At 68.4% G+C, this 42,067-nt stretch carries 45 protein-coding genes and 1 tRNA gene; 21 read left to right on the forward strand and 25 right to left on the reverse strand.

Annotated features, from left to right (window positions below; translation table 11 throughout):
• The first annotated feature begins 166 nt into the window (after positions 1–166).
• The gene (locus ACOJTB_RS01680; protein ID WP_420100780.1) at positions 167–469 is read left to right on the forward strand and encodes a type II toxin-antitoxin system VapC family toxin; all 303 of its coding nucleotides are present in this window, start codon (positions 167–169) and stop codon (positions 467–469) included.
• 13 nt (positions 470–482) lie between these two features.
• Here the strand turns inward: ACOJTB_RS01680 and gor are convergent, their stop codons facing one another.
• Positions 483–1,850 carry a glutathione-disulfide reductase gene (gene gor / locus ACOJTB_RS01685; protein ID WP_420100781.1) on the reverse strand — a complete coding sequence of 456 codons (1,368 nt, stop codon included), beginning with the start codon at positions 1,848–1,850 and terminating at the stop codon, positions 483–485.
• On the reverse strand, positions 1,843–3,108 hold the full coding sequence (locus ACOJTB_RS01690; protein ID WP_420100782.1) for an O-antigen ligase family protein: 1,266 nt from the start codon (positions 3,106–3,108) through the stop codon (positions 1,843–1,845). The genes gor and ACOJTB_RS01690 overlap by 8 nt, the downstream gene beginning before the upstream one ends.
• A 245-nt stretch (positions 3,109–3,353) precedes the next feature.
• On the opposite strand from ACOJTB_RS01690, the gene ACOJTB_RS01695 reads away from it, so the two are divergent.
• From ACOJTB_RS01695 to ACOJTB_RS01705, 3 genes are all read left to right on the forward strand, one after another.
• Entirely contained in the window at positions 3,354–4,319 is a 966-nt protein-coding gene (locus ACOJTB_RS01695; protein ID WP_420100783.1) for a Bug family tripartite tricarboxylate transporter substrate binding protein, read from the forward strand.
• Between the two features lie 102 nt (positions 4,320–4,421).
• Positions 4,422–4,901, forward strand: a complete 480-nt coding sequence (locus ACOJTB_RS01700; protein WP_420100784.1) for a tripartite tricarboxylate transporter TctB family protein — start codon at positions 4,422–4,424, stop codon at positions 4,899–4,901.
• A gap of 16 nt (positions 4,902–4,917) precedes the next feature.
• A complete protein-coding gene (locus tag ACOJTB_RS01705) occupies positions 4,918–6,417 on the forward strand; it encodes a tripartite tricarboxylate transporter permease (protein ID WP_420100785.1) in 1,500 nt (499 codons plus the stop codon).
• Here the strand turns inward: ACOJTB_RS01705 and ACOJTB_RS01710 are convergent.
• From ACOJTB_RS01710 to ACOJTB_RS01725, 4 genes are all read right to left on the reverse strand, one after another.
• A complete protein-coding gene (locus ACOJTB_RS01710) occupies positions 6,398–7,441 on the reverse strand; it encodes an SDR family oxidoreductase (protein ID WP_420100786.1) in 1,044 nt (347 codons plus the stop codon). The two genes, ACOJTB_RS01705 and ACOJTB_RS01710, sit on opposite strands and share 20 nt — an antisense overlap.
• Before the next feature lie 102 nt (positions 7,442–7,543).
• Positions 7,544–8,041, reverse strand: a complete 498-nt coding sequence (locus ACOJTB_RS01715) for a DUF2059 domain-containing protein (protein WP_420100787.1) — start codon at positions 8,039–8,041, stop codon at positions 7,544–7,546.
• 110 nt (positions 8,042–8,151) lie between these two features.
• A complete protein-coding gene (rpiA, locus tag ACOJTB_RS01720; RefSeq protein WP_420100788.1) occupies positions 8,152–8,853 on the reverse strand; it encodes a ribose-5-phosphate isomerase RpiA in 702 nt (233 codons plus the stop codon).
• Between the two features lie 107 nt (positions 8,854–8,960).
• Complete coding sequence (locus ACOJTB_RS01725) at positions 8,961–9,347, reverse strand: hypothetical protein (protein ID WP_420100789.1); 387 nt, start codon at positions 9,345–9,347, stop codon at positions 8,961–8,963.
• Between the two features lie 156 nt (positions 9,348–9,503).
• Between ACOJTB_RS01725 and ACOJTB_RS01730 the strand changes: the two genes are divergently transcribed.
• Positions 9,504–10,193, forward strand: a complete 690-nt coding sequence (locus ACOJTB_RS01730) for an HAD family hydrolase (protein WP_420100790.1) — start codon at positions 9,504–9,506, stop codon at positions 10,191–10,193.
• A 55-nt stretch (positions 10,194–10,248) separates the two neighbouring features.
• Positions 10,249–10,323, forward strand: a tRNA-Val gene (locus ACOJTB_RS01735).
• 102 nt (positions 10,324–10,425) lie between these two features.
• Here ACOJTB_RS01735 and ACOJTB_RS01740 read toward each other — a convergent pair.
• Both ACOJTB_RS01740 and ACOJTB_RS01745 read right to left on the reverse strand, forming a co-directional pair.
• Positions 10,426–10,743: a hypothetical protein gene (locus ACOJTB_RS01740; RefSeq protein ID WP_420100791.1), complete on the reverse strand. Its 318-nt coding sequence runs from the start codon at positions 10,741–10,743 to the stop codon at positions 10,426–10,428.
• Positions 10,744–11,074: 331 nt separating this feature from the next.
• Positions 11,075–12,133, reverse strand: a complete 1,059-nt coding sequence (locus ACOJTB_RS01745) for a hypothetical protein (RefSeq protein WP_420100792.1) — start codon at positions 12,131–12,133, stop codon at positions 11,075–11,077.
• A gap of 153 nt (positions 12,134–12,286) precedes the next feature.
• Between ACOJTB_RS01745 and ACOJTB_RS01750 the strand changes: the two genes are divergently transcribed.
• Complete coding sequence (locus ACOJTB_RS01750; RefSeq protein ID WP_420100793.1) at positions 12,287–13,258, forward strand: lytic transglycosylase domain-containing protein; 972 nt, start codon at positions 12,287–12,289, stop codon at positions 13,256–13,258.
• Between the two features lie 172 nt (positions 13,259–13,430).
• Entirely contained in the window at positions 13,431–14,009 is a 579-nt protein-coding gene (locus ACOJTB_RS01755) for a L,D-transpeptidase (protein ID WP_420100794.1), read from the forward strand.
• A gap of 585 nt (positions 14,010–14,594) precedes the next feature.
• Here the strand turns inward: ACOJTB_RS01755 and ACOJTB_RS01760 are convergent.
• Positions 14,595–15,458 (reverse strand): hypothetical protein, encoded by an 864-nt coding sequence (locus ACOJTB_RS01760; protein ID WP_420100795.1) that lies wholly within the window; start codon positions 15,456–15,458, stop codon positions 14,595–14,597.
• Positions 15,459–15,654: 196 nt separating this feature from the next.
• Positions 15,655–16,014, reverse strand: a complete 360-nt coding sequence (locus tag ACOJTB_RS01765; RefSeq protein ID WP_420100796.1) for a gamma-butyrobetaine hydroxylase family protein — start codon at positions 16,012–16,014, stop codon at positions 15,655–15,657.
• A gap of 139 nt (positions 16,015–16,153) precedes the next feature.
• On the opposite strand from ACOJTB_RS01765, the gene moaA reads away from it, so the two are divergent.
• The 4 genes from moaA to ACOJTB_RS01785 all read left to right on the forward strand — a co-directional run bounded on the left by moaA (position 16,154) and on the right by ACOJTB_RS01785 (position 20,212).
• Positions 16,154–17,182 (forward strand): GTP 3',8-cyclase MoaA, encoded by a 1,029-nt coding sequence (gene moaA / locus ACOJTB_RS01770; RefSeq protein WP_420100797.1) that lies wholly within the window; start codon positions 16,154–16,156, stop codon positions 17,180–17,182.
• A gap of 234 nt (positions 17,183–17,416) precedes the next feature.
• Positions 17,417–17,986 carry a hypothetical protein gene (locus ACOJTB_RS01775; RefSeq protein ID WP_420100798.1) on the forward strand — a complete coding sequence of 190 codons (570 nt, stop codon included), beginning with the start codon at positions 17,417–17,419 and terminating at the stop codon, positions 17,984–17,986.
• Positions 17,976–19,436 (forward strand): hypothetical protein, encoded by a 1,461-nt coding sequence (locus ACOJTB_RS01780; protein ID WP_420100799.1) that lies wholly within the window; start codon positions 17,976–17,978, stop codon positions 19,434–19,436. The genes ACOJTB_RS01775 and ACOJTB_RS01780 overlap by 11 nt, the downstream gene beginning before the upstream one ends.
• Before the next feature lie 11 nt (positions 19,437–19,447).
• Entirely contained in the window at positions 19,448–20,212 is a 765-nt protein-coding gene (locus ACOJTB_RS01785) for a hypothetical protein (RefSeq protein WP_420100800.1), read from the forward strand.
• 15 nt (positions 20,213–20,227) lie between these two features.
• On the opposite strand, the gene ACOJTB_RS01790 is transcribed toward ACOJTB_RS01785, so the two are convergent.
• A complete protein-coding gene (locus ACOJTB_RS01790) occupies positions 20,228–22,003 on the reverse strand; it encodes a methyl-accepting chemotaxis protein (RefSeq protein WP_420100801.1) in 1,776 nt (591 codons plus the stop codon).
• A 159-nt stretch (positions 22,004–22,162) separates the two neighbouring features.
• On the opposite strand from ACOJTB_RS01790, the gene solA reads away from it, so the two are divergent.
• Both solA and ACOJTB_RS01800 read left to right on the forward strand, forming a co-directional pair.
• Positions 22,163–23,311, forward strand: coding sequence for an N-methyl-L-tryptophan oxidase (gene solA, locus ACOJTB_RS01795; protein ID WP_420100802.1), 1,149 nt, complete (start codon positions 22,163–22,165; stop codon positions 23,309–23,311).
• Positions 23,312–23,322: 11 nt separating this feature from the next.
• A complete protein-coding gene (locus tag ACOJTB_RS01800; RefSeq protein ID WP_420100803.1) occupies positions 23,323–24,216 on the forward strand; it encodes a DMT family transporter in 894 nt (297 codons plus the stop codon).
• A gap of 5 nt (positions 24,217–24,221) precedes the next feature.
• Here the strand turns inward: ACOJTB_RS01800 and ACOJTB_RS01805 are convergent, their stop codons facing one another.
• From ACOJTB_RS01805 to ACOJTB_RS01825, 5 genes are all read right to left on the reverse strand, one after another.
• On the reverse strand, positions 24,222–25,091 hold the full coding sequence (locus ACOJTB_RS01805; protein WP_420100804.1) for an NAD(P)-dependent oxidoreductase: 870 nt from the start codon (positions 25,089–25,091) through the stop codon (positions 24,222–24,224).
• 107 nt (positions 25,092–25,198) lie between these two features.
• The gene (locus ACOJTB_RS01810; RefSeq protein ID WP_420100805.1) at positions 25,199–25,915 is read right to left on the reverse strand and encodes an ABC transporter permease; all 717 of its coding nucleotides are present in this window, start codon (positions 25,913–25,915) and stop codon (positions 25,199–25,201) included.
• Positions 25,912–26,640, reverse strand: a complete 729-nt coding sequence (locus ACOJTB_RS01815) for an ABC transporter permease (protein ID WP_420100806.1) — start codon at positions 26,638–26,640, stop codon at positions 25,912–25,914. The genes ACOJTB_RS01810 and ACOJTB_RS01815 overlap by 4 nt, the downstream gene beginning before the upstream one ends.
• A gap of 73 nt (positions 26,641–26,713) precedes the next feature.
• On the reverse strand, positions 26,714–27,490 hold the full coding sequence (locus tag ACOJTB_RS01820) for a transporter substrate-binding domain-containing protein (RefSeq protein ID WP_420100807.1): 777 nt from the start codon (positions 27,488–27,490) through the stop codon (positions 26,714–26,716).
• A 160-nt stretch (positions 27,491–27,650) separates the two neighbouring features.
• On the reverse strand, positions 27,651–28,865 hold the full coding sequence (locus ACOJTB_RS01825; RefSeq protein ID WP_420100808.1) for an MFS transporter: 1,215 nt from the start codon (positions 28,863–28,865) through the stop codon (positions 27,651–27,653).
• A gap of 180 nt (positions 28,866–29,045) precedes the next feature.
• On the opposite strand from ACOJTB_RS01825, the gene ACOJTB_RS01830 reads away from it, so the two are divergent.
• Positions 29,046–29,720, forward strand: a complete 675-nt coding sequence (locus tag ACOJTB_RS01830; RefSeq protein ID WP_420100809.1) for a polyamine aminopropyltransferase — start codon at positions 29,046–29,048, stop codon at positions 29,718–29,720.
• A gap of 6 nt (positions 29,721–29,726) precedes the next feature.
• Here the strand turns inward: ACOJTB_RS01830 and ACOJTB_RS01835 are convergent, their stop codons facing one another.
• From ACOJTB_RS01835 to ACOJTB_RS01845, 3 genes are read right to left on the reverse strand one after another with little or no spacing between them, the layout of a single operon-like run.
• Positions 29,727–30,524 carry a hypothetical protein gene (locus ACOJTB_RS01835; protein WP_420100810.1) on the reverse strand — a complete coding sequence of 266 codons (798 nt, stop codon included), beginning with the start codon at positions 30,522–30,524 and terminating at the stop codon, positions 29,727–29,729.
• Entirely contained in the window at positions 30,521–31,573 is a 1,053-nt protein-coding gene (speB, locus tag ACOJTB_RS01840; protein WP_420100811.1) for an agmatinase, read from the reverse strand. Before speB ends, ACOJTB_RS01835 begins: the two co-directional genes overlap by 4 nt.
• Before the next feature lie 19 nt (positions 31,574–31,592).
• Entirely contained in the window at positions 31,593–32,105 is a 513-nt protein-coding gene (locus ACOJTB_RS01845; RefSeq protein WP_420100812.1) for a GNAT family N-acetyltransferase, read from the reverse strand.
• 224 nt (positions 32,106–32,329) lie between these two features.
• On the opposite strand from ACOJTB_RS01845, the gene ACOJTB_RS01850 reads away from it, so the two are divergent.
• Together ACOJTB_RS01850 and ACOJTB_RS01855 are read left to right on the forward strand one after the other, a co-directional pair.
• On the forward strand, positions 32,330–33,418 hold the full coding sequence (locus tag ACOJTB_RS01850; RefSeq protein WP_420100813.1) for a TRAP transporter substrate-binding protein: 1,089 nt from the start codon (positions 32,330–32,332) through the stop codon (positions 33,416–33,418).
• 173 nt (positions 33,419–33,591) lie between these two features.
• Positions 33,592–33,978 (forward strand): porin, encoded by a 387-nt coding sequence (locus tag ACOJTB_RS01855; protein ID WP_420100814.1) that lies wholly within the window; start codon positions 33,592–33,594, stop codon positions 33,976–33,978.
• 3 nt (positions 33,979–33,981) lie between these two features.
• On the opposite strand, the gene ACOJTB_RS01860 is transcribed toward ACOJTB_RS01855, so the two are convergent.
• The 5 genes from ACOJTB_RS01860 to ACOJTB_RS01880 all read right to left on the reverse strand — a co-directional run bounded on the left by ACOJTB_RS01860 (position 33,982) and on the right by ACOJTB_RS01880 (position 36,858).
• Entirely contained in the window at positions 33,982–34,608 is a 627-nt protein-coding gene (locus ACOJTB_RS01860; RefSeq protein ID WP_420100815.1) for a uracil-DNA glycosylase family protein, read from the reverse strand.
• Positions 34,605–35,060 (reverse strand): hypothetical protein, encoded by a 456-nt coding sequence (locus ACOJTB_RS01865; RefSeq protein WP_420100816.1) that lies wholly within the window; start codon positions 35,058–35,060, stop codon positions 34,605–34,607. The genes ACOJTB_RS01860 and ACOJTB_RS01865 overlap by 4 nt, the downstream gene beginning before the upstream one ends.
• A gap of 5 nt (positions 35,061–35,065) precedes the next feature.
• Positions 35,066–35,554, reverse strand: a complete 489-nt coding sequence (locus ACOJTB_RS01870; protein ID WP_420100817.1) for a hypothetical protein — start codon at positions 35,552–35,554, stop codon at positions 35,066–35,068.
• The gene (locus ACOJTB_RS01875) at positions 35,554–36,165 is read right to left on the reverse strand and encodes a glutathione S-transferase family protein (RefSeq protein WP_420100818.1); all 612 of its coding nucleotides are present in this window, start codon (positions 36,163–36,165) and stop codon (positions 35,554–35,556) included. Before ACOJTB_RS01875 ends, ACOJTB_RS01870 begins: the two co-directional genes overlap by 1 nt.
• Positions 36,166–36,291: 126 nt before the next feature.
• On the reverse strand, positions 36,292–36,858 hold the full coding sequence (locus ACOJTB_RS01880; protein WP_420100819.1) for a thermonuclease family protein: 567 nt from the start codon (positions 36,856–36,858) through the stop codon (positions 36,292–36,294).
• Between the two features lie 85 nt (positions 36,859–36,943).
• On the opposite strand from ACOJTB_RS01880, the gene ACOJTB_RS01885 reads away from it, so the two are divergent.
• A complete protein-coding gene (locus ACOJTB_RS01885) occupies positions 36,944–38,464 on the forward strand; it encodes an ATP-binding protein (protein WP_420100820.1) in 1,521 nt (506 codons plus the stop codon).
• Positions 38,465–38,499: 35 nt separating this feature from the next.
• Positions 38,500–39,618, forward strand: coding sequence for a D-alanine--D-alanine ligase family protein (locus tag ACOJTB_RS01890; protein ID WP_420100821.1), 1,119 nt, complete (start codon positions 38,500–38,502; stop codon positions 39,616–39,618).
• 105 nt (positions 39,619–39,723) lie between these two features.
• On the opposite strand, the gene cobT is transcribed toward ACOJTB_RS01890, so the two are convergent.
• The gene (gene cobT, locus ACOJTB_RS01895; RefSeq protein ID WP_420100822.1) at positions 39,724–40,743 is read right to left on the reverse strand and encodes a nicotinate-nucleotide--dimethylbenzimidazole phosphoribosyltransferase; all 1,020 of its coding nucleotides are present in this window, start codon (positions 40,741–40,743) and stop codon (positions 39,724–39,726) included.
• 109 nt (positions 40,744–40,852) lie between these two features.
• On the opposite strand from cobT, the gene ACOJTB_RS01900 reads away from it, so the two are divergent.
• Both ACOJTB_RS01900 and ACOJTB_RS01905 read left to right on the forward strand, forming a co-directional pair.
• The gene (locus ACOJTB_RS01900) at positions 40,853–41,701 is read left to right on the forward strand and encodes an adenosylcobinamide-GDP ribazoletransferase (RefSeq protein WP_420100823.1); all 849 of its coding nucleotides are present in this window, start codon (positions 40,853–40,855) and stop codon (positions 41,699–41,701) included.
• On the forward strand, positions 41,698–41,898 hold the full coding sequence (locus tag ACOJTB_RS01905; protein ID WP_420100824.1) for a DUF1289 domain-containing protein: 201 nt from the start codon (positions 41,698–41,700) through the stop codon (positions 41,896–41,898). Before ACOJTB_RS01900 ends, ACOJTB_RS01905 begins: the two co-directional genes overlap by 4 nt.
• Positions 41,899–42,067 lie beyond the last annotated feature (169 nt).

The following is a 42,067-nucleotide window of genomic DNA, read 5'->3' on the forward strand; positions in this document are numbered from 1 at the left end:
CGCCGGGGCTCGACGCTGGGCGGTTTGTCCTGGCAGGCCTTGCGCGACGAGGGGCGGCGGTGACGCTCGTCATCGATGCCTCGATCGCGCTGGCATGGTGCTTCGAGGACGAGGCTCCCCAGCAACAGACGCCATCGCAGATGAGGTTCGGACCAGCGGGGCACTGGTGCCCAGCCTGTTTCATCTCGAGGCAGGCAATATCCTGCTGCAAGCCGAGCAGCGAAATCGCCTGACCCCGGCCGGGGTGGCAGCCCGCTTGCACCTGCTGGGGCAGCTCTTCATCATCACCGATCCAGAAACCTCCCACCGAGCCTGGTGTGACATCCTGACACTGGCGCGCGCGCATCGGCTCACCAACTACGATGCCGCCTATCTCGAATTGGCTCTGCGCACGGGCAGCGGCCTCGCCACGCGCGACGCCGAACTCGCCCGAGCGGCCAAAACGCTCGGCATCGCTGTTCAGCCTTAGAAGCGGTCCCGCCTCAGCCCCGCGGCGTGCGCATCGTCACCAGTTCCTCGGCCGCGCTGGGATGCAGCGCGACGGTGCGGTCGAAATCGGCCTTGGTCGCGCCCATCGTCACGGCGATGGCGACGGCCTGGATGATCTCCCCGGCGTCATGGCCGAGGATGTGGACGCCCAGCACCTTGTCGGTCGCCGCATCGACGATCAGCTTCATGTAAATGCGCTCCTGCCGGCCGGAGATCGTCGCCTTCATGGGGCGGAAAGCGGATTCGAACACCCGCAGCTCATGACCCGCAGCCAACGCCTGCGCCTCGCTGAGCCCGACCGAGCCGATCTCCGGCGTCGTGAACACGGCCGAAGCGACCAGATCGTGACGGACCGTCCAGGGCCTCCCACCGAAGACGCTGTCGGCGAAGGCCTGCCCCTCGCGGATCGCGACGGGCGTCAGGTTCACGCGGTTGGTGACGTCGCCGACCGCATGGATCGACGGCACCGAACTGGCGGAGGCCTCATCGACGATGATCTCGCCGACCGGGCCCAGCTTCACGCCGGCCGCCTCCAGGCCCAGCCCCCGGGTATGGGGGCGCCGGCCCGTCGCGACGAGCACCACCTCGGCCTCGATCGGGTCGCCATGGGCACAATGGGCGCGGCGCGCGCCGCCCGGCAGCTCCTCGATGCGCTCGACGGTGCAGCCGAGGCGAAGGGTGATGCCGGCTTCCGTCAGCGCGTCGCGCAGGCGGGTGCGCACATCCTCGTCGAAGCCGCGCAGGACGTTGTCGCCGCGATGCAGCAGCGTCACCGCCACGCCGAGCCTCGCGAAGAGGCTGGCGAATTCCAGCGCGATATAGCCGCCGCCCACGACCAGCATGCGCCGGGGCAGCTCAGGCAGATGGAAGACGTCGTTGGAGGAGATGCCGAGCTCGCCGCCGGGGATCGGCGGATCGAAGGTCGGCCAGCCGCCGGTGGCGACGAGAATGTGCCGGGCGCGGACGAGTTCCCCGCTCGTCTGAAGTCGCATCTCGTGCGGGCCCTCGACGACCGCCCTCTCCTCGCGGATCTGGACCTTGGCGCCTTCGAGTCCCTTCCGGTAAAGGCCGGACAGGCGCGTCACCTCGTTGGCCACGGCATCGCGCAAGGTCGGCCAGTCGAAGCGCGGCTCCCCAGGCAGGGTCCAGCCGAAGCCGGCCGCATCCTCGAAATCCTCGGCGAAGCGGCTGGCATAGACGAACAGCTTCTTGGGCACGCAGCCGCGGATCACGCAGGTGCCGCCGATGCGGTCCTCCTCGGCGATCATCACCCGGGCACCGTGGCCGGAGGCGATCCGCGCCGCGCGCGTGCCGCCGGAGCCGGCGCCGATGACGAAAAGGTCGACGTCGAAATCAGCCATGTCGATCTCCTTGCCGCTCCTGCCGAGCGGAAAACCAGAGCGCCGCGCCGCCGAGCACGGCGAGCCACCAGCCCTGCCAGGCGCCATGACCCACAACGGAAATGGCGAAGGCGGCTGCGAAGAGGGCCAGGCGCGGCGCCGCCTCGCGCGGCGGAAGACGGCCGAGGCGCGCCAGCAGCAGCAGGCCGGCGATGCCGATCAGGAGCGCGCCGACCGCGCCGGTCTCGACCCAGGTCTGAAGCGGCATGTCGTGCGGATGGCCGACCGCCAGCAGGGCGCGCCGCTCGGGCGACACCAACGCCGCGACGGGATTCTGGTCCAGCGTCGGCGAGGTCCCGAAGCCGGCGCCGATAAGCGGCCTGGCCCGCGCGGCCTCGCCGAAGCTCTGCCAGATGTCGATGCGCGCCTGCCCGGTCATTGGCGGCAGGCGCTTGAGGAGCGTCGCGGGCATGTAGTCCTGCGCGAGCATGCCGAGAATCGGCGCGAGCGTGAGCGTCGCGACGAAGCCGATGCCGACAACCCAGCGCGCAACCCGCGGCCAGAACGACGCGGCGAGCCAGCACGAAGCGCCCACCGCCAGCCCCAGCCGCGCCGAGGCACTCTCCGAACGCAGAGCCAGCGCGATCACAGCCAGGACGACCATAACGGCCAGCACCCGGTCGGAAGCGCGGCGCCCGGCGGCGTTCCACAGGCCATGCACCAGCGGAATCGCGAGGACCAGCGCGGTGATCGCCGGCCTGTTGAAGACGAAGGCCATGAGTTTGCCGAGGCCGAGCGCGGCGCGCTGCGACAGGCCGGATGCCAGTTCGATGACGCAGAGCAGGCAGGCGAGGATCGTCGCAATGGCGAGGGCCCTGAGCCAGGGCAAGGGCGGGTGGAAGCGCCCGCTCGCGGCGATGGCGGCCGCGCAGGCGATCGGGAGGCTAAATTCGCCGAGGTCCCGCAGAGAGGCGACTGGCCGGTGGCTCCAGACGACGGAGATCAGGGACCATAAAAGGAAGGCGCCGATGGCGATGCCGATCGGCGTCGCCATCATGCGGCGCAGCCGGCCGGACAGCTCGGCGGGCCGACCATCGATCAAGGCGGCTGCGACGAAGCAGCCGGCGGCGAGGGCCAGGAGCAGCGGAGCAGAGCGGTTTGCGAGCCACGTCGCCAGCGGCGTTGCAGCCAGAAGCCCGTAGCCGAGGGCGATCCAGGGCGCGGAACGCGGTTGCGCGGAGGGGGCCGGCGTCCCGACCGATGACGAAGATGCGTCCATGGGGCTGCGATTACGCGATCGCACGGCGCTTCGCCAGTGGAGCGGCGCGCATCGCGAGCCCGCCCGTTCGAAAGCGCGCGCAATTCGACCAAAGGCTTACGACCTGTGTCGCGGCAGCGAAGGTGCGCGATTAGTGCTTCAGTTTATGTAATCTCATGCAATTGACGCCCGCTTCGACGTGGTGCCTCTGACGCGATAAGAACGTTTTAAAGTGGCGGCACAGCCGTCCAATCCGGGAGGATCGCATGCTGACATCCATGTTGAAGCGCGGTGCCATGGCAGCCGTGGCGCTGGCGGCTCTGTCCACCGCCGCTTTTGCGCAGGTCAACGAACTCAAGATCATGGCGCCTGCAGCGCCCGGCGGCGGCTGGGACGGCACGGCCCGCTCCATGCAGCAGGCCCTGACCTCAGCCGGAATCGTGAAGAGCGTCCAGGTCAACAACGTGACCGGCGCGGGCGGCACCATCGGCCTCGCGCAGCTGATCGGCGCCAAGGGCCAGGCCGACCAGCTGATGGTCAACGGGTTCGTCATGGTCGGCGCGATCCTGCTCAACAAATCTCCGGTCAACCTCACCCAGGTGACGCCGATCGCCCGCCTCACCGCCGAGGCCGAGGTGATCGTGGTGCCGACCGAGTCGCCGCTGAAGACCGCCAAGGATCTCGCCGACCGGCTGAAGGCTGACCCGGCCAAGGTGACCTGGGCCGGCGGCTCGGCCGGCGGCACCGACCACATCCTGGCCGCGCTGTTCGCGCAGACGGTCGGCGCCGATCCCAAGAAGATCAACTACATCCCGTTCTCGGGCGGCGGCGAGGCCCTCGCGGCGATGCTCGGCGGGCGTGTCACGGTCGGCGTTTCGGGCTATGGCGAGTTCGAAGGCCAGATCAAGGCCGGCAAGCTGCGCGTGCTCGCGGTGACCTCGCCCAAGCGCCTCGAGAACGCGCCCGACGCGCCGACGCTCAAGGAGCAGGGCATCGATCTGGAGCTGCTGAACTGGCGTTCGGTCGTCGCCCCTCCGGGCCTGAGCCCCGAGCAGACCAAGGCGCTGATCGACACCGTCGAGAAGATGGCCAAGTCCAAGGAATGGCAGGAAATCCTGAAGGCCCGCGGCTGGGACGATTCGCTGCTGACCGGCGCCGCCTTCGACACCTTCCTCAAGGGTGAGATCGAGCGCGTCTCCAAGGTGATGACCGAAGTCGGGCTGGTGAAGTAAGCCAGCCCAAACCGACAGGACGGGGCCGGGCGACCGGCCCCTTTCGCATCTGCAGGCCCCGTCGCGCGTCACGCCGACAGGGCCCCTCTCCCGAGGAACGCCATGCCGAACCCATCCCCCGCGCGAGGCGCCGACAAGCCGGCCCTGATCGTCGGCCTGCTGCTGCTGGTGGTCGCCTTCCTGGTCGGTTACGACGCCTCGCAGCAGACCATCGTTTCGACCTACGGCATCGGCCCCACCGCCATGCCTTATGTGGTCGCGACGGGGCTGGTGATCCTCGGCCTCGCCCATTTCGTCACGGCCTTCCGTGGCGGGCTGCCGGCGCCGGAAGCGGCCGATAGCGGCGCGCTGCTCTGGATCGCCGGCGGCCTGGTGTTCCTGATCGCCTGCATCGGGCTGGGCGGTGGGTTCATCCTCGCCATCGCCATGCTGTTTGCCTGCACGGCGCGCGGCATGGGCCGGCGCGCCTTCGCGGTCGATTTTGGCATCGGCTTCGTGATGGGCCTCGTCATCTTCCTCGTCTTCGCCAAGCTCCTGACGCTGATCCTGCCCGCGGGTCCGCTCGAGCGCCTGTTCCTCTGAGAGGCGGGGCCGCATCATGGATACGCTTCTTTCCCTTCTTCACGGCTTCAACGTCGCGCTCGAGCCCTCGAAGCTGCTGTTCTGCCTGATCGGCGTGTTCCTCGGCACGGCTGTCGGCGTTCTGCCCGGAATCGGCCCGGCGCTGACCGTGGCGCTGCTCCTGCCGGTGACCTTCAAGCTCGATCCGGGCGGCTCGCTGATCATGTTCGCGGGCATCTATTACGGCGGCATGTATGGCGGCTCGACCACCGCGATCCTGCTCAATGCCCCGGGCGAGAGCGCATCGCTCGCGACCGCGCTCGAGGGCTCGAAGATGGCCAAGGCCGGGCGCGGCGGGCCGGCACTGGCCACCGCCGCCATCGGCTCGTTCTTCGCCGGCCTCATCGCCACGATCGGCCTCGCCTTCCTCGCGCCATGGCTCGTCGAAATCGCGGTGAAGTTCGGCCCGTGGGATTATTTCGCGCTGATGATCGTCGCCTTCGTGACGGTCTCCGCCACCTTCGGCGACTCGCCGCTGCGGGGCCTGACGAGCCTGTTCCTGGGCATCGCGCTCGGCCTCATCGGAATCGACAAGCTGACCGGGCAGGCGCGGCTTACTTTCGGCGTGCCGGAACTGCTAAACGGCGTGGAGGTGACGACGCTCGCGGTCGGCCTGTTCGCGGTGGGCGAAGCGTTTTACGTCGCGTCGAAGCGCTTCCGCGATCCGGAGGAGATCATTCCGATCAAGGGCTCGCTTTGGATGACGAAGGAGGACTGGAAGCGCTCCTGGGCGCCCTGGCTGCGGGGCACCGCCTTCGGTTTCCCGATCGGCGCGCTGCCGGCCGGCGGCGCCGAGGTGCCGACCTTCCTCAGCTATTCGACCGAAAAGAAGCTCTGCAAATATCCTGACGAGTTCGGCAAGGGCGCGATCGAGGGGGTGGCCGGCCCGGAGGCCGCGAACAACGCCTCGGCCGCCGGCACGCTGGTGCCGCTGCTGACGCTCGGCCTGCCGACCTCGGCGACGGCCGCGATCATGCTCGCCGGCTTCCAGCAATACGGGCTGAACCCTGGCCCGCTGCTCTTCGCCGAGAAGCCGGATCTGGTCTGGGGCCTCATCGCCTCGCTGTTCATCGCCAACGTCATGCTGGTGATCCTCAACCTGCCGCTGGTCGGGCTGTGGGTGCGGCTGCTCGCGATTCCGCAGCCCTGGCTCTATGCCGGCATCCTCGTCTTCGCGACGATGGGCACGCTCGCGGTCAACGGCTCGCCGGTCGAGCTCACCATGCTCTTCGCCTTCGGCTTCATCGGCTATCTGATGCGGCGTTACGACTACCCCGTCGCGCCGATGGTGGTGGGGCTGATCCTGGGGCCGATGGCGGAGGCGCAGCTCAGGCGGGCCCTGCAGATCAGCTTGGGCGACCCGATGATCCTGCTCGAGAACCCGATCTCGGCCACGCTGCTCGGCATCGCCTTCATCGCGCTGGTCGCGCCCTTCGCGATGAAGGGGCTGAACCGCTTCAAGGCCTCGGAGGACTGACGAGACCGAGCCGGAACAGGCTCTCGCCCGTCGCCACCAGCGCTTCCGCGGCCGGGCGCGGCTGCCACCCCAGCATGGCAAGCGCCTTGGCGCTGGTCGCCGTCTTGCGGCGGCCGAGCTCAGGCGTCGCGGCCTGACGGGCGGCCGCGCTGAAGCGGCCTGCGAGGCGGATGAACCAGTCCGGCAGGACCCGCGTCGAAACCCGCTCCGCGCGCTCGCCGAGCCCGTCCTTCAGCGCCTGCGCGATCTGCTGCATCGTCAGGAAGTCTCCCGCCGTTGCGAGGAAGCGCTCGCCCTCGGCAGCCGGGTCGGTCATGGCGCGCAGATGCAGGTCGGCGACGTCCCGCACATCGACCACGCCGAACATCAGCCGCGGCAGCGCCTTCAGCTTGCCGTTCAGCATCGCCTGCACCAGCAGGATCGAGGCGGAGAGATCCGGCCCCAGCAGCGGGCCGAAGATGCCTACCGGGTTGACGACGGCGAGTTCCAACCCTTGCCCCTCGCCATCGACGAAATCCCAGGCCGCGCGTTCGGCCAGCGTCTTGGATTTCGGATAGGCGGCGAGGCCCGATGCTGCGGTGTCGGTCCAGTCGCGCTCGTCATAGGGCCGCGCGACCGCCCGCCCGTAACCGATGGCGGCGAAGGAGGAGGTGAGGACGACGCGCCGGACGCCCGAGCGATGCGCCGCCCTCAGCACGCGCAAGGCGCCTTCGCGGGCGGGCCTGATCAGCCGGTCCTCGTCCTTCGGCGCTGCGGCCGGCAGGGGCGAAGCGACGTGCAGGACATGCGTGCAGCCGGCAGCGGCGGCGTCCCAGCCCGCATCGTCCATCAGATCGCAGATCGCGATCTCCAGCCGGTCCCCGGCGTCGATGCCGGCTCCCGCCAGCGCCTGACGCAGCGCGGCTTCTCCCGCGGGCTTCCGCAATGTCGTGCGAACGCGGTAGCCGGCCTGCAACAGCGACAGGATGCAGTGCCCTGCGAGAAAGCCCGAGCCGCCCGTCACCAGCACCCTGTCTTGCGCCATCGCATCCTCCGCCATCCATTGGCGCGACGCCACACGCCTGCGCCGCAACGAAAAAGGCCGGCGATCGCTCGCCGGCCGGTCAGATCCGTGTGTTCGCCCCCGTCAGAGCTGGTGGCCGCGCTTGCGCATTTCCTGCGAGAAGCGGTCGAACAGATAGTTGCTGGTCTGCACGCTCCAGGGCTGCATCAGGTCGAAGACCTCGTTCATCGCGTCCGAGCGCAGCTTGAGATAGCGCTGGCCGACCGGAGACTTGAAGAAGGTTGCGGCCTCCTTGAGGTCCGCCTCGGTCAGCTTCTTGGCGAAGATCTCAGCCGCGTTGCGGATCATCTCGTCGGAGCGCTTCTGCGCCTCGGGACGCAGTTCCTCGATCACCGCCTTGGCGTCCTTGGCCGCCTCGGGACGCGTGGTCAGCAGCTGCTGGGTGTTCTCCTCGAACTGCCGGTAAATTCCCTCGATGCTGGAGGTGACGCCGGTGATGTCCATGATCTCGCGGGCGGCCTGCAGATGGGTCGGCGCGATGGCCGGCGCCTGCGCGAAGGCCGGAGCGGCGCAGAGCAGCGACAGGCCGAGGACGGCGCTGGCGAGGGAGCGGCGGATCATGCGTCAGACATCCTTACATCGATCACGGAACGGGCGGCCGGCATAACAGGCCCAGGCAGGGCCGCCGCTTGGTCGGCGCGTTCCTTAGCCCGGATCGCGCCGGAAGGGAATCATTCGATCGCGCCGAGAAGCTTGAGCCCGCCCGGCCCGGCGAGGATGGCGCCGCTCGCAAGGCCGATGAACAGGCCGTGCTCGACGACCCCCGGCACCGCATTCAGCGCCTGCGCCAGCAATTCGGGCCGCGCGATCGCGCCCAGATGGGCATCGAGCAGGAGATGGCCGCCGTCGGTGACGACCGGGGCTCCAGCGGCATCGCGCCTCAGGATCAGTTCACCGGCCGCGCCGGCGGCGCCGACCGCCTCGGCCACGGCGCGGCGCGTCGCCTCGAGCCCGAAGGGCACGACCTCGATCGGCAAGGGAAAGCGCCCGAGCCGCTCGACCAGCTTGCCGTCATCGGCGATCACGATCATGCGGGCGGAGGCGGCGGCCACGATCTTCTCGCGCAGCAGCGCGGCTCCGCCGCCCTTGATCAGGCGCAGCTGCGGGTCGGTCTCGTCCGCGCCGTCGATGGTGAGGTCGAGCTCCGGCGTGTCGTCCAGCGTCGACATCGGGATGTTCAGCGAGAGCGCCTGCGCCTGCGTCGCCTCGGAGGTCGCGACGCAGATCACGTCGAGCCCGGCGACGACGCGGGCGCCCAGCAGATCCACGAAGTGCTTGGCCGTCGAGCCCGTGCCGAGGCCGAGTTTCATTCCGGGTCGCACCAGTTCTAGCGCGCGCGCGGCGGCCTGCTTCTTCAACTCGTCTGCGGTCATGGCTCGCCCCGCGCTGTTGGCCTGGGCCGGCAGGCCCCAGGCTCGATCGGCCCGCGCTCTCCTGCCGTGCCCGCCCGCGCGAGTCCAGCCCAGCCTTCCCGCTGCGGCTACTTGGCCTGCGGGGTACACACCGTCTTGTCGTCGAAGACGTAGCAGATGCTCATCTCACCGGTGCGCAGATTGACGCGGAAAATCCCGCCCTCGCGCTCATGGCGCGACGGCATCAGCGAATATTCCCCGGCCGGCTGCGGGCCTGCGCCCTCCCCCGAGGGGAAGCAGATGGTGACGCCGACACCGCCTTCCTTGAGCTGGAACTGACAGGCACCGACCTCGCCGGATGCGCGATCGATGCGGTAGACACGGTTGAGATCGGTCTGCGGCGCGGGCGCGAAATCGAAAGCGCCGGCCACGGCAGGGCCGGCAACCGCGAGGGTGAACCAGGCCCCTGCGATCCAGCCGGGGCTGCGAAGCGACGAAAAGGACGGATGCGGCATCGTTCTGGTTCCCGGTCGCGCGGCGACGAATCGAGGCAAGGATAGCATCATCGGCGGCAAGGGAGGCGCGCGCCGCGTACGGCGCTTGCCAAGGCGCCCGCCCGCCCTTCACAGTCGCGCGACCAGCGCGAATCACGCGCGAAGGAGCCCGCGCGCATGAGCCTGCCCCCGATCGTCGTCTTCGATCTCGACGGCACGCTGGCGGAAACCGCTCCCGACATCATGCGCGTGCTGAACGTCATTCTCGCCCGCGAAAATCTTTCCGCGCTGCCGCTGGAGCGGGCGCGCGAACTGGTCGGCGCCGGGGCGCGGGCCCTGATCGAGCGCGGCTTCAAGGTTTCGGGCCGGGCGCTGGATACCGCGACGCTCGACCGGCTCTTCGAGGATTTCCTGGACATCTATGCTGAGGATGCCGCCTCGGGCAGCTATCTGTTCGACGGCGTTCTCTCGGCCATGGACCGCCTCGCGCAGGAAGGGCACATCTTCGCCGTCTGCACGAACAAGCCGATCCGTCACACCCGCCTGATCCTGGAGTATTTCGGGATCACCGGCCGTTTCGCGGCCGTGGCGGGAAGGGACAGCTTCCCGGTGTTCAAGCCCGACCCGCGCCATCTGACGCTGACGATCGAGCAGGCCAAGGGCGATCCGCGCCGGGCGGTGATGATCGGCGATTCGAAAACCGATATCCTGACCGCGCGCGCAGCCGGCATTCCCTCGATCTGCGTGCCCTTCGGCTATACCGACGTGCCGATCGAAAGCCTGCAGCCCGATTGCGTCATCCAGCATTTCGACGAGCTGCCTGCAGCCGTCGCCCGCGTGCTGGCGCCGGACGCGATCGCCTGTTGAGGCCTCGCATGCGTCCTTGACGCAGCCGGGCGCGGCGACTAGGAGAGGCGCGTCCGGGCGATTAGCTCAGCGGTAGAGCACTCCCTTCACACGGGAGGGGTCACAGGTTCGATCCCTGTATCGCCCACCATCTTCCCCGGTTTGCCACGACTATACGGTTTGCAGCGGCAAGCTGGCTTTCGGACGCCGCTGCCGGGCGGACCGCTCCGCCCGGCTTTGATGGTCGGAAGCGTCAGGGCCGCGGAGCCGGCGCGCTGCGCGGGCCGAAGACCCGGTCGGCCATCTGCATCGCGATATCGGCACAGGCCTTCATCGGCTCGTCATCGGCGCATTTAACGTCGACGCGCTGCTCGTCGATCCGCAGCTTGAAATGCGCGCCTTTCGGCGGCGGCGGCGGAGCCATGTCGTGGCGCGGGCCCGGACCGGGAGGGGGCGGCGGAGGCATCTCGGCGCCGGGAGCGCGAGGCGGAGCGGGCGGGGCCGGCTGGGCCATGGCGACGCCGCCAAGCAGAATCACGGCCGAAACGCCGAAGACGAAGCTGGTTCTCATCGGGAAATCCTCTACCGGGCATGTGCCCGGGCGGGAAACGTGCCGCGACGGCGAACGTTCCTCCTGCGACGCGAGATGACGGAAGCGATCGTCGCGCCGCCGCAGGAGAGTCACCGGCCCGGAAACAAAAAGAACCGGGCTCGCCCAAGCCCGGTCCAAGTTTGCCACAACCGGGTCGGGGGAACCGCCCGTTGCAAGGCTGATCCTGCCAGAACCGCCGCAAGGAGCATTGATCTCAGTCAAGCCGACGGCGAAAAACCGTTGGGTGCAGCACGAGGAGAACCGGTTAGCCGCCCCTTCATCATCGGAGGGCGGCAGCGGTCTGGCTCGTTCAGGGCAGCGACAACAGGGCCGCGCCGTCCCCCAGCGGAGCGCCGCCCGTCGCAACGCGCGCCAGCTCCCGCTCGACACGCTGCGCTATCGGCAGGCGGAAATGCAGCGGGTCCCAGTAATGCGAGTCATCGCTCGTGACGGGCGAAGCATGCGCGTAATCGACCAGAATGCCGCCGCGCTGGCGCGCGATGGCGGCGATCGCCTGCTTGCAGGCTTCATAGCGCTGGCCGGCGACGCTCCCCGGCGCTGGATAGGCGGTGACATGCGAGGGCGGCAGCACCAGCAGGATCCGGGTCGCGGGAGGGTATTGCCCGAGCGCCTGTGCCAGCCAGCCCAAGGCGGGAAAGCGCCAGGCCCGCCGCTCGGCGTCGGAGACCGCCTCGGCCGGGCTCGCAGCGTGCGGCTGCGGCTGCCCCGCGCTGCCGGGATAGAGATGAAGCCGGGCGCGGGCGAGATCGTAGGTGTTTTCCGGCGGGGTGAAGACCTCGTAGCCGTCTCCGCGAATGCGCTCGCGGGCATAGCCGAGGCGATAGGCGAGCAAGCGCCCGGCGATTTCGAGATTGGTCAGGTTCAGCAGCGCCGGCCAGTCCCGCCAGCGCACCTCGCGCGAGAACCAGCCCGGCACCGGCCGGGGCGTGCGCCATTTCGCCGGGTCCGTGGCGTCCGGCTCGCACCAGGTCTGGTCGAGCCCCCAGACCAGCCAGCGCGGAGCAGGGGCATGCGCGCGGAAGAGCTGCGCCGTCTGGGTCTGCTCCCAGGGTGTGGCGGCGTTCATCGCCAGATTGACGAAGCGGGCGCCCAGATCCCGCGACAACGCCCGCGGATCGACCAGCCGCATCGTCGAGGTGCCCAGCACCGCCGCATCGAAGACGCCGGAGCGGACGAGCTGCGGGTACATGAAGCGCTGGTTGATATCCATGATCGGCCGCGGCTGCGACCCGACCCCGACGCGCAGGCCGAACGGGTCGAGCGCCGCAATGAAGGCGAAGAGGATGCCGGCGAACAAGGCGGCAGCGAGCACGAACCAACGGCTCCAGACGATCCAGCTCTTGGCCATGCGGCCTTCGGCTCCTTGCGCGGTGGTTTGAGGGCGCCCCCGGCGCGCCTCTTCGCATGGAAGCGGCCCCGCCGCCAGATGCGCGCCGGCGTGAATAGTCCCTCCCTCGTGCCAGCGCTGGCCGCACCGATGCGGGCATGGCAAGAGACGGGCATGGGATTGCCCTCGCCTTGCCCGAGTGTCGCGCGACTTGCGCGCGCCGGCGCCGCGCTGCTGCTGGCTTTTGCGCTGATCGCGCCCGTCGCGGGCTCACCGCAAGAGCCGGCCGCGGCAACGCCGCCTGCCATGCCGCCCGCCGATGCGGCCACCCCATCCTCCGGCATTCAGGACGCGCTCTGCCGGATGATCGACGAGGCGGCGCGGGCTCATGAGGTGCCATCTGCCTTTCTCACGCGGCTGATCTTCCAGGAATCGAGCTTTCGGCCGGGCGTGACCAGCCCCGCCGGCGCGCAGGGCGTGGCGCAGTTCATGCCGGGCACGGCGCGAGAGCGCGGCCTCACCGATCCGTTCGACCCCGAGCAGGCCGTGCCGAAGGCGGCGCAGTTCCTCGCCGAGCTGAAAGGGCGCTTCGGCAATTGGGGCCTCGCCGCCGCGGCCTATAATGGCGGGCCGAACCGCGTCGCAGGCTGGCTCGCCGCTCGCAAGGCGGGACAGAGTCGGTTCCTGCCCACCGAGACCGAGAATTACGTCTTCGTCATCACCGGCTTCAGCGCCGATGATTGGGCGCAGGAGGCGCAGCCCCTCGCCGTGGAGACAGGCGCGACCGCGACTGCTGCTCCGGCCTTGAGCGATGCGCAGGCGTCCTGTGCGACGACGCTGGCCGCGATCCGGCGCAACCGCCCTGCCCTGCCCGCGATCGCAGAGGCGCCATTCGCGCCCTGGGGCGTGCAACTCGCCGGCAATTTTTCGAAAGCGCGGGCGCTCGCCACCTTCAGGCGTACGGCGGTCCGGCATGCCGGCGTCATCGGCGCGCTTCAGCCCATGGTGATCGGCACGCGGCTGCGCAGCCGCGGCACTCGCGCCTTCTATCGCGTGCGGCTGCCCGCCGCGAACCGGGCCGAGGCGGCTGCGCTGTGCCGGCGCATCCAGGCCGATCGGGGCGCCTGCGTGGTGCTGCGGAGCTGAGCCGCCTTGTTGCATGGCGGCAACGAACGGCGGCAAAGCCGAGCCGCTCCCGGCGTTGTGATGGCGCCGCGATTGCGAGGAACGTTTCGGTCTGACAGGACGTTGAGGAGACGTTGACCATTCCGTGTCAGCTTCGTGTCCAGCGCCTTTCCCGACCCTCTGAGGTTCATCGATGACCCGCTCCATCCGTCTGGCCATGCTCGCCGGCCTTGGCCTTCTTGCGCTCGGCTCCGCCGCCCGCGCCGAGATCGATCCGCTGACCCGCCAGCCTCTGGTCCAGATCATCGATCCGTCGAAGCCGCAGGCCACGACCATCCCGCGCGAGATCGTCGATTACCCGACCAAGCACCGCCCCGGCACCATCGTGGTCGATACCAATGAGCGGCGCCTCTACTACGTGCTGGCCGACGGCAAGGCCGTTCGTTACGGCGTCGGCGTCGGCCGTCCGGGATTCGACTGGGCCGGCTCGCATGCCATCACCCGCAAGGCCGAGTGGCCGAGCTGGACCCCGCCTTCGCAGATGCTGAAGCGTCGCCCCGACCTGCCGCGCCACATGGCTGGTGGCCCGGACAATCCGATGGGTGCCCGCGCGCTCTATCTCGGCTCGACCCTCTATCGCATCCATGGCTCGAACGAGCCCGAGACGATCGGCCAGGCCGTTTCCTCCGGCTGCATCCGCATGCTCAACGAGGACGTCATCGACCTGTACGACCGCGCCAAGGTCGGCACCCGGGTCGTGGTCGCGCGCTGAGCGCTCCCACGTTCACTCTGCTCGAAAGGCCGGCGGTTTCGCCGGCCTTTTTCTTTGGTTGGTGGATCACTCCGGCAGGCCCGTCATAGCCATGCGCTTGCTACCGCCCTTCCCCAAATTTGCGGAGCCCTGCTGTCTTCTTTGGCGCAGCGACAGACCCGAGACGCAGAACTGGTTCGGTTCGCTCGTCGGGTCCTTGCGCCAAGCCTTTGAGTGTCCTGAGGCCGCATCGAGCCAGAGCGTCTTCCGGATCAGCCGTGAAGCGGCGCCGGCCCTAGGACAATGGGAGCGTGCCGGCAAGCTTCGATCGATGCGGAGCAAGCCCCGGAGCACGGAGTGATCCCGCGAAAAGCTCAGCATGCCCAAAGCGCCCGCTGAACGCCGCCCGAGACCGCCAAAGACCTGAAATGATCGGGAGAAGCCTGGCGATGACAGAGCCCGTCATCCCTGATGCAAAGCTCGCGCTTTCGGCTGCCATCGAGGTCTAACCATAGCTTGGGTCGCCCACCGAAAACGCCAGCGCCACAACAAAAGGCCGGCGGTGAACCGCCGGCCTCGTTGTCCTGTCGATTGCTCCGGAGAGGATCAGACCAGCGGATTGCGGGTCATTTCCTCGTCGCGGTGCTGGCCGCCCATGCCGGCGGCCCACCAGGCGGCGGCACCGCTGACCAGCAGTCCGGCGGCCGTGAGGAAGGCTGCGAGGATTGCGATCTTGCGGGCCTTCTCGGCGGCCTGCTTGGCGGTTTCCTTGGCCTGGTTCAGCTTGGCATAGGCATCGTCGATGCGCTTCTGGGCGTCCTGCTCGCTGATGTTCGCACGGGCCGCGAGGCGCGAGGCGAGATAGTCGCGGTCGCCCTGCTCCAGCCGGCCATTGGCCAGCGCGTTGACGAAGATGCGCGAAGCCTGATCGCGTTCCTCGGCCGTGACGGGAGCCTGGCCGGAGGCGCGGGTGACGTTGTCCAGCGCCAGGCCCATCTGATCGGCCTGCGAGGACACGAGCGAGACGACGCCCGAGCCGGCGGAAGCGATGCCGTTGGCGGCCGTGCGCGCCGCACCGAACAGCGACGAGGTGGTCAGGAACACCACCAGCAGGGTTCCGGTGGCCCAGACGACGAGGCCATGGGCGCCGTCGCGAACCTTGCGCTCATCGGCGGTGGAATCGAGCACCGGCTGGGTCATGCGGCCGGCGATATAGCCGCCCGCCATCGAGGCCGATACCGTGACCCAGAGGGTCCACAGCGCGAGCGCGATCGCCAGAGCGGTGCCGCTGCTGCTGCGGCTGAAATCGGCCGAAACCAGCGACAGCCCGAGGGCCGAGCCGAACACGGTAAGAATGGTGGAGATCGCGGTCGCGATGATCGCGCCTGCGAAGATGGCGCCCCACTGCACATAGCCCGTGGTGGGCTTGTTGACGGTCACAGGGGCGACGACGACGTCGGTTCCGGTCATGGACATCGCCGTCTCCTAGCGCAGGCCGAGGAAGGAAAGGATCGCGAGAACGACCACGACGAGACCGACGAGATAAATGATGCTGTCCATAAAGCCCTCCTGGGGTCAGCCACCCGGCAGACCCCAAACAGGCAGGCAGGCCAATGGTTCCGCGCCCACCGGCCTGCCCGGCGCCCCCGGGCGGCGAACTGTGCGGTCAGCGACGCTCGCGGGACAGGCCCTTTTCGGCCAGAGCGGCCTCATAGGCGGCCATCTTCTCGATGCCATGCTCTCCGAGCTCGCGCAGATAGTCCCAGGCGTAGAGGCCGGTATCGTGCATGTCGTCGAAGGTCAGCTTCACGGCGTAATGGCCCACGGGCTCGACCTTGAGGATCTCGACGGCGGCCTTTCCCGCGACGATCGTCTTCTGGCTGGGGTGATGGCCCTGAACCTCGGCCGAGGGGCTTTCGACCCGCAGCAGCTCGGCGGGCAGCGCGAAGCGGGCGCCATCGTCGAAGGTGACGTGAAGGCTGCGGCGATCCTTGGCGAGGCGCAACTCGGTCGGCCAGGATGACATGATCGTGCTCTTTTCTCTCCGGACGCACGGCGGCCATGCGCTTGACCTTGCCGGCATCGATGCCAATTGTCTGGCTAACACATCCCTAGCACGTGGCGCAGCATGGCAGCGCCCCGGCGCATCGGAGTCGAGACAGGCCGTGCTGCTCCAGGATTTGAAGCCGCTGACGCGGGCCCCCCTGATCGACCCCTTCGGCCGGAAGATCTCCTACTTGCGGATCTCGGTGACGGATCGCTGCGATTTCCGCTGCGTCTACTGCATGTCCGAACATATGCAGTTCCTGCCGCGCCAGGAGTTGCTGACACTCGAGGAGCTCGACCGCATCGCCAGCGCCTTCGTGGCGCGCGGCACGCGCAAGCTGCGTTTGACCGGGGGCGAGCCGCTGGTGCGGCGCGATATCATGCAGCTGTTCCGCACGCTGTCCCGGCACCTCGAGACCGGCGCGCTTGAGGAGCTGACACTCACCACCAACGGCTCGCTTCTCTCCAAATATGCGCAGGAGCTGGCCGATTACGGGGTGAAGCGCATCAATGTCTCGCTGGATACGCTCGATCCCGACAAATTCCGCGAGATCACACGGCGCGGCGACCTCAAGGTGGTTCTCGACGGCATCGCAGCCGCGCGCCGGGTCGGCATGCGGGTCAAGATCAATGCGGTGGCGTTGAAGGGCGTCAACGACGACGAAATCGAGCAGCTGATGCTGTGGTCGCATGGGCTCGGCATGGATCTGACGCTGATCGAGGTGATGCCGATGGGCGAAATCGAGGCCGGCCGGGTCGACCAGTATCTGCCGCTCTCCGTCGTCCGCAGCCGTCTGATGGATCGCTACACGCTGATCGACGACCCTTACCGCACCGGCGGGCCGGCCCGGTATGTCAGGGTGAAGGAAACCGGCGGTCTCGTCGGCTTCATTACCCCGCTCACGCATAATTTCTGCGAGAGCTGCAACCGCGTGCGGCTGACCTGCACCGGCACGCTCTATATGTGTCTCGGCCAGGAGGACGCGGCCGATCTGCGCGCCGCCGTGCGCGGCTCCATGGACGATACGGCGCTTTTCCAGGCCATGGACGAGGCGATCGCGCGCAAGCCCAAGGGCCATGATTTCATCATCGACCGGCGCCAGTCGAAACCGGCCGTCGGCCGGCATATGAGCGTAACCGGCGGATAAGACAAGCCGCATCGACGCAGAGCCCGGGCCGTGGCCTTTTTCGCATCGGACCGAAAAGTGGATTCCATTTTTCGGAAAATCCGATGCTCCAGCACGATCCTGGAGCCTCGTGACCGCGTGCGTTCGGAGGCGCGATGGTCCAGGGGCAAGCCGGGCTTGACCGGTCTTGGGAAAGCGTTAACCCTCGCTCTCATGGCCGGCCGGTTGCGGATCCTCTTCGACAAGCTTCGGCGCATGCTGTCGGCCTTCGGCCGCGCGACGCTCGGCCTCATCCTGCAAACCCATGCCGCGCGGCTCGCGATCATGGTCTGGCGCATGCGCCGGCCCGCCCCGCTGCCGGCGCTGCTCGTCGCGGCCGTGTTCCTCCTGTGCCTGCGGTTGGGCTGGGCTGCGGGCCGCACGGTCTGGACAGCTTTGCTCCCGGCCTCCCCCACCGGCATCGCGGCCGGGCTTGCGGCCGGGCTCGCGGGCCTTGCCGTGCTGGAGCTGACGGCTGCCCTGGCGGTGACGTTCGCGACCGCGGGGCTTCAGCTCGCCTATGATATCGGCCGGCACCGGGTTCTCGCCGTGCTGGCGCTCGCCAGTGTGGCGGCGCTGCTGGTCACGAGCTGGCGGTTCGCCGGGGCGCAACCGGCCGGGCTCTTCGACCTTGCTCTGCCGTTTCTGGCCACGGCCGGCCTCGTGGCCATGACGATCTGGTTCGAGCGGGCTTATCTGAAGCCCGCCTATCCGGGCTTTCGCGACTTCTGGGCCGACATCGTCGCGGCTCGCCACTTCCTGAACCGGGCCGCCCATGCCGAATGAGACAGAGCGCCCGGCGGGGCCCACGCAGTCGCTCAGCGCCCATCATCTGGCCGAGGCGGTCAAGGCGGGGCATCATGGCGCGGCCGATGCGGTGGAGAACCAGCCGGCTGCCCATGCCACCATGCTCTCGCAGACCGAGCAGACGCTGATCGCGCGGGCCCGCGAGCATTATGCCGCGATCCGGCAGGAGGCGGCGTCCGCGCTGAACGCCCTCCAGGCCGAGGTGATCGGGCGGCGGGAGCTGTTCACCCAGCAGCGCTTCGAAGGGCGCGTGCGCGGCGTCGAAGCCAGCATGCGGGCCGCGCTCAACAAGCATGGCAGCGAGCTCGAGCAGCGCATCTACGACGCGCTGCGGGCCAAGCGCGAATACGCCTTCTTCAATTACGAGAACAAGCGCCGCTCCGACCCGAAGCTCGACAAATGGCAGTTCATCCTGTTCTTCCTCGTCGTGCCGCTGGTGATCGAAAGCCTGCTCAACGGCAACTTCTTCGCCGAGGCGAGCGATTTCGGCTTGGTCGGCGGCGCGGCGACGGCGGTGATCATCTCGGCGCTGAACATCGCGCTCGGTTTCTTCATGGGGGTGGGGCCGGCACGCTACTGCCAGCATGTCCGCAGTTCGCATCTGTTCTGGGCGCTGCCGGCCTACGCCGGGATGATCGCCCTGATCGTGCTGTTCAACCTCGCCGTCGGGCACTACCGCGAGATGCTGATCGCCAATCCCGACGCCCGTTCGGTGCAGGTGATGCCGCGCCTGCTCGAGAGTCCCTTCGCGATTTACGATCTGAAATCGGTCGCGCTCGTCATCATCGGCTGCATCGTGGCCTTCGTGGCGGCGACCAAGGGCTACAGCGCCTTCGGCAGCTATCCCGGCCACGCCGCCGCCTTCCGGCGCTGGCGCCAGCGCTGGGACGCGGTCGAGGAAGAGCGGCGCCGGCTGGATGTCGAGCTCCTGCCCGAACTGGAGGCGCTGCGCAGCCAGCTCGACGGGTTCCGGGAGGATTGCCGGCTCGAACTCTCCAAGCTCCAGGGGCTCAAGGCCAAGGCGCAGAAGGCGCGCGATCTCTACGACACACGGCTCGGCCAGCTGCGCGCCGCCAAGGATGCCGCGATCATGCAGTATCGCGAGGCCAATCTGCGCGTCAGGACCGATCTGCCGCCGGCCTATTTCGCGCAGAGCCTCAACCTGGCCGAGATCGACCAGCCGGCGGAGCTGCCCGATTACGTCGCCGCCCGCCGCCAGATCGACGATTTCGAGCAGCAGCTCGGCGCGATGCCGGCTCTGGTCGAGGCCACCCTGCGGGACCGGCTGGTGCTCCTGCGCGGCATCGACCTTGCCGGCGAGGTCGAGCAGGTGAAGGCCCGCGCGGCTCAGGCCGGGCGCGACGCCTTCGAGCGTGACGAGGCGGCGCAGAAGCAGGCCGCCGAAGAATTCGCCGCAATCGCCCGGTAAGGCTCCTCGCGATGAAGACCGAAAACTGGGCGATCGTCGCCTCCGCCCTCGCCGGCGTCGCCCTGGTGGGCTTCTTCGCCGCCCCCTCGCTGCTGCGCGGGCCGCCGCGCGACCAGGAGACGCTCTGCCCCAAGACGGGCCCGATCGGGCAGACGCTCATTCTCGTCGACAAGACCGATCCGTGGAGCGAGGTGCAGGCCGGCCGGCTGAAGACGCTGGTCAAGCAGATCGGCGAGACATTGCCCGCCGACCGCCTGCTGTCGATCTATGTCTTCAACGACGTGTTCGAGCCCGGCTTCCCGGCTCTCGTCTCGCTGTGCAATCCAGGCCGGACGGCGAGCGAGCTGATCGGCAATCCGCGCCGCGAATACGTCAAATGGGTCGAGAAGTTCGGGCGCCCGCTCGACGAGGCGCTGAAGGTGCTGTTGCAGCCGGCCAAGGGCAACCAGTCCCCGATCATCGAGGCGATCGGCGATGTGGTGTCGCGGCGCGAGAATCGCGTCGCCGAGGGCGAACGCAAGCTCGTGCTGGTCTCGGACATGCTGCAGAATTCCGGGCAGTTCACCGTGTTCGGCACCGGACCGGGCGTGCGTGACCCGGACAAGCTGCGTCAGGTGCTCGGGAAGACTTGGCAGAGCTCAGGAGCCGGCAGCTGGTCGCTGAGCGTCCACCAGGTGCAAGGCGTCTACGAGCCGACGCGGCTCGAACAGGCGGCGACGCTGTGGCGTCAGGCCTTCGACAAGCTCGCCATCAAGGTGGAATGGGACCGGCTCTGAGCGCGCCGGCGCCCGTCACAGGCGATAGGCCATCCGCACGCCGCCCCAATGCCGGCCGCGCAGACGGACCGGGGCGTCGACCTCGCTGAGCACCTCCTCGCCGCGTCCGAGGTCCGTACGCAAGCGCTGGATCAGGAACGGGCGCAGCGAACGCCCGGCGCTGATCGCCTCCCGGCTGTCATAGAGCCGGCGGTTCTGGACATGGACCATGCTCCATTCCGGATCGTCGGAACGCAGCGGCAGCGAATAATCCGCATGGTGCACGGGAACATAGCCGTTGCGATCTCCCGCCACGGCGAAGGCCAGGCGCGGATCGCTGGCCCGCATCCGATCCAGCACCGGCGGCAGCACCGCTTCGAGCGCAACGAGGCTCGGCGTGGCGAACAGGCGCGGTTCGCCATCGTTGATCGGCCGGTAGCTCGTCTCGAACAGCTCCGTCTCGGTGAGCAGGTGCCGGCCGAGAGCGGCTTCCATCGCATCCGCCACCTCGCGTGCAAAATCCTGCGCCCGCTCGATCATCGGGCGATATTGCCGCTCGATATCCTCGATGGCGCGCGCCAGAGCTTCGCTGCCGGCGGCAGCCTCGGGCGAGAAGGCGACATGCAGCCCCGATTCGCTCTTTGCAGCCAGCCGGCACGGCAAGGGCGGCAGTCCCTCGATGGTGAGGACCCCGTCATTTCCCGTCCAGCGCATCGCCTCCGGCATGGCAGAGACCAGGGCTCCGCCACGGCTGATATCCACGATCTCGCTTTGGATCTCGCCGCCGGAGAAGCTGAGGCGGGCATGGCGGGTCAGCGGGAAGCGGTCGAAACGGCGCCGGTCGGCGAAGGGATTGTGGCGCAGCGCCGGCTTGAAGCGCCGCAGCATGCTGCCGGCGATGCGCACGCCCTTGGCCGTGGCGCGGCGCACCTGCGCGCTGCCGGCGACCGTGGCCTGCGCGACATGGTCGATCTCGCTTGCGCGCTGCGCCACGCGCTCCACGAAATTCGCGGCCTCGCGGGCATTGCGGGTCAGCTCCGCGGTGGTGGAAGCCTGCTTCTCGGACGCTCCCCCGATGACGCCCATCATCGGATTGACCTCGCGCACCATCTCCAGCGCGTCGTGGACGATCTCCGTGGAGCCGGCTGCGGCCTGGGTCAGGCGGTCGACCCGGCTGCGGATGTTATCGGCCGCCTTGCCGACCTCGACCGACAGCGACTTGACCTCATGGGCGACCACGCCGAAGCCGCGGCCGGCCTCGCCGGCGCGCGCCGCCTCGATGGCCGCGTTGAGGGCCAACAGATTGGTCTGGCGGGCGATCTCGGCGATGGAGTCGACCATCCCCCGGATCTCGCGGGTGGCGTCGCCCAGCCCGTCGAGCATGAAGGCGGCCTCCCCGGCGCGCGCGACGGCGGAATCGAGCTTGGCACGGACATCGACGAGCGCGCCGTCGACCTCTTCCGCCGCCTGCGACACCTGCTGGCTCACCGCCGCGAGCGACGAAGCGTTGCGGCTCGCCGCTCCGATGGCGGTCCGCATGCTGGCGGCATCGTCGAGGATACTGCGGCACCCGGTCTCGAAATCGGACGACGCGCTGCCGGCTTCGGCCAGTTCGTCGAGCAGCTTGCGCATGGCGGCGAGAATCTCGCCTTCGATCACGTCGATGGCCTGGAGCCTCGCCGCGTCGGCAGCCTGGATCTCGGCCCCGGCCGCCGCTTCGGCAGCCTCCCGCGCACGCATGGCGATGGCCGGATCGACCACCGTCTCGACACTGTTACGACCGCCCAGAATGCGGCGGAGCACGCCCTGCATGAAGCCTCGAACTCCCCAGCGTCACCCGTCAGCTTATGGCCCGGCGGGGTTAACAAAAGCTTCCCCACGGTTGCGAGGCGGCCTTGCATCCACCGCGATGGACCGGGCTCTCCCGGCTTTGTATGGCTGGCTCTCACCGATGCGCGGGACCCTCCTGTCATGACCCAGCACAGCTATGACGTGATCGTCGCCGGCGTCGGCGCCATGGGCTCCGCCGCCTGCTGGCATCTGGCCCGGCGAGGGCTCAAGGTGCTCGGGCTGGAGCGGTTCGAACTCGGCCACGCCATGGGCTCGTCCCATGGTCTCAGCCGCATCATCCGGCTCGCCTATTTCGAGGGCTCCCATTACGTGCCGATCGTGCGCCGCGCGCATGAGCTCTGGCGGGAAACCGGCGAAAAGGCGGGGCTGAAGCTGCTTCACGTCACCGGCTCGCTCGATCTGGCGCCGCGCGATGGCGGGCCGGTCGAAGCCTCGCTGCAATCCTGCCTCGACCACGGGCTCGTTCACGAGGTGCTGGAGCGGGACGAGATCATGCGCCGCTTCCCTGGCTTTCGGCTGCCCGAGGGCCATCTCGGCCTGTGGCAACCCGATGGCGGCTTCGTCGCATCCGAAAAGGCGATCTATGCCCATGTCGGTCTGGCACAGGCCCATGGCGCCGAAATCCGCACCAACGAGCCGCTGCTCGACTGGGCGCCGACCGCCGATGGCGGTGTCACCGTCCGCACCGAGCGCGGCACCTATTCGGCCGGCAGGCTGGTGATCACCTCCGGTGGCTGGATCGCGGATGCAGTGCCCGAGCTGGGGCGGAAGGTCAGCACGGTGAAGCAGGCGATCGGCTGGTTCACGACCCGTCGGCCGGAGCTGTTCCGCGAAGGGGCCTTCCCGGTCTTCATCCTCCATGTCGAGGAGGGCAGCTTCTACGGCTTCCCGCTCTACGAGCATCCGGGCTTCAAGCTCGGCGGGCCGCATTTCGCCCGCGAGCCGATGGACCCGCGCGAGCCGGACCGCACGCCGAGCGCGCTGCAGGTCAGGCTGATCCGCGAATGCCTCGCCCGCTACCTGCCCGATGCCGCCGGCGATCCGCTGACGCTGAAGGGATGCGTGTATACGGTGACGCCCGACGAGGATTTCGTGATCGACGCGGTGCCGGGCGTGCCGCAGGCGCTGTTCGCCTCCTGCTGCTCGGGCCATGGCTTCAAATTCGCCAGCGCGATCGGGGAAATCCTCGCCGATCTGGCGAGCGATGTCCCGTCGCCCTTCGATCTGTCGCGGTTCTCCCTGTCGCGCCTCGGCGCCCCGGCGAGCTGAGGAGCCTCTCCTTGGCCAGTGCTGCCGATAATCGCCGGGGCATTCTGTTCATGCTCACGGCCATGACGCTCTTCGTCTGCAACGACGCCTTCATGAAGCTGGCGCGGGAGGTCTATCCGCCCGGCCAGGCGCTCGCGCTGCGCGCGGTCGTCGCCATCGTCATCGGCGTGGCGCTGATCTTCGCCGTGGGGGAGCAGGATCGGATCGGGATGGCGATCCAGCCGCGGGTGTTGCTGCGCGGACTGCTGGAATCGCTGAGCGCCCTGCTCTTCGGTTGGTCGCTGGGGCTGCTGCCGCTGGCAACGATCACCGCGATCAACATGGCTTCCCCGCTCATGATCGTGGTGCTGGCGGTGCTGTTCAGGGTCGAGAGCGTCGGGTGGCGTCGCACGCTCGCACTTCTGGTCGGCTTCGCGGGCGTGCTGGTGGTGGTCCGCCCGGGCGCCGAGAGCTTCGGCATCGGCGCGATCGTCGCGCTGATCAGCACCGTCTTCACCGCCGGCCGCGACCTCGCCACGCGGATGATCGGGCCCCAGGTGCCCTCCACCGTGGTGGCGCTGACGACCACGGTGCTGGTCGGGGTCATCGGCGCGGGCTTCGGCCTCACCGAAGAGTGGCACCCCGTCTGGCGGCTGGAAAGCGTCTATGTCCTGCTTGCCTCGCTGCTCGTCACGGGCGGCAGCTTCTGCATCATCAGCGCCTTCCGCCGCACCGATGTCGGCGTCGTTTCGCAATACCGATATTCGGTGATCGTGATCGCGGCGGCGCTGGGCTATCTCGTCTGGGGCGATCTGCCCGACGCGATCGCCTTCGGCGGCATGGCGCTGATCGTCGGCAGCGGGCTCTACACGATGCACCGGCAGCGGGTGAAGCCGGATTCGGTGCTCAAGCCCGCGCCGGAATAGCGCCTTCAGTCTTCGAGGCGCGCGATCAGGCTGGACGTATCCCAGCGGCGACCGCCCAGCTTCTGCACCTCGGCATAGAACTGGTCGACGAGGGCGGTGACCGGCAGCTGCGCGCCATTGCGGCGGGCCTCGTCGAGCACGATGCCGAGGTCCTTGCGCATCCAGTCGACGGCAAAGCCGAAATCGAACTTGTTCTGGTTCATCGTCTTGCCGCGGTTCTCCATCTGCCAGGAGCCGGCGGCGCCCTTCGAGATCACTTCCAGCATGGCCTCGACATCAAGCCCGGCGCGCTTGGCGAAATGCACGCCTTCCGACAGGGCCTGGACGAGGCCGGCGATGCAGATCTGGTTGACCATCTTGGTGAGCTGGCCGGAGCCGGCCGGGCCCATCAGCTTGCACATGCGCGCATAGGCGGCGATCACCGGCTCGGCGCGAGCGTAAGCCTCGGCCTCTCCGCCGCACATCACGGTCAGCACCCCGTTCTCGGCACCGGCCTGCCCGCCCGAGACCGGCGCATCGACGAAGCCGAAGCCGCCGGCCAACGCCGCATCGGCGAGCTCGCGCGCGACATTGGCGGAGGCGGTGGTGTGGTCGACGAAGACCGCGCCTTTCTCCATGCCGGCGAAGGCGCCGTTCTCGCCGATCGTCACCGAGCGCAGATCGTCGTCATTGCCGACGCAGGCGAAGACGAACTCCTGGCCGCGGGCGGCATCGGCCGGCGTCGGGGCCGAGAGGCCGCCATGCTGCGAGACCCATCCTTGAGCCTTCGTCGGGTTGCGGTTGTAGACGGTGACCTGATGGCCGCCCTTGGCCTTCAGGTGCCCCGCCATCGGGAAACCCATGACGCCGAGACCGATGAACGCGACTTTGGCCATGAGATGCTCCCTGATGCTTCCTTGAGGCAGCCCGCTTTAGCGCACCAGACGCATGTCGGGAACCACCATCGGAGCACGGAGCCAGACCGACAGGCCGAGGCCCTCGGTCAGCGCAGCGCCATGTGCCGGGTCAGCCGCAATTCCAACCTGTCCCAGATGCGGCGGACGATCTCGACCAGCACGAGATAGATCAGCGCGGCATAGAGATAGAGCGACAGATCGAACGAGCGGGCGAAGGCGAAGCGGGTCGCGCCCATGAGATCGAAGAGCGTCACCAGCGAGGCGACGGCGCTCGACTTGATCATCACGATCAACTCGTTGCCGAGCGGGCGCAGAGCCAGGATCATCGCCTGCGGCATGATGACCAGCCGCAGCGTCGCCCAGCGATGCAGGCCGAGCGACAGCGCGCCCTCGAACTGGCCGCGCGGGATGGACTGGATGGCGCCGCGCAGAATCTCGGCCTGATAGGCGGCGGTGTTCACCGTGAAGGTGAGCAGCGCGCAATAGAATGGCTCGCGGAAGAACCACCACAGGCCGAGATCCTGCCAGAACAGGCGGAACTGGCCGAGGCCGTAATAGACCAGGAACAGCTGGCAGAGCAGCGGCGTGCCGCGAAAGAAGGTGGTGTATCCGGCGATGAAGCCGCGCAGCCAGCCCGGCCCGTAGAGCCGGCCCACCGCCAGAAGCAGCGCGACGGCGAAGCCGATCGTGACCGACCAGGCGACCAGCTCAAAAGTGACCCAGAGCCCGCCAGCCATGCGGCAGCCATAGTTCTGCAGGGATTCGCTGCCGATCCAGAAGCCGGGATACTCGCACCAGTTCATCGCGTCGCGCCTCCGAAGGCGGCGAAACCGCGATTGCTGCGCGCCTCCAGCCGGCCGACGCCCCAGGCCGAGATCAGGGAGAAGACGAGATAGATCGCCATCGCCGCGCCGAAGAACAGGAAGGGCTCCTTGGTCACGACATTGGCGCGGGTGGTGATGAACATGATATCCGGCAGGGTAATGACGGAAACCAGAGAGGTCTCCTTCAGCAGCACCATCCAGTTGTTGCCGAGGCCCGGCAGCGCCACGCGCAGCAATTGCGGCAGCACGACGAGGCGGAAAGCCTGTCCCTTCGAAAGGCCGAGCGCGGCGGCGGCCTCGCGCTGGCCTTTGTGGATGGCGTTGAGGGCGCCGACCCAGACCTCGCTGGAGAAGGCGGCCAGAACCATGCCGAGCGCGACCATGCCGGCGATGAAAGGCGGGATCGCGACGGAGGCATCGACACCCAGCAATGCGAACAGCTGCTGAAGCAGGATCGGAAGGCCGAAATAGATGATGTAGAGCGTCAGAAGCTCGGGAACGCCGCGAAAGACCGTGGTGTAGACCGTGGCAAAGGCCCGCAGGATCGCACTGTCGGCGCGCTTGCAGAGCGCGATGGCGAGCCCGAGCGCGAGTCCGAATGGCAGCGTCGCCAGCGCAATCGCGATGGTGATGCCGGCGCCTTGCAGCAAGGCGAAACCCCAGCCGCCCGGGCCGAACCCCAGCAGCGCGAATTTATCGGTCATGAGCTCGAGCCCTCGACAGAGGGAGAATGGCGGCCGGCGCGCGGATCGGCGCCGGCCGGGGGGGGAAGCTCAATCAGAGGATCGGGATCTTGAAGTACTTGTCCGCGATCTTCTTGTGCGAGCCGTCCTTGATCGATTCCTCGATCGCAGCGCTGAACTTGTCACGCAGGGCCGTGTCTTCCTTGCGCACAGCACCGGCGACGCCGGGCCCATGGATCGCCGGGTCACGGGTGATCTCGCCGACCTTGGCGCAGCAATCCTTGCCCTTGCCGTTGAGGAAATCCTCGAGCGAAAGCGAGTCGGCGATGATATAGTCGAGGCGGCCGTTGAGCAGATCGAGATTGGCCTCTTCCTGCGTCGGGTAGGGACGGATGGTCGAGGCCTTGTAGACCTTCTCGGCATAGTTCGAATGCACGGTCGAGCCCTGCACGCCGATCGCCTTGCCCTTGAGAGCGGCCGGCGACAGATCGGTCGAGGCGTTCTTCGCGCCGATCGCCCAGATCGGGGTGCGGGTATAGACGGCGGTGAAGTCAACGCGCTTCTTGCGCTCGTCGGTGGCGTTCATGCCGGCGATGATGATGTCGTATTTCTTGGAGAGCAGCGCCGGGATGATACCGTCCCAATCCTGCACCACCCAGGTGCATTTCACCTTCATCTTCTCGCAGAGCATGTTCGCGTAGTCGATCTCGAAGCCTTCGAGCTCCTTCTTCGCGTTGAGGTTGTTGAAGGGCGGATAGGCGCCTTCGGTCCCGATCCGGATCTCCTTCCAGTCAGGAGCCTGGGCCAGCGCGCCGGCGGCGCCGGCCGCTGTGAACGCAGCCGCCGCGATGAAACGAACAAAACTCTTCATGGTGCCTCCCGCAGGGTTCGGGGCGGACGGGATCTTCTGAAACGGCCCGACCGACCCGGTGCCTACAGATTGGGCGCAGTTTCGCGCGGGCCGCAAGGGGGACGAATGCAGCATTTGTGACCGGTCAACGATGAAAGAACCGGCAGCGCCGACCTGCCGCTCAGCCGCGCCGGGAAGCCCTCTGGTCCAGCACGGCCAGCGCCCAGATCGCCAGCCCGCCCAGCGCGAGGGCCGCACCGACCCAGCCGGTCGAGGTCCAGCCATAGCCGGCCGCGATCGCCATGCCGCCCAGCCGAGGGCCGAGCGCATTGGCGATGTTGAAGGCGCTGTGGTGCAGCGCCGCCGCAAGTGTCTGCGCCTCGCCGGCGACATCCATCAGGCGCGTCTGCAGGATGGCGCCCAGGCCGCCGCCGGCACCGATCATGAAGATCACGAGGGTCACCGCCCAGATGTTGCCGGCGGCGAAGGGGAAGGCTGCGAGCCAGAGCGCGCTCCAGAGCAGCATCAGGCCAGCGGAGGGCATCTGCGCTCGGTCGGCCGCCCAGCCGGCAACGAGCGTGCCCACCGTCAATCCGAGGCCGAGCACGGCAAGAACCATCGGCACGACGGCCGCAGACACTTGCGTCACGGCCATCAGGGTCGAGGCAACATAGGTATAGACGGCGAAGAGGCCGCCGAAACCGATTGCGCCGATGGCGAGCGTCAGCCAGACCTGCCGGCGCTTCAGGGCGCCCAGTTCGCGCAGCGGGCTCGCCCCCGGCTGGACGGTGTCGCGCGGCGCGTAGAGCACGATCAGCGTGACTGTAAGCAAAGCGAGCCCGGCGACGATGGCGAAGCCGCTACGCCAGCCGAGAACCTGCCCGGTCCAGCTCGCGAGGGGAACGCCGACGACGGTCGCGACGGTCAGACCCGTCATGACCCGCGCCACCGCCTGGGCCCGGCGGTTCGGTGTGGCCAGCGAGGCCGCCACCAGCGCCGCGACGCCGAAATAGGCGCCATGCGGCAAACCGCTGAGGAATCGGAAGGCCAGCATCCAGTGATAGCTCGGCGCCAGGGCGCTGAGGCCGTTGCCGAGGGCGAAGACACTCATCAGCGCGATCAGCAGCGTGCGCCGCGAGAGGCGCGCGGCCAGCACGGCGATCAGAGGCGCGCCGACGACCACACCCAGCGCATAGATGCTGATGACATGGCCGGCCGTCGGCTCGTCGATGCCGAGCCCGACGGAGAAATAGGGCAGCAGGCTCATCGAGGCGAATTCGGTGGTGCCGATCGCGAAGCCGCCCATCGCCAGCGCGAAGAGGACCATCACCGGGGATGCGGATTTCGCGTGCGGAACGGGGTCGTCCAGGCTGCGGTCGGGCGCGGCGAGGGTCATGAAATCGGGGCTTTCGCGGGGAACGGCAGCCTGTTGCTGCATCGCATCAAAATTGCCACGCCGTTTGCGCCGGATCAAGCCGCGCCAGCGGCGCGCTCCATGCCGCGTCTGCATGAAACGCAGCTTGCCCCTGTCCTGACGACGCCGCGGCGGTATAAGCGGCCAGCCGAAGGATCCGCCATGCTGCCCTGGACCGTTCTCGACACCGCCCCTCTGCCGGATGGCAGCGGCACCTTGCGCCTGAAGCAGCGGGGTAGCGAATTCTCAATCATGCTCGGCAGCAACGAATTGATGAACAGCCGGCTCAGCGGCTCGGAGGAGGCTCTGGCCGGCCTCGTCTGCGAGCGGCTGGCGGGGCGCACGCGCCCCACCCTGCTCATCGGCGGGCTGGGCATGGGGTTCACGCTGCGGGCCGCTCTCGCTGCCTTGCGAGAGGACGCGGCGGTGGAGGTGGCGGAGCTGATGCCGCCGGTGGCAGACTGGGCGCGCGGCGCAATGGCGCCTGTCTTCGCCGGCTGCCTCGACGATCCGCGCGTGACGATGTCGATCGCGGATGTGGCTGCGGTGATCGGCAATGGCGGCGGTCGTTACGATGCGATCCTGCTCGATGTCGACAACGGCCCGGAGGGGCTGACGGTCGCGAGCAACGACAGGCTCTACGGGGCGACGGGCCTTGCGGCGGCGAAGGCCGCGCTCAGGCCGGGCGGCGTGCTGGCCGTCTGGTCTTCGGGGCCGGACCATGGCTTCACCCGGCGGCTGAAGGCGGCCGGTTTCGGCACGGAAGAGCTCAGCGTTCGCGCCAGCCGCACCGGGCGGGGAGCCCGGCATGTGATCTGGCTGGCGACGAAGCGCTGACCGGCGTCACTTCACCGCGCAGAGATCCTCGCAGGGGGCGCTGCCGGCGGCGGCGATGACGTCCGCGATCGGCTTCTGCGCGGCGGGCTTCAGCGCCGGCTGGGCGGCCTTCAGATTCGCCACAAGCGCATTGCGGTCCTCGGGCGAAAGCCCGGCGATGATCCGCGGCGCGCTGTCAGAGAGGGCCTTGGCGAGCAGGATCTGGTTGGCTTCCGACAGCGCGGGACTGCGCAAGCCGAGCGCCATGCCGCTGACGATCTCCTGAAGGCCGAGGCGCATCTGACGTACGCCCTGGAGCCGCGCCTCGGTCTTCGCGTCGGGCGGCAACTGCGACATGAAGTCGGCGATGGCCTCGAGCGAAGCGGCCGCAGCCTTGATCAGGAAGGCCTGCGAGCGCGAGATCTCGTCCTGATATTCGGCGGCGTTGCGCGCGATATCGGGTTTGCCCCGGTTGGGCGCATAGAGCGTGTAGGCCTGCAGCAGGCGCGACTGCCTCTGCACGATCCGCAGCAGCTGCTGGAGGTCGTTGGCGCCATAGGGCGGCGTGCCCAGGATCGCCGCCTCGTTCCAGGCGTCCTCGATGATCTTGCCGTCGACCTTGTCCGACAGGCGCGGCAGGCCGCTCTTGCGCTCGACCCGCATCAGGCTCTCGACGGCCTCGACCGCGGCATCGGAATAATTCGCGCCGTTGACGGGCACCTCGGCGCGGGCCGCGGTCCCGGCGAGGCAGAGCCCGCCCAGCAGCGCGGCGCGCAGGAGGCGAGCGACGCTGGAAGGCAGCTTGGCGGAGTTCGGGGTCGTCATGGCTTTCCTTTTCCTGCGGCGCGCGCCTCGGCGATCAGGCACAGCTCGGTGAAGAGCACCTGCGCGGCACAATGGGCGGTGTTGCTCGTGGCATCGTATTGCGGCGCCACCTCGACAACATCCGCCGCGACGATGTCGGCGCCCTTGAGGCCGCGCAGGATCGCCAGCGCCTCGCGCGGCGTCAGTCCGCCGATCTCGGGGGTGCCGGTACCGGGAGCGAAGGCGGGATCAAGCGAATCGACATCGAAGGAGACATAGGTCGGCCCGTCGCCGATGACGGCGAGAGCCCTGGCGATCACCGCCTCGATGCCGAGCTCGTCGACCTCGTTGGCGTGGATCACGGTCATGCCGGACTCGTAGGAGAACTCCCAGAGATATTCGGCGCCGCCGCGAATGCCGATCTGGATCACGCGCTCGGGATCGAGCACGCCATCGAGCACGGCCTGGCGGAACGGGCCGCCATGATGGAATTTCGAGCCCTCGTAGGGGCCGGAGGTGTCGCAATGGGCGTCGATATGCACCATGCCGAGCGGCCGCTTCGCACCGACCGCCTTCAGAATCGGATAGGTGATGGAGTGGTCGCCGCCCACCGCCAGCGGCGAGACGCCCGCCTCGACGATGGTGCGGAAGGTCGCCTCGATGTCCTGATGGCAGCTTTCCAGCGAATAGCGCGAACGGAAGGGCACATCACCGATATCCGCGGCCTTCACCATGCCCAGCGGGGCGGTGCCGAGCACATGGTCCATCGGGCCGATGCGCTCGATCGCCCGGACGGCGCGCGGGCCCAGCCGCGTGCCGGCGCGGTTGGTCACCCCCAGGTCCATCGGCAGGCCGATAATCGCGACATCGAGCCCGCCGAGACCCGGCTGGCCGAGCGCGTCCGGTCGATAGGGCGCGCCCATGAAGGTCGCCACGTCGGAAAAGGGCCATTTGCGCTTGTCGCCCTTGAACTGGTCGGCGGCGACCCTGGCGAAATGCGGATCATGAATGTCGGCGCCGCTGGCGTCGGCATAGCGCGCCCTGAGTGTCGCGAGCTTGTCCTGGTCCATCGCTCTTCCTTTGCTGCGTTCAGCCCGGCAGACGCTCGAGCATGGTCAGCGTCTTCTCGTGGTAGACGGTGCTGCCGAAGGGGCTGTAGCCCAGCTTGGCGGCGACGCCCAGCGAAGCCGTGTTGCCGGGGTCGATGATGCAGACGCTGCGCTTTCGGCCGAAGCTGCGATCGAACCAGTCGAGGGCGGCCTGCCCGGCCTCGGTCGCGTAGCCCTTGCCCTGTGCGGCTTTCGCGAGCGCCCAGCCGGCTTCGGGATAGGGATCGAAATCAGGCCCGAGGTCGCGACAGGCCTGCATCAGCCCGACTTCCCCCATGAGGCCGCCGCCCGCCTTCTCGACGACGGCGAACATGCCGTAGCCCAGCAGCGCCCAGTTGCCGGCGCTGCGGGTCAGGCGATGCCAGGCCTCCTCGCGCGTGATCGGCTTGCCGCCGATGAAGCGGACCACCTGCGGATCCGAGCGCATGGCGTGGACCGCATCGAGGTCGCCCAGTTCCGGCCGACGCAGGATCAGTCTTTCGGTCTCGATCATGCCGCCCTTAAAGCAGGCCGGCCGCGCTTCGCCAACCCATGCCGGGCGCGTCCTCGCGCGGGCCTCGCGGGAGGCCTGCTTAGCCGAAAGTCTCAGGCCAAAAACTTGAAAGGCCTCGCGATTCATGCAGCCATTGGCTAGAACTCCGGCGCATGTGCGGCATGTGCCGCCGTCGTAGGTCATAAGCCCGGCGAACCGGGAGCGTTTGCGAGGAGATGTCCCCCATGAAGCGTCGCCAGTTTATCCAGACCGCGGCCGCCGGTGCCGCCGCGGCCACCGCCGTCGCCATGCCCGCCGTCGCGCAGTCGAGCCCCGAGGTGAAGTGGCGTCTCGCCTCCTCCTTCCCGAAGTCGCTGGACACGATCTATGGCGGCGCCGAGGTGATGGCCAAGATGGTCTCGGAGCTGACCGACGGGAAGTTCCAGATCCAGGTCTTCGCCGCAGGCGAAATCGTGCCGGCCCTCCAGGCGGCCGATGCGGTGACCAACGGCACGGTCGAGATGTGCCACACGGTGTCCTATTACTATGTCGGCAAGGACCCGACCTTCGCGGTCGCCGCATCGGTGCCGTTCGGCCTCAACGCCCGCCAGCAGAATGCCTGGCTCTACCAGAACGGCGGCAACGAGCTGTTCAACGAGTTCTACAAGAAGTTCAACATCTACGGCCTGCCCTGCGGCAACACGGGCGCGCAGATGGGCGGCTGGTTCCGCAAGGAAATCAAGAACGTCGCCGATCTCCAGGGCCTGAAGATGCGCATCGGCGGTATCGCCGGCTCCGTGCTGAGCAAGCTCGGCGTCGTGCCACAGCAGATCGGCGGCGGCGATATCTATCCGGCGCTGGAAAAGGGCACGATCGACGGGGCCGAGTGGGTCGGCCCCTATGACGACGAGAAGCTCGGTTTCGCCAAGGTTGCGCCCTTCTACTATTACCCGGGCTTCTGGGAAGGTGGCCCGACCGTCCACGCCTTCGTCAATCTGGAGAAGTGGAACGCGCTGCCCAAGGCCTATCAGGCGGCGCTGACGGCGGCCTGCACCTATGCCAACACGCAGATGGCGGCGAAATACGATGTGGTGAACCCGCCGGCGCTGAAGCGCCTCGTGGCCGCCGGCACCCAGCTGCGCCCCTTCCCGCAGGACGTGATGGAGGCTTCGCTGAAGGCCTCCAACGAGCTCTATGCCGAGATCTCGGCCAAGAACCCGGACTTCAAGAAAGCGATCGAGGCGATGGCCTCGTTCCGCTCGGACGAATATCTGTGGTGGCAGGTCGCTGAACTCTCCTTCGACGTGTTCCAGGTGCGCACCCGCGCCCGCTGAGACCACGGCCCCGTGCGTCAAGACAGAGAAGCCCGGCTTTCGCCGGGCTTCTTTCGTTTCGAGGCGGGGCTTACGGGTGCCGCTCTTTCCCAAGCGACCGGATCAGCCTATTCTGAGCCTTGATTCAGCCATTTCGAGCGGGCATCGAGGCTTCGCCGTCACGGGATTTCGTCATGCGCCGCTTCAGCCTCGCTCTGCTTGCCGCCTGCCTGCCCTGCGCCGCTTTCGCGCAGACCATCGGCGAGCCGCTGCCCGGCCAGGCGCAGCCGCGCGAGCCCTATAGCCGACCCGCGCCTCAGACGGCGAAGGGCGCCCGCCCCTGCCCGGAATATGGCGCCGGCTATGTCCGCATCGAAGGGTCCAGCACCTGCGTGCGGCTCGGCGGCGGCGTGCGGGCCGAATTCGGCAAGAGCTCCCATAGCGGCTACGGCCAGCGCACCGACGGCATGGTCTATCTGGAAAGCCGCACCGACACGGCGCTGGGGCCGATGCGCTCGGTAATCGCCGTGCGTGGCGGCATCGACCGCAACCTGAATTCGTCCTCGCCCTTCCGCTATTGAGGCTTACCGGACGAGGCGGGCCACCTCCTGCCGCAGAACCGGGATCAGCTCCTCTTCGAACCAGGGATGACGCCTGAGCCAGGCGTTGTTGCGCCAGGAGGGATGCGGCATCGGCAGCACGCGCGGCAGGCCGGGGCGTGCCAGGATGGCGCGCCAGTCGGCGACGGTCGCCGAGAGGTTCGCGGCTTCCTTGGGTCCCAGATGCCAGCTCTGGGCATAGCGCCCGATGGCGAGCACGAGTTCGATGCGCGGCAGAGCCGCGAAGACCCGCTCTCGCCAGATCGGCGCACATTCGCGCCGTGGCGGCAGATCGCCGCCCTTGGCGTCCTGCCCCGGAAAGCAATGGCCCATCGGCACGATGGCGACACGGGCGGGATCGTAGAAGGTTTCGCTGTCGAGCCCGAGCCAGTCGCGCAGCCGGTTACCGGAAGCGTCGGTGAACGGCCTGCCGCTGGCATGCACGCGGGTGCCCGGCGCCTGGCTTGCGATGCAGAGCCGTGCGGTCGCGCCCGCCTGGATCACTGGCCGCGGTTGATGCGGCATCGGCGGCAAATAGCGCGGCGCATCGCGGCAGACGCGGCAAGCGCGCAACTCGTGGAGCAGATCGTCGAGGGTCTCGCCGGCGCTCATCGGCGCGCGAGCCGGCGGCTCATCGGCGCCTGCGAGATCAAGCCGTCGCAGGCCCAGGCAGCCTTGTCGGCATAGCCATGCGGATCCCCGGGCTCGATGCGGGCGAGCCCGTTGATCCGCCCGCTCGGCCGGCTGCGGATGACATAGAGCGAGCCGCTGCGCTCGATGGTGAAGCAGTAGGTCCGCCGGGTTTCGGGCGGGCCGTAATAATAGCAGACGGCGTCGTCAGTCGTGATCCAGCAGGCGTCGCTGTTCGGCAGGTTCCGGTTATGCCCGCTGGCGCGACCGTCCGGGTGGTGAAACTCGCTGAAGGGCAGGTTGCTGCCGGAATAGAGCCCAGTGACGGTGTTGCCCTCGAAAGCCTGGCGGATCTGCTCGCCGGTGAGCCGCTCGGCCGCACCAGACGGCGAGGCGCCGAGCAGGACGAGGGCCATCGCGGCCAGGCGCAGCATCCTTCTCACCACCGGGCCAGCCTGCGGCTCATCGGCGGGGCGGGGGCACGCGAGATCAGCCCGTCGCAATACCAGGGCGTGCCGTTGTCGGTGTGGTTGCGCGGGTTGCCGCGCTCGATCCGCGCCAGCGCATTCACCAGCCCGTTGCCGAGATTGCGCAGCACATAAAGCTCGCCGCTGGTCTCGACTGTGAAGCAGTGGACCGTCCGGTTCTCGGGCGGACCGTAGTAATAGCAGATGCCCTCGGGCTTGGTGATCCAGCAGGCATCCGTGTTCGGCTGCCAGCCATTATGGCCGAGGGCGCGCCCGTCGGGGGCGTGATATTCGGTGAAGAAGCCGCCGTTGGTGTAGCGGCCCGAGACGGTATTGCCCTCGAAGGCGCGCTGGATCTGCTCGCCCGTCAGCCGCTCGGCCGCCACGGCAACGGGCGCCGCCGCGCCGGCCGCGAGGAGACAGCCGAAAAAAGCCGCCGCGAGGCGCAAGACGAGTCTCATCAGGCCGTCCAGCTAGGGCGGGCGGCGATCTCGCCGTGCCAACGGCGGATATGAACGAAATCCTCCGGCAGCTGAACGCGCGCCGGCTTCATGAAATCGATGGCGATGGCGGCTGTGATGTCCGCGACGCTGAAGGTTTCGCCGCAGAGGAAGGGGTTCGAGGCCAGCTGCAGCTCCAGCAGCCAGAGATGGTCGTCGAGGCTGTCGCGGTTGGCCTGCGCCCATTCGGGCACCTGGTCTTCCAGCTCGGCCATCGACGGGTGGCCGTGGCGGAAGATCGCCGCCACGGCGGCGAAGAGGCCGAGCTCAACCCGCCGGTTCCACATCTCGATCAGGGCCTGGGCCTTGGCGTCCTGCCCGAACAGGGCCGGTTGCGGGTGCAGGCTTTCGAGATAGCGGCAGATCGCCATCGTCTCGGCCAGCGCCGTGCCGTCGTCCAGCACCAGGACAGGCAGGCGCTGGGCCGGGTTGAGGCGGGTGAAGGCTTCGCTCTTGTGCTCTTTCGCGGTGATGTCGATGGGCACCAACTCAGGCAGGTCGATGCCCTTCTCCGCGAAAAAGATCCGCACGCGCCGCGGATTCGGCGCCCGCCCGCCGTCATAAAGCTTCATCACCGTCTCCCTGTCGCGGCGCAGCGGACACGACGCGCGCCCAAGCGTCAATCCTGCGTCTGCCACGCCCCCCTTTGCGGATATCTCACCCGCTTCGGTGACCGGAGGATGGCGGCGCCCGGCTGCTCAGCGCGGATGGGCACGGCGCCAGGCCTCGGGCCGCTCAAAGGACAGGGCCCACAGCCCGCGGCGCGCGGCGCGCGCCTGGGCTTCCTCGGCCGCATAGCCGCCATAGGCGACGGCGTGTCCCTCACGCACCAGCCAGGCGTTGATCTCGTCCGCGCCCTGCCAGCACCGGGCGAGGCCGCGCCCGTAGCGATCGCTCTTGCCGATCTCGCAGCGCGTCTGCCCCTGAGCCAGCATGCCCTGCAGCGCGCGCCGGGCTTGCTGGCCGCAGGCGACACCGCGCCCCGCCTCGTCATGGCAGATCTGGCGATATTCGGGCGCGTCGAGCCCCTCGAGCCGCAGTTCCTCGCCCAGAAGGCGGATCGAGTCGCCGTCGATCGCCTGGGCCGGCCCGGAGAGGCTGCGCGCGGGACCGAGGCGGAACTGAAGCACGGCACCCGCGAGCGCGATGAAGCCGAGCAGGCCGAGCGCCACGACGAAGTCGGTGAAGCGACCGACGCGGCGCCAGCCGAAAGGGCCCTGGCCCGAAGGAGAGCGGCCGGATCGGCCGAAGACGGAGCGCCGCATCAGGAAGAGATTAACGTTTCGCTGGCCATGATGAAGGGCCGACCGAGCGCGCCGCGCGGCCGAACGAGGATGCGTATCTCCTATCATGCCGGAAGTGACGGCCGAACAGATTCAACGCGGACGGGGACCCGATCCGGTCGCCGCGGCGCGGCGCAAGGCCCTCACCCGCGAGGTGAAGACGGTGCGCGAGCGGCTGACTTCGTCGACCGGGCTGGAACGCGCCTTCGACAACGAACTCCTGCGGGGCTTTGCCCAATACCGGCTCACCGGCTCGGTCGGCACGCTCGTGCTGGTCGCCGGCATCGCCGCCGCCGCCTGCCTGTGGCTGCCGGCCTATCTCGTCGCCTCCTGGAGCGGGCTGGTGCTCGCCAGCGGGACGCTGATCGTGATGCTGTCGCGCCGCTATCTCTCGCGCAATCCGGAAACGGTGCAGATCCGGCTGTGGCGGCGCCTGTTTGCGCTCGCGGAGGGCTTTCACGGCTGCTGCTGGGCAGTGCTGCTGCTGCTCTTTGCGCATATCGACGCGCCGGGCACGAAGATCTTCGCGACCACCTCGCTGCTGATCGTCAGCGCGCTGACCGTGATGCTCGCCTCTTCGATCCCGATGGCGGTCTATGCGGGGCTCGCGCCGGTCTTCATCGGGATCATGCTGTTCTTCTGGGAGCGGCGCGACATCGACAGCATGACCATGGCGACGATGGCCGTGGCGGCGCAGCTCTTCTTCATTTTCCTCGCCAACCGGCTCTATGCGAGCTCGGTCGCGACGGTGAGCTTTCGGGCCGAAAAGGACGCGCTGATCGCGGAGCTGGAAACCGCCAACGCCAATTCCGACGAGGCGCGCCGCAAGGCCGAGGAGGCCAACCTCGCCAAATCGCGCTTCCTGGCGACGATGAGCCACGAGTTGCGCACCCCACTCAACGCCATCCTGGGCTTCTCCGAGGTGATGAAGAACGAGATCTTCGGCACCCATGCCAATGCCGCCTACAAGGAGTATTCGGCCGATATCCATGGCTCCGGCCAGCATCTGCTCAATCTCATCAACGAGATCCTCGACCTGTCGCGGATCGAGGCCGGCAAATACGAACTCAACGAGGAGGCGCTGTCGCTGATCGCCGTGGTGGAGGAGTGCCGGCACATGCTCGCCATGCGCTCCAAGGCCAAGGGGCAGGCGATCCGCCAATATGCGGAGCCGGACCTGCCGCGCGTCTGGGCCGATGAACGCGCGATCCGTCAGGTGGTGCTCAATATCCTCTCCAACGCGATCAAGTTCACGCCCCAAGGCGGCGAGATCACCATCAAGATCGGCTGGACCGCCGCGGGCGGGCAATATGTCACCATCACGGATACCGGCCCGGGCATTCCCGAGAACGAAATCCCGATCGTGATGCAGAGCTTCGGGCGCGGCTCGCTGGCGATCAAGACCGCCGAGCAGGGTTCGGGCCTCGGCCTGCCGATCGTCAAGGGTCTGATCGATCTGCATGGCGGCGGCTTCATGCTCAAATCCAAGCCGCGTGCGGGTACCGAAGTCACCGTTACCCTGCCGGCCGAGCGCGTGATGGAAACCCTCGCCGCGCTGCCGGAACCCGCAAACAGGCGCGTCGCCTGAACCCTGCTCTGCCACCGCCCGACCGGACCCACGCCATGAATACGAAAACCCGCGTCGCGTTGCTCTATGGCGGCAAATCCGGCGAGCATGAGGTGTCGCTGAAATCGGCCGCCTCGGTGCTGCGCCATCTCGACCGCGCCCGCTTCGAGCCCGTGCCGATCAGCATCGACAAGCAGGGGCGCTGGCAGTTGCAGGACCCGCGGCGGCTGGCCGAAAGCAACAGCGAAAGCCTGCCGATCTTCGCGGATGCTCAGGAGATCCGGCTCGCGACCGATGCGCAGGGCGCGCTGGCGGCGGCCCCGATCGCTGCGAACGGCGAAGCCGCCGCGATCGACGTCGTCTTCCCGGTGATCCATGGCCCGCTCTGCGAGGATGGCGCGATGCAGGGCCTGCTGGAACTGGCCGGCGCAGCCTATGTCGGCTCGGCCGTGATGGCCTCGGCCATCGGCATGCACAAGGACATCGCCAAGCGACTCGCCGGCCTCGCCGGCCTGCCGATCGCGCCCTACCTGGTGGCGAGCCGTCGCGATTATCGGCGCGACCCCACCGCCGTTGCGGCCGCGGCGAAGGCGGCGCTGGCGCTGCCGGTGTTCGTGAAGCCCTGCAATATGGGCTCCAGCGTCGGTGTGCATAAGGTCAAGAGCTGGGAGGAACTCGGAGCTGCCCTCGACGACGCTTTCGCCTACGACACCAAGGTGCTGATCGAGCAGGGCGTCGATGCGCGCGAGATCGAGGTCGCGGTGCTGGACGGCGATCCGCCCTTCGCCAGCCTGGCGAGCGAACTCAATGCTGGCCCGCAGCATGAATTCTACTCCTATGAGGCGAAATATCTCGACGCCGACGGCGCCACCGTCGATCTGCCGGCGAAGCTCGAACCTGCGCAGATGAGCCGCCTGCAGGAATTGGCGATCACCGCCTTCACGGCGCTCGAATGCAGCGGCTTCGCCCGCGTCGATTTCTTCCTCGATCGCGTCAGCGGCGAATTCTACTTCAACGAGATCAACACCCTGCCGGGCTTCACCGCGATCAGCATGTATCCCAAGATGATGGAGGCCTCCGGCACGCCCTATCCGGCGCTGATCACCCGGCTGATCGAGCTCGCGCTGGAGCGGCATGCCGAGCGGGCCGGGTTGAAGACGGATTATGCGGGGTAGCGCGCATCATTCTCGGGCGAAGCGAAGCTTCGACCCGAGAATCTCATGACGATAAGGCACTGGTTTCCAAGATGCTCGGGTCAAGCCCGAGCATGACGGCGCGCTTCAATCCTTCCGCGCCACCTGCGCCTGCTCGAAGGTCGCCATGCCGGAATGAATCGCGGCGGCGGCCTTGACGAGGCCGGCGGCGAGCGCGGCGCCGGAGGCCTCACCGAGGCGCATGTCCAGCGCCAGCAGCGGCACCTTGCCGAGCCGGGCCAGCACCTCCGCATGGGCGCCCTCGGCCGAGAGATGGCCGGCGATGCAATGGTCGATGGTCGAGGCGTCGATTGCGTGAAGGATCGCGGCGGCGGCCGTGACCACATAGCCGTCGAGGACCACCGGGATGCACTGCGAGCGGGCTGCGATGATCGCGCCACAGATCGCCGCGATCTCGCGCCCGCCGAGACGGCGCAGCACTTCGAGCGGGTCCTTGAGATGGGCGCGGTGCCGCTCCAGCCCCGCTTCCACCGCCGCCACCTTGCGCGCGAGGCCTGCATCGTCGAGGCCCGTGCCGCGTCCGCACCACTGCGCCGCCGGCCCCCCATAAAGCGCCGCATAGATCGCGGCCGCCGAGGTGGTGTTACCGATGCCCATCTCGCCGAGGCAGAGCAGATCGGCGCCGCCGGCCAGCGCCTCCATGCCGAAGGCCATGGTGGCGACGCAGGCGCGCTCGTCCAGCGCGTCGCCTTGGGTGAAATCGCCGGTCGGCAGGTCGAGCGCGAGATCGAAGACCTTGAAGCCGAGATCGTAGGCCGCGCAGATCTGGTTGATGGCGGCGCCGCCGGCGGCGAAATTCTCGAGCATCTGGCGCGTCACGCTCTGCGGATAGGCCGAGACGCCCTGCGCCACCACGCCGTGATTGCCGGCGAAGACGCAGACCAGCGGCCGGTTGACCGCGGGAGGGGCCTTGCCCTGCCAGGCGGCCAGCCATTCGGCGATTTCCTCCATACGGCCGAGGCTTCCCGCCGGCTTGGTGAGATTGGCGTCGCGCGCCCGCACCGCATTGGCGGCGGCCATATCGGGGCCGGGCATGGCGGCGATCAGCTCGCGGATATCGTCGAAGGGCAGTCCCGAAGCGGCCATGTCTCGTTCCATCGCGGATGCGGCGCCGTCACGAGGGCATGGCGGCGCGGTTGGCGCTGCTGCTATAGGCTCGGGCGCCGGAAGACAATCGAGGGAGCGCCGCGCCACGATGGCAGAGGCCGACAGCAGCGCCGAGCCTGACACCGCGCCCTATTGGCCGGGCTGGCTCGTCGCCACCGCGATCTGCGTGCGGTTCTGGTCGCGGCTGCCCGTGCCGGGCCTGCCGGGCGAGAGCGATGTTCACGCGCTTCCGGATTTCCGGGTGATGCCGCGCGCCATGCCCTTCGCGGCGCTCGTCATCGCGCTGCCGGCCGCCCTCGTTGTGCTGCTGGCGGGGCTGGCCCGGCTCGACGGTCTCGTGGCCGCGGCGCTGGGGCTGACGGCGCTCGCGCTCACGACCGGCGCCTTCCATGAGGACGGGCTGGCCGATAGTGTCGACGGCCTCTTCGGCGGCCAGACGCCGGAGCGCCGGCTGGAGATCATGAAGGACAGCCGGGTCGGCTCCTATGGCGCTATCGCCATCGGGCTGTCGCTGCTGCTGCGGGCGAGCCTCATCGCGATGATCGCGACCCGCGCCGGGCCCTGGGCCGCTGCGGCTTCCCTGCTGTTGGCGGCGCCATGGTCGCGTTCGGAAGGCCTGCTGCTGCTCGCCCGCGAGGGGGCGGCGCGCAGCCATGGCGCGTCGGCGGCAGTGGGGAGACCGAGCCCGGCGACGGCATCTCTCGCGCTGTTCATCAGCGCCGTGCTGGCCCTCGCTCTCGCCGCAACGGCGAAGCTGCCGCTCATCGGCGTCGTGGTGGGTCTCGGCCTGGCCCATGGCGCCGCCGCCGCGATGCGGCGGCTGGCCAGGCGGCTCATCGGTGGCCAGACCGGCGACATCGTCGGGGCCGTGCAGCAGCTCGGCGAGATCGCGATCTATCTCGGGCTGGCGCTGGCGCTCGGATGGGGCGGCAGATGAGCGGAATTTCGACCCCTTGCGTGAAGATCTGCGTGATCGACTCGGCCAGCGGGCTCTGCGAGGGCTGCGGCCGCACCCTGGAGGAGATCGCGCGCTGGGCGAGCCTCAGCGAATTGGAGCGCCGGGCGATCATGGCCGAGTTGGCGGAGCGGCTGGGATCGGCAACCAGCAACCCGCAGCGTCATGCTCAGGCCTGACCCGAGCATGACATCCCTTCTTCAAGGAAGCAGCGACCAGACGAAGCGCCCCGCCACCGCCAGCAGGAACAGCCCGAACGCCACCTCCAGCCGTCGCTTGGAGAGGCGGTGCGCCACGCGGGCACCGATCGGTGCCGTCCAGACCGAGGTCGGGATGAACAGCGCCATG

It is taken from the genome of Allobosea sp. (assembly GCF_048595345.1).
Lineage (GTDB): Bacteria > Pseudomonadota > Alphaproteobacteria > Rhizobiales > Beijerinckiaceae > Allobosea.

Bases quoted from the DNA above. Each gene is read 5' to 3' on its own strand.
- gor (WP_420100781.1), bottom strand. From the start codon at position 1,850: ATGGCTGATTTCGACGTCGACCTTTTCGTCATCGGCGCCGGCTCCGGC.
- ACOJTB_RS01690 (WP_420100782.1), bottom strand. From the start codon at position 3,108: ATGGACGCATCTTCGTCATCGGTCGGGACGCCGGCCCCCTCCGCGCAA.
- ACOJTB_RS01695 (WP_420100783.1), top strand. From the start codon at position 3,354: ATGCTGACATCCATGTTGAAGCGCGGTGCCATGGCAGCCGTGGCGCTG.
- ACOJTB_RS01700 (WP_420100784.1), top strand. From the start codon at position 4,422: ATGCCGAACCCATCCCCCGCGCGAGGCGCCGACAAGCCGGCCCTGATC.
- ACOJTB_RS01705 (WP_420100785.1), top strand. From the start codon at position 4,918: ATGGATACGCTTCTTTCCCTTCTTCACGGCTTCAACGTCGCGCTCGAG.
- ACOJTB_RS01710 (WP_420100786.1), bottom strand. From the start codon at position 7,441: ATGGCGCAAGACAGGGTGCTGGTGACGGGCGGCTCGGGCTTTCTCGCA.
- ACOJTB_RS01715 (WP_420100787.1), bottom strand. From the start codon at position 8,041: ATGATCCGCCGCTCCCTCGCCAGCGCCGTCCTCGGCCTGTCGCTGCTC.
- rpiA (WP_420100788.1), bottom strand. From the start codon at position 8,853: ATGACCGCAGACGAGTTGAAGAAGCAGGCCGCCGCGCGCGCGCTAGAA.
- ACOJTB_RS01725 (WP_420100789.1), bottom strand. From the start codon at position 9,347: ATGCCGCATCCGTCCTTTTCGTCGCTTCGCAGCCCCGGCTGGATCGCA.
- ACOJTB_RS01730 (WP_420100790.1), top strand. From the start codon at position 9,504: ATGAGCCTGCCCCCGATCGTCGTCTTCGATCTCGACGGCACGCTGGCG.
- ACOJTB_RS01740 (WP_420100791.1), bottom strand. From the start codon at position 10,743: ATGAGAACCAGCTTCGTCTTCGGCGTTTCGGCCGTGATTCTGCTTGGC.
- ACOJTB_RS01745 (WP_420100792.1), bottom strand. From the start codon at position 12,133: ATGGCCAAGAGCTGGATCGTCTGGAGCCGTTGGTTCGTGCTCGCTGCC.
- ACOJTB_RS01750 (WP_420100793.1), top strand. From the start codon at position 12,287: ATGGGATTGCCCTCGCCTTGCCCGAGTGTCGCGCGACTTGCGCGCGCC.
- ACOJTB_RS01755 (WP_420100794.1), top strand. From the start codon at position 13,431: ATGACCCGCTCCATCCGTCTGGCCATGCTCGCCGGCCTTGGCCTTCTT.
- ACOJTB_RS01760 (WP_420100795.1), bottom strand. From the start codon at position 15,458: ATGACCGGAACCGACGTCGTCGTCGCCCCTGTGACCGTCAACAAGCCC.
- ACOJTB_RS01765 (WP_420100796.1), bottom strand. From the start codon at position 16,014: ATGTCATCCTGGCCGACCGAGTTGCGCCTCGCCAAGGATCGCCGCAGC.
- ACOJTB_RS01775 (WP_420100798.1), top strand. From the start codon at position 17,417: ATGCTGTCGGCCTTCGGCCGCGCGACGCTCGGCCTCATCCTGCAAACC.
- ACOJTB_RS01780 (WP_420100799.1), top strand. From the start codon at position 17,976: ATGCCGAATGAGACAGAGCGCCCGGCGGGGCCCACGCAGTCGCTCAGC.
- ACOJTB_RS01785 (WP_420100800.1), top strand. From the start codon at position 19,448: ATGAAGACCGAAAACTGGGCGATCGTCGCCTCCGCCCTCGCCGGCGTC.
- ACOJTB_RS01790 (WP_420100801.1), bottom strand. From the start codon at position 22,003: ATGCAGGGCGTGCTCCGCCGCATTCTGGGCGGTCGTAACAGTGTCGAG.
- solA (WP_420100802.1), top strand. From the start codon at position 22,163: ATGACCCAGCACAGCTATGACGTGATCGTCGCCGGCGTCGGCGCCATG.
- ACOJTB_RS01805 (WP_420100804.1), bottom strand. From the start codon at position 25,091: ATGGCCAAAGTCGCGTTCATCGGTCTCGGCGTCATGGGTTTCCCGATG.
- ACOJTB_RS01810 (WP_420100805.1), bottom strand. From the start codon at position 25,915: ATGAACTGGTGCGAGTATCCCGGCTTCTGGATCGGCAGCGAATCCCTG.
- ACOJTB_RS01815 (WP_420100806.1), bottom strand. From the start codon at position 26,640: ATGACCGATAAATTCGCGCTGCTGGGGTTCGGCCCGGGCGGCTGGGGT.
- ACOJTB_RS01820 (WP_420100807.1), bottom strand. From the start codon at position 27,490: ATGAAGAGTTTTGTTCGTTTCATCGCGGCGGCTGCGTTCACAGCGGCC.
- ACOJTB_RS01825 (WP_420100808.1), bottom strand. From the start codon at position 28,865: ATGACCCTCGCCGCGCCCGACCGCAGCCTGGACGACCCCGTTCCGCAC.
- ACOJTB_RS01830 (WP_420100809.1), top strand. From the start codon at position 29,046: ATGCTGCCCTGGACCGTTCTCGACACCGCCCCTCTGCCGGATGGCAGC.
- ACOJTB_RS01835 (WP_420100810.1), bottom strand. From the start codon at position 30,524: ATGACGACCCCGAACTCCGCCAAGCTGCCTTCCAGCGTCGCTCGCCTC.
- speB (WP_420100811.1), bottom strand. From the start codon at position 31,573: ATGGACCAGGACAAGCTCGCGACACTCAGGGCGCGCTATGCCGACGCC.
- ACOJTB_RS01845 (WP_420100812.1), bottom strand. From the start codon at position 32,105: ATGATCGAGACCGAAAGACTGATCCTGCGTCGGCCGGAACTGGGCGAC.
- ACOJTB_RS01850 (WP_420100813.1), top strand. From the start codon at position 32,330: ATGAAGCGTCGCCAGTTTATCCAGACCGCGGCCGCCGGTGCCGCCGCG.
- ACOJTB_RS01855 (WP_420100814.1), top strand. From the start codon at position 33,592: ATGCGCCGCTTCAGCCTCGCTCTGCTTGCCGCCTGCCTGCCCTGCGCC.
- ACOJTB_RS01860 (WP_420100815.1), bottom strand. From the start codon at position 34,608: ATGAGCGCCGGCGAGACCCTCGACGATCTGCTCCACGAGTTGCGCGCT.
- ACOJTB_RS01865 (WP_420100816.1), bottom strand. From the start codon at position 35,060: ATGCTGCGCCTGGCCGCGATGGCCCTCGTCCTGCTCGGCGCCTCGCCG.
- ACOJTB_RS01870 (WP_420100817.1), bottom strand. From the start codon at position 35,554: ATGAGACTCGTCTTGCGCCTCGCGGCGGCTTTTTTCGGCTGTCTCCTC.
- ACOJTB_RS01875 (WP_420100818.1), bottom strand. From the start codon at position 36,165: ATGAAGCTTTATGACGGCGGGCGGGCGCCGAATCCGCGGCGCGTGCGG.
- ACOJTB_RS01880 (WP_420100819.1), bottom strand. From the start codon at position 36,858: ATGCGGCGCTCCGTCTTCGGCCGATCCGGCCGCTCTCCTTCGGGCCAG.
- ACOJTB_RS01885 (WP_420100820.1), top strand. From the start codon at position 36,944: ATGCCGGAAGTGACGGCCGAACAGATTCAACGCGGACGGGGACCCGAT.
- ACOJTB_RS01890 (WP_420100821.1), top strand. From the start codon at position 38,500: ATGAATACGAAAACCCGCGTCGCGTTGCTCTATGGCGGCAAATCCGGC.
- cobT (WP_420100822.1), bottom strand. From the start codon at position 40,743: ATGGCCGCTTCGGGACTGCCCTTCGACGATATCCGCGAGCTGATCGCC.
- ACOJTB_RS01900 (WP_420100823.1), top strand. From the start codon at position 40,853: ATGGCAGAGGCCGACAGCAGCGCCGAGCCTGACACCGCGCCCTATTGG.
- ACOJTB_RS01905 (WP_420100824.1), top strand. From the start codon at position 41,698: ATGAGCGGAATTTCGACCCCTTGCGTGAAGATCTGCGTGATCGACTCG.